The sequence below is a fragment of the Nocardia wallacei genome, assembly GCF_029869545.1.
GTDB lineage: Bacteria > Actinomycetota > Actinomycetes > Mycobacteriales > Mycobacteriaceae > Nocardia > Nocardia wallacei_A.
Genome location: NZ_JARWQD010000062.1, coordinates 1 through 56,026 on the forward strand (window position 1 = coordinate 1; position 56,026 = coordinate 56,026).

Consider the following 56,026-nt stretch of genomic DNA (forward strand, 5'->3'; position numbering starts at 1 on the left):
TTGGGCGTAACCGGGGCGGGGTGGCTTCTGTTATCAGGTGGCTACCCATCCCCGTTTGGGGGGTTCCCCGGGCGCCCGGGTGGGGCTGGCCCTAGGGGGTCGTCGACGGCGAGATCCGCTGGAGCTACACCGAACTCGTGGACCGGGTGCGCCGGGCCGCGGGCGCCTTCGCCGCGGCCGGGATCGGCAAGGGCGACCGGGTCGCGGTCTGGGCGCCGAATTCGGCGGAGTGGATCGTCGCGGCGTTCGGGCTGCTCACCGCGGGCGGGGTGCTGGTGCCGGTGAACACCCGGCTGAAAACCGAAGAGGCCCACGACATCATCCGGCGCAGCGGCGCCAAGGCGGTGGTGGTGCAGCAGGGCTTCCTCGGCACCGAGTACGCCGCCGACGTGCCCGTGATCGACCTGAAATCCGATTTCCTCTGCGGCAAAACGTCTTTCGAGGCGGCGATGGACGGCACCGATATCGCCGACATCGTCTACACCTCGGGCACCACGGGGCGCCCCAAGGGCGTGATGATGAATCATCTGCAGACCCTTCGCCTGTACGCGGAGTGGTGCGAGCTGGCCGATCTGCGCGAGGGTGACCGCTATCTGATCGTCAACCCGTTCTTCCATACCTTCGGGTACAAGGCGGGCCTGATCGCGTCGCTCATTCGCGGTGCGACGATTCTCCCGGTGCCGGTATTCGACGTGGACCGGGTGCTGGAACTTATTGCGCGCGAGCGGATCACGATGCTGCCTGGTCCGCCCACGCTCTATCACTCGCTGCTGGCGGCGCGGGGTGAGCACGATCTGTCGTCGCTGCGGGCGGCCGTCACCGGCGCCGCCGACATCCCGGTCGAGCTGATTCGCCGGGTGCGCGAGGAGCTTCCGTTCCGGACCATCATGACCGGCTACGGGCTCACCGAGGCCGGGACAGCCACCGCGTCCCGCCCCGGCGACACCTTCGAGCAGATCGCCACCACGGCCGGACATCCCTGCGACGGCGTGGAATTGCGCATCGCGGACGACGGCGAGGTGCTCGTGCGCGGCTACAGCGTGATGCAGGGCTACTGGGACGACCCGCGCGCCACCGCCGAGGCGATCGACGCCGAGGGCTGGCTGCACACCGGGGATCTGGGCAGCCTCGAGGCCGGCGGCCGACTGCGCATCACCGGGCGCAAGAAGGACATGTTCATCGTCGGCGGATTCAATGCCTACCCCGCCGAGATCGAGGGCTTCCTGCTCGAGCACCCGGCCGTGCTGCAGGCCGCGGTGATCGGGGTGCCGGACGAGCGGCTCGGGCAGGTCGGGCGCGCGTTCGTGGTCAAGCAGGGCGCGCTCACCGAAGACGAGTTGATCGCCTGGAGCCGCGACCGGATGGCCGGATTCAAGGTCCCCCGCTCGGTGCGATTCCTGGACGAACTGCCCCTCAACGCCACCGGCAAGGTCATGAAGGACCAACTGCGCTGATTACTCGAGCCGCTACTGACGCGGCCCTTCGAGAATCGTCACCGCCGACACCGCCGTCGGCCCGCCGATATTGTGCGCCAGGCCGATTCGCGCCCCGTCGACCTGGTTGGCGGCGGTGCCGCGTAGTTGTTCGAACAGTTCCACGCACTGCGCGACACCGGTCGCCCCGGGCGGATGGCCCTTGGACTTCAGCCCGCCGCTCGGGTTCACCGGGAGCCCGCCACCGACGGCGGTCACGCCCGCCTCCACCAGCTTGTGCGCCTCGAATCGGTCCGCGAAGCCCAGGTCCTCGTAGCTGATCAGCTCGATACCGGTGAAGAAGTCGTGCACCTCGGCGACATCGATGTCGGTCGGGCGCAGACCGGCCATGGTGAATGCCGCCCGGGCCGCGCGGACCGTGGCGGGGAACGTGGTCATATCCCGTTTGTGCTGGTGCATCACCGAATCCAGCCCGAGCCCGACACCGCGCACCCAGACCGGGCGATCGGTGTAGCGGTCCACCACGTCCTCGGCGGCCAGGATCAGCGCCGCGGCGCCGTCGCTCTGCGGCACGCAGTCGTAGACGCCGAGCGGGTCGGCGACGATCGGCGCCTCCAGCGCCTGTTCGAGGGTGATCTCGAAACGCAGGCGCGCCTTGGGATTTCGCGCGCCGTGCCGGTGGTTCTTGACCGCCACCATGGCCAAATGCTCGCGGGTGGCGGGGGATTCGTGCAGATAGCGGTTCACGTGCAGCGCGAATCCGGCGGGACCGAACAGGCCCAGCTGGTAGTCCCACGCCGGGTCCCGCATCAGCATGCCCCACTCCCCGAGCAGGTCCTTCTGCGCGGTCTCGCGCAGCTTGTCCGCGCCGATCACCAGTGCCACGTCGAAGGCACCGGACGCGATCCCGAACAGCGCGTTGCGCACGGCGTCATTGCCTGTGGCACAAGAGTTCTCGATATGCGTGACGGGAATGCCGGGCACACCCAGCGCGTCGGCCAGCACACCGGCCGGCGGCCCGTCGGTCGTGCCCATCGCCCCGAACCAGGCCGCCTCCAGCTCCTCCGGCCGCAGCCCCTTGTCGACCGCGGCCACACATTCCGCGAAGGCCATCGGCAACAGATCCTTGATACCGAGCGCGAAATGCTCGGCGAATGTAGTCATCCCCGCCCCGACAACGGCTACCTTACGCACGCGACCTCCTCGGTCCCTGGGGTGTCGGGGCGGTCATGCCGCCTCCTCCGGTTCGAAGGCGTAGCCGTAGTCGGGCACGCCGGAGCGGATCGCCACGCGCCGTAGCACCATGCGGCCTCGGGTGCCGATCGTGGCGGTGGCCGGGTCGGCGCCGGTCACCTTGGCCAGGGCACGCACGTCGACATCGTCGAGTTCGACGATCACCAGCGAGTACGGGCTGCGGGAACCCGGGACCGGGATCCGCACGGTCGTCTCGGCGTAGACGGTGCCGGTGCGCGGCAGCGGCACTAGCGTGTAGTCGGTGCTCAGCTTGCCGTCGGGGCCGACGCGGTAGCGCGGCGGGAAGTCGAGTTCCGCACTGCCGCCGTGACATCCGGCCTCCCAGCGCACCTTGGCCTCGAATGCCCGCTCGTAGGCGGCCAGCGAGATCGGCAGGTCGCCGCCGGGCACGAACTCACCCGCGGGAAGCTCGCGCGGTGCGGGCTCGACCCGCCGGACCTCGGTGACCCCGGGCACCACCGTGATCCCGGAGAGATTCGCCTGTTCCACGCCGACCAGCAGCCCGTCGGCACCGTGTTCGGCCATCCAGCCCAGGGCGAAGAGCCCGGAACTCGCGCCCAGCGTCGGCAGCTGCGGCGGCGTAAGGCATTGCGCCGCAGCCTGTTTGTGGTCGACCCCGGCGACGGCCACGGGTGTGTCGAGCCAGGCCGCCGACAGCGAGGCCACCAGTCCCCGCTCGTGCAACAACCGGGGGTCGCCGTAGTCGTGCACGGCACCGACCGCGTTGCGGGTGCGCGCTGGGAGGCTGCGCGCCACCCGGGACGCGATGCGCACCTGCAGACCCGACCGCTCGGACACCAGCGCCGCCGCGGCGCCCGCCGGTTCGAGATCGACGCCGATGACCAGGGTGCGAGGGCGCGCCGAACTCAGCGCGTCCAGCGTCGCCGGTGCGCCGCCCAGCCGCTCGATCACCTCCAGCTCCGGATCCAGCCCCAGCCCGGCCAGCAGCACCGCGGCGTTGCTGCTGTCCACCAGCGGCAGGTCCCGGCTGACCAGGACGACCCGCTCCACCGGCGGGCCCTCGGCCAGCGCCGCCCGCCCGGCCTCGACCGCCAGCGTCACGGCGTCCTCGTCATCGCCGGGCACCCGGCTGTTGCGACCACCCCAGCAGGGCAGATACGTACCGATGGAAGTTATCGACGGCATCGGTCACTCCTCGCTCGCCATATCGCGCCCTAGGCGACCGCGCCCGCGGTCTTGAGCGCGATGATGCGGTCCCAGTCCAGGCCGAGCTCCAGCAGGACCTCCTCGGTATGTGCCGCGAAGGCGGGCCCGGCGCGCAGTTCCGGCGCGCTGACATCGAACTGCACCGGGCTGGACACCAGCTCCAATTCACCTGCGGGGAGCAGGTATTCGTTGGCCCGGATCTGCGCGTCCGCGCCCACCTGCCGGGAGTCCTGCACCGGCGCCCAGGGCCCGGCGAGGGTGGCGAAACGCTCGGTCCACTCGGCCAGCGTGCGGCCCTTGATCGCCTCGCGCAGGATCTGCACGGCCTCGGCGGTGTGCTCCGCGATCGCGGCGGTATCGGCGAAACGCGGATCCTCGGCCAGCTCCGGCCGGTCGATGTGGCGGCACACGTCGGCCCAGAACTTGGCCGGTTGCAGCATGACGAACGACAGGTAGCGATCGTCGGCGGTGGCGTACAACCCGGACAGCGGATTGGTGGGCGCCCCGTGCGCACCCGGCACCGGGGCCACCATCGGCTGGTCCTGGTGCGAGGACAGCGCCACCGAGTGACCGATCGACCACAGCCCGCTGCCCAGCAGCGACACGTCCACGACCGAGGGTTCCCCGGTCCGCTCCCGCCGCACCAGCGCGGCGGCGATACCCCCGGCGAGATTGGTGCCGGAGATGGTGTCGCCGAACGCCGGTCCCGGCGGCGCGATCATGCCCTCGGTGCCGGGCGGGGTGACCGTCGCCGCGACCCCGCCGCGGCACCAGAAGGCGGTCATGTCGTAGCCGCCCCGGTCGGATTCGACGCCGCGCGGGCCCAGCGCGCTGCCGCGCGCGTAGACGATACCCGGGTTCACCGCGCGGATATCGTCCACGTCGATCCCGAATTTGGCGCGGGCCCGCGGCAGGAAGCTGGTCAGGAAGACGTCCGCGCGCCGGGCCAGGTCGTAGATCACCTCGCGACCCTCGGCGACCGTCATATCGACGCCGATACTGCGCTTGCCCCGATTGGCATGCTCCACATTGGGATTCGGATCGCCCTCGACCGTGAAGGCACCCACCCGGCGCAGCCCGCGCTGCGGATCGCCGGTGACCGCGTGCTCGACCTTCACCACATCGGCGCCCCAGTCCGACAGCACCGCGCCCGCCGAGGGGACGAACCCGTACATCGCCACCTCGAGGACCCGGATACCCTCCAGCGGCTTACTCACGACACCACCTCCGCGAGGGTCTTGTGCTCCAGGAACTCCTCCAGCCCGAGCCGCCCCATCTCGCGGCCGACACCCGACTGCTTGTAGCCGCCGAACGGGACGTCGGGGTGAAAGTAGCTGCCGCCGTTGATACTCAGCGTGCCGGTGCGGATGCGCCGCGCCACCGCCTTCGCCCGGTCCGCGTCGGCGCCGAACACCGCGCCCGACAGGCCGTAGATGGAGTTGTTCGCGATGCGGACGGCCTCCTCGTCGTCGGAGTAGGGAATCAGGGCCAGCACCGGGCCGAACACCTCCTCCTGCGCGATCTCGCTGTCCGGGTCGACGTTCGCCAGCAGCGTGGGCTTGTAGAAGTAGCCCGGATCCACCTTCTCCCCGCCGGTCACCAGCGTCGCGCCCGCGGCGACCGCGCGCTGCACCATGCCGTCGACCTTGTCGCGCTGGCGGGCGCTGATCAGCGGGCCCATATAGGTTTTCGGATCGCTCGGATCGCCGTAGGTCACGTGCGCGAAGTTGGCGGCGATGAGCTCGGCGACCTTGTCGTGGTCCTGGTGCGGCACCAGCACCCGGGTGGTGAGGGCACAGCCCTGGCCCGCGTGGGTGACGACGCTGAACGCCGCGAACTGGGCGGAGGCGATGTAGTCGGCGTCGTCGAGCAGGATCATCGCCGATTTGCCGCCCAGCTCCAGGAAGACCTTCTTCACGGTGGCGCTGGCGGCGGCCATGATCTGGCGGCCGACGACGGTGGATCCGGTGAAGCTGACGACATCGACGTCCGGATGCGTGGTCATCCGCTTGCCGACCTCGATATCGGAGGAGGCCAGCACGTTCACCACGCCCGCCGGGATATCGGTGTGCCGGGCGATGATCTCGCCGAGCGCCAGGGTGGCCAGCGGGGTGTCCGGCGCGCCCTTGAGCACCACGGTGCAGCCCGCGGCCAGCGCCGGCGCCAGCTTGGCCAGCGCCAGCTGGTGCGGATAGTTGTAGGCGGCGATCGCGGACACCACACCGGCCGCCTCCCGCTCCACCCAGCGCCGGTGCTGGCGGCCGCGGGCCTCGACCTCGCCGAGGTCCTCGCTCCACGGGTAGTCGGCCAGGAGCCCGGCGTAGTAGCGCACGATCTCGATCGGCGTCTCGAGCTGGTTGCCGTGGGTGAGCATGCGGGTCGCGCCGACCTCCGCGATGGTCAGCTCGCGCAACTCCTCCACGTTGTCCCGCAGCGCCTGGTAGAGCTGGTTCAGGCAGCGAATCCGGAACTGCGGGTTCGTCGCCCAGTCGGTGGTGTCGAATGCCCGCCGGGCCGCCGCGACCGCCGCGTCCACCTCGGCCACGCCCGCCTCCGGGGCGTGGCCGTAGACCGCGCCCGTCGCGGGGTCGAGCGAGGCAAGCGTCCGCCCGGTCTCGACCAGTTGCCCGTCGATCAGCAGCCGCCGGGCCACCGTGACCGCCTGTTCCTGCGTTGACATCCCGTCTCCCTAGCCGATTGCGGAAACTATATTCTCGTCAATAGAGAATGTAACATTCGCATGGCTCCGTGGTGACAACTCGCGACGATCCGTTGGCATCCAGCAGCTCCCAGGACGGATTCGCAGTCGTGGACGCCCGACCCGTTCGGCCCGCGACGGTTGCGGGCCCGGCATGAGCGAGAGTACTGTTCTCATACTTGGAAGGGATATTCTTGTGAAGACGGCAGTGGTCACGGGCGGCGCATCGGGCATCGGACTCGGCATCGCGCAGCGTCTGCGCAGCGACGGATTACACGTCGCCACGGTGGATTTGAACCCGTCCGACGACGAATTCGCCTACCGCGCCGACGTCAGCGACCCGGAGGAGGTCACCGCGGCGCTGACCGCGGCGCGCGCCGCGCTCGGCCCCGTCACCGTGCTGGTGAACGCCGCGGGAGTGGACGGGTTCAAGCGCTTCCAGAACATCTCCTTCCCCGAGTGGCAGCGCGTGATCGAGGTGAACCTGCACGGCGTCTTCCACACCGTGCAGGCGGTGCTCCCGGACATGCTGGCCGCGGGCTGGGGCCGGATCGTGAACATCTCGTCCTCCAGCACGCATTCGGGCCAGCCGTTCATGTCGCACTACGTGGCGGCCAAGTCCGCGGTCAACGGGCTCACCAAATCCCTTGCCCTGGAACTCGGTCCGTCCGGCATCACCGTGAACGCGGTGCCGCCCGGCTTCATCGATACCCCGATGCTGCGCCGCTCCGAGGAGGCCCGCCGGCTCGGCGGCACCGTCGAGGACCACATCCAGCGCACCCCGGTCCGCAGGGTCGGCAGGCCCGAGGACATCGCCGCCGCCTGCGCATTTCTCATCTCCGAGGAGGCCGGGTACATCACCGGCCAGATCCTCGGCGTCAACGGCGGGCGCAACACCTGAGTCCGGCACGACTCCCGTCCGAGAGGAAGAACACCCGTGAAGGTCCGAGTCGATCAGGAACGCTGCCAGGGGCACACACTGTGCGCCATGATCGCTCCGAAGGCATTCGAACTCAGCGAGATCGACGGCCATTCGTCCCCGGTGGACGAAACGGTTCCCACCGATCAGCAGGAGCAGGTCCGCGAGGCCGTCCACTCCTGCCCCGAACGCGCCATCTCGATCACCGAATAGAGCGCCGCGTGGCAGAGCAGACATCCGCAGAGCCGTCGGGTCGGCCGCTGCCGCTGCTGACTCCGGACGTCGAATTCTTCTGGACCGCAGGGGCCGACGGCACGCTGCGCATCCGGGAGTGCCGCTCGTGCGCGGCGCTGATCCATCCACCGCAGCCGATCTGCCGCTACTGCCGCGGGCACGAGCTGGGGATCCGGGAGGTCTCCGGCGCGGCCACCCTGGCGAGCTTCACGGTGAACCACCGCTTCGCGCTGCCCGGACTGCCGCCGCCGTACGTGGTGGCCCAGGTGGCGCTGGTCGAGGATCCGCGAGTTCGGTTGACCACCAACATCATCGACGCCGACCCGGACGAGCTGGCGCTCGGCATGCGGGTGGAGGTGGTGTTCCGGCAGGACGGCGACGTGTGGCTGCCGCTGTTCCGGCCCGCGGCGACCCAGCCCCCGCCCGCGCCGCCGCCGGTGGACGAGATCGACCCCGCGCGCTTCGCCGACCACGTGCGCCCGATGATCCGGCAGGACAAATTCGAGGACAAGGTGGCGCTCACCGGGATCGGCATGTCGCGGCTGGGCCGTCGCCTGATGGTGCCGCCGCTGGAGCTGACGATCGAGGCGTGCGAGCGGGCCGTCGCCGACGCGGGTCTCACGCTGGACGATATCGACGGCCTGTCCTCCTACCCCGGCGGCGGGAATCTGGGCGGGTTCGGCGAGGGCGGGGTGACCGCGCTCGAGGCCGCCCTCGGCCTGCGGCCCGCCTGGCACAACGGCGGTATCGAGACCTTCGGGCCCGGCGGCTCGGTGATCGCCGCGATGACGGCGGTCGCGGCCGGGCTGGCCCGGCACGTGCTGTGCTTCCGGACGGTGTGGGAGGCGACCTTCAACGAACTGGTGAAGGCGGGGCGGATCACGCCCTCGGGCGGGCGCACCACCAGCTGGATGACCCCGTTCGGCGCCACCTCGGCCGCGCACCACCTGGCGCAGAACGCGCAGCGGCACTTCCATCGATACGGCACCACGCGCGAGACGCTCGGCTGGATCGCGCTCAATCAGCGCGCCAATGCCGAGCTGGAACCGACCGCCGTCTATCGCGATCCGATGACCATGGACGACTATCTCGCGGCCCGGCCCATCACCACCCCGTTCGGGCTCTACGACTGCGACGTGCCGTGCGACGGCGCGGTCGCGGTGATCGTCTCGGCGATCGACGCCGCCCGCGACCTGCCCGCGGCGCCGGTGCTGGTGGAGGCGGTCGGCACCCAGATCGTCGAGCGCATCGAATGGGATCAGAGCACGCTCACCCACGAGCCGCAGGTGCTCGGCCCGGCCGCGCACCTGTGGACCCGCACCACGCTGCGCCCCGGCGACGTCGACGTGGCCGAACTCTACGACGGATTCACCTTCAACTGCCTGTCCTGGATCGAGGCGCTCGGCTTCTGCGGCATCGGTGAGGCCCGCGACTTCCTCGACGGCGGCAAGGCCATCGCCCGCGACGGCACGATCCCGGTCAACACGCACGGCGGCCAGCTCTCGCACGGCCGCACGCACGGGATGGGGCTGTTGCACGAGGCGGTGGTCCAGCTGCGCGGGGCGGCGGGCGCGCGGCAGGTCGCCGACGCGCGGGTCGCGGTCGTGTCGAGCGGCGGCCTGACCCCCGGCGGCGCGATGCTGCTGCGTGCCGACTCGTGACCGCCGCGACTTCGATTGGTGCCCAATGACACTCACGCAATCCGACCTCTCCGCCGTGGACGATCCCGGGCCGGTGCCCGTGGTGGCCGATGTCGGCGGTATTCCGGTGTCGGGGCTGCTGGCGGAGGTGCCGTCGCCGCGCGCGGTACTGGTCGCGCTGCACGGCGGGGGCACCACCGCCGCCTACTTCGACTGCCCGGGGCATCCCGAGCTGTCGCTGCTGCGCGCCGCTCAGCGCCTGGGGTACACCGTACTGGCGCTGGACCGGCCGGGATACGGCAGTTCGGGTCCGTTCGCCGACGAGTTGGAGCCGCCGCGGCGCCGCGTCGATCTGATGTACGGGGGCATCGACGTCCACCTCCGGGACCGTCCGCGCGGGGCCGGGGTCTTCCTGCTGGCGCATTCGGCCGGGTGTGAACTCGCGCTGCGCATGGCGGGCGAGGATCGCGGGCGCGACCTGCTCGGACTGGAGCTGGCGGGCACGGGCCGCACCCCGCATCCGGCGGCCGAGGGGCTGCTCGGCCCGCACGCGGACGGCACCCGGCCCACCGGTGTCGGTCCGCTGCTGTGGCGGCCCCGCCGCCTGTATCCGCCCGAACTCGTCGGCGGGGCGATCATCGGCGCGCCCGGGCCCCGGCTCGAGGCGATGGCGTTCACCGACTGGGTGGACCACGAGTTGCCGCGCATCGCCGCGCGGATACGGATTCCGGTGCGCTGGAGCGTGGGCGAGTACGAGACGGTGTGGCGCAACGATCCGGCCGAACTCGCCGAAACGGCCACGCTGTTCGGCGCGGCGCCGCGGGTGGTACTCAATCTGCAGCCGAACGCCGGGCACAACACCAGCCTGGGCTACACCGCGGCGGCGTACCACCTGAAGGTGCTCTCGTTCGTGGAGGAGTGCGTGGTGGCCGCCTCGACCGGTGAGTTCACCGGTCCGGCAATACAATTCGACGGCGGCGCGCAGGCGCCGACAGGGAGGTGAGGGCTATGGACGCGGCCGATACCGCACTGGCGCTGCTGCGCCTGGTGGTGGGCGGCACCATGATCGCGCACGGTGTCAATCATTGGATCGGCGGCGGCCGGATCGCGGGGACGGGGCGCTGGTTCGCCTCGCTCGGGCTGCGCAACGGTGTCCTGCAGGCATGGCTGAGCGTGCTCACCGAGGTCGGCGCGGGCGCCCTGCTCGTGCTCGGCCTGCTCACCCCGTTCGCCGCGGCGGCCGTCGTGTCGGTCATGCTCGTCGCCGGTCTGCTGGCGCACCGCGCCAACGGCTTCTTCGTCTTCAAGGACGGCTACGAGTACGTCCTCGTACTCGCCACGGCCGCGCTGGCACTGGGCCTGCTCGGCCCCGGATGGCTGTCGCTCGACCACGCCGCGGATATCGAGATCACCGGCTGGGCGGGCGGCGGCATCGCCCTCATCCTCGGTGCGCTCGCGACCGCCGCCCTGCTGGCCGTGTTCTACCGCCCGGCACCGGCGAAGAACGAGACCGGCACCGCGGCAACGGAGGTGGGCTGATGCGGGTCGGATTCATCGGGCTCGGGAGCCAGGGCGGGCCGATGGCGCGGCGGATCGCGGAGGGCGGGTACTCGACGACGCTGTGGGCGCGGCGAGCCGCCTCGCTGGAGCCGTTCGCCGATACGCCCGCCGCGACGGCGGATTCGCCCGCGGCGCTGGCGCAGCGCAGCGATCTGGTATGCCTGTGCGTGGTCGGCGACGACGACGTGCGCGAGGTGGTGACCGGGGACAACGGCATCCTGGCCGGGCTGGCGCCGGGGTCGATCATTGCCGTGCACTCCACCGTGCACCCGGACACCTGCCGCGAACTGACGGAACTCACTGCGCCGCAGCAGTTCTCGGTGATCGACGCACCGGTCAGCGGGGGCGGCGCGGCCGCGGCGGCCGGGCGCCTGCTGGTCATGGTCGGTGGCCCCACCGAGGCCGTCGAACGGGCCCGCCCGGTGTTCGCCACCTACGCCGACCCGATCGTGCATCTCGGCGACGTCGGCACCGGGCAGGCCGCCAAACTGCTCAACAATCTGCTGTTCACCGCGAACCTCGCCACCGCCATGAATACCCTGACGCTCGGCAAGGCCCTGGGCATCACCCCCGACCGGCTCGGCGAGGTCATCACCCACGGCACCGCGAACAGCTTCGCCCTCGGCCGAATCACCTCCGCCGGAGGCACTGTGGAGCGCCTGGCCCACCACGCCGGAGACCTCCTACGCAAGGACGTCGGCCTGGTGGCCCGATTGGCCGAGTCGGCGGGTGTCGACCCGGGCGTCGTGCTGCATGCGGCCGATACCACCCTCGCCATGATGGACCGATCGCGTTGAACCACGCCTACCGAACCCGTTCCGCGCGAGGGCAGTTCGCCACAACCGCCGCCAACCGTTCTCCACCGGCGGTTTCGGAACCGGGACCGGCGAGCACCGCCCGGCACACAGAAGGACGGCCATGCTGATCGGATTCATAGGGGCGGGACGCATGGGACGTCCGATGGTCCAGCGGCTGGTAGGCGACGGGCATACGGTTCGCGCGCTGGGAAGATCGTCCGAAACTCGTTCCGCCCTGGCCGAATTCGGCGCGGAACCGGTGGAGACTGCCGCCGATGCCGTCCGCGGTGCCGACGCCGTCGTAGTCTGTGTCTTCTCCGACGACCAAGTTCGCGCGGTGTGCTCGGACGAACCTCTGCTGGGCTCGCTGTCTAGCGGGGCGACACTCATTGTGCACACCACCGGCAGTCCGCAGACGGTGGCAGACATCGCCGTCGCGGCATCCCCATACGGCATCGAGGTCATCGACGCACCGGTCAGCGGCGGCCCGCACGATATCGCCGCGGGCGAACTCACCGTATTCCTCGGCGGCAGCGACACAGCGGTATCCGCCGCGCGAAAAGTCTTGTCCGCCTACGCCGATCCGATCCTCCACGTCGGCCCGCTCGGCACCGGCCAGCGCGTCAAGCTCATCAACAACACGTTGTTCGCCGCCCAGGTGGGCCTGGTCGCCGACGCCGTCCGCCTCGGCAACCAGCTGGGCGTGGCCGAACAGACCCTCCTCGCGGCCCTCCCCCACGCCAGCAGCACGAGCCGCGCCCTCACCACCATCGCCCACAGGGGCACGGTCGAAGCCTTCCGAACCACAGCAGGCGAATTCCTGAGCAAGGACGTCACGGTGGCCCGGACCCTGGCCGCAGGACTCGGCGCAGACCTCGGAATCCTCGACACCGCCATCACCGCAGTCATCGGCGCAACCGTCAGCCGTCCGCATCCTCCTGCTCGATTCGTTGCCGAATCACCCGAACTGTCCTGTCCCTCGGAACGCGATCGGGCCAGAACACGGCAACCAGGCAAACGATCAGAGGTAGAGCGATAACGACGAACAGGCCGAGCTGCCAGTTCATGACGCCTCCGGCGTGGTCAGATCGTCCCGTTCCGTGTGCGCCCCGGTGTCCGGGAGGTAGAACTCCATGTACACCCCCGGACCGTCCTCCGGATCGTCCCCGTAGTCCTCGACTTCCAGGAAGCCGCCAGGAAACTCGAAGATTCTCGTGCGCCGTTCCATGCCAACCCCTGTAGTCCGTCGTTTGGTCAGGCTCTGACGCTATGAACCGACTATGATCCTCGTCCATGCCTATGCTCGATCATGCTCAGATTCGGTCCTACCTTCACGGAACGGCCAATACCGAGGGACAATTGGAGCCGTCCAAGCATGAACGCGCATGATCCGATCGGAGGCCAACATGCGGCTATATTTCCTCGGCAAAGGCGGCAGCGAAGGCGGAGGCTGCCCGAGTCTCTACTACACAGACCGAGACACCTACGTTGTGCAGGGGTGGCAGACGGGTACACCGGAGACCATCGAGATTCCACAGCGGCTTCTCGGCTTCCTACAGCAGGAAACGTACATCGGGGCCGCCATGACCGACACCGGCCGGGGAACTTTCGCCCTGTCTGGTGTACCTGTCACCGACACCGACGCCCTGGCCCAGATGAACATCTATCCCAACGAAACAGCTGTCGAGGTACCGAAGCTGGAAAGGACGTTCTACGGCAATGCTGCTAGTGCAGGGCGAGTCCTTCAATGACCTGTTCCGAGATGCGAAGCATGAAGCATTTCACCTAGAGGTCAGGGACAACTATTACCCGGCCGACCACCCGCCCTTGGTTCGTTACTTGGCCGACGAACCCGACAATTACGAGTGGTTTCAGCCGTGGCTGAGCCATGTTCGAGAGACAACAGCACGAGGCGTAGCAATAAACCGGGCCAGGGTGGTGACCACCCCACACAATGATTACACCCGGTATGCGAGGCATGTGGCTCACCTCAATGTGGAGGCGGGCGAAGATGTGCGGTACTTACCGCGCCATCTCATCGACCCCGATGAACTGACCGCTGATGACTGGTGGCTGTTCGACGATTCGGTGGTGTCGTTCACGGTGTTTGCACCCGGAGAAAACGGGGAGTGGTTAGGCGGCGGAGTAACCACCGACCCTCGAATTGTGGACTACATCCGCAGAGTGAAGGAACGGGTCTGGTCAATGGCGACCCCGTTATCGGAATACAGCGAGCCGTGACAGATTCACTGCATCAGGCCAAGGAAGCTCTTGGGGCGCGACTCCGAGAGCTTCGCCTGGATGCAGGCATCAGCGGCACCGAACTTGCCCGCCGTGCCGGATGGCATCAGACCAAGGTGTCGAAAATCGAGTACGGCAAGACCAAGCCCACCGACGACGATATACGCGTCTGGTGCTCCCATACAGGGACAGAAGAACAAGTACCCGACCTGATAGCCACTCTTCGCAATATCGAGGCTATGTGGGTCGAGTGGCGGCGACTGCTCGATACGGGTACCAAGCGCCGACAACAAGCCTCCATCAAACTCGAGGCCGAGACCGAGGTGATGCGCGTCTATCACCCGTTTCTGATTCCCGGATTACTCCAGACGGCAGAATACGCCGAAGGCGTACTACGGAGCGTTGTCGAATTCCAGCAAGTACCCGACGACGTGGACAAAGGTGTCTCGAAGCGGATGGAACGGCAACAGATCTTGTATCGCCGAGACCACCGATTCCATTTCGTACTTGCAGAGCAAGCACTCTATACCACCGTGGGGAACGACCAGACCATGATCGGGCAGTTGGATCGGTTGTGGGCTGTTGTAGGAATGCCCCGCGTAACTCTCGGCATCGTTCCCACCGCCGCTCCATACCGAGTCTCGATGATGAACTTCATTCTTTTCGACAAGACCAGAGCCATGGTGGAGACCGTTACGGCCGAGCTGACTATTACTCAACCACGAGAGATTGCCCAATACGGCCGAGCGTTCGATGTGCTCGCCGGTCAGTCCGTCACCGGTGACGCAGCACGAACCCTGATCCGCCGGGCACTCGAAGCCCGGCTCGGCAACTGCGACTGAGGCCGAGCCCGCGGGAGCTATGACTACTCGACCACGATGGCCCGTTCCGGGCAGGACTGTTCTGCCTCCCGGACGGCATTCTGGTACTCCTCGGGGACGTCGGTCAGGGTGACCTCGGCGTAGCCGTCGTCGGTCAGCGTGAAGACCTCGGGGCACATGCCGAGGCAGACGCCGTGGCCGCGGCAGCGGTCCTCGTCCACGGTGATCTTCATCGGGTGGTCTCCTCGACGTCGAACTCCAGGTGCAGCGCGGTCAGGCCGCGCAGGATGAATGTCGGCAGGTAGTCGTAGCGGCGGGCGTCGGCCGGGCCGTGCACGCTCTCGTCGATGCGCAGGTCGCTGGTGCGCTCGAGCAGCCGCTCGAGGGCCACCCGGGCCTCCGCGCGGGCCAGCGGCGCCCCGGGGCAGGTGTGCACGCCGCGGCCGAATGCCAAGTGCGAGCGGGCATTCGAACGATCCGCCGCAAAGACGGTGGGCTCCTCGAAGCGGCGCGGATCGCGATTGGCGGCGCCGTTCACCACCATCAGCACCGTGCCCACCGGCACCCGCGTCCCGCCGACCGTGGTGTCCACCTTGGCCAGCCGGAAGTCGCCCTTCACCGGGCTCTCCATCCGCAGCGACTCCTCGATGAAGTTCTGGATCCGGCTGCGGTCCTCGCGCAGGTACCGCTGGATGTCCGGGCGTTCGGCCAGCAGTTTCAGCGCCGAACTCAGCAGCCGGACGGTGGTCTCCTGACCGGCGGAGAACAGGTTCGCCGCCACCCGCACCACATCCAGCACCTCGGGCTGCCTGCCGTCCGGGAACGTCGCCGTGGCCATGCTGGTAAGCACGTCCCCGGTCGGGTTCGCCCGCCGATCCTCGACATAGGTCGAGAACCGGCTGTACAGGAACTCGATCGGGTTGTGCGACATGCCTTCCCCGTCGGTGCTGCCGACGCTGGCGCCCTCCCGGTGCGGGTCGCGCTGCAGCGCCTGCAGGAACTCCTCCTGATCGGCCTCCGGCACGCCCAGCAGGTCGGCGATCACGTACAGCGTGAACGGCCCGGCGAACTCCCGGATGCAGTCGCCGCCGGTGGCCAGATAGTCGTCCAGCAGCCGATCGGCGATGGTCCACATCGCCGCCTCGTTCTCCTTCAGCCGCTTCGGCGTGATCAGCCGCATCAGCAGGGCGCGATGGTCGGTATGGACCGGCGGGTCCAGCGTCGGCAGCTGATCGCTCATCGGCAGGGTGTCCCGGTGCTCGGCGATGAGCGCGTCGACATCGGACGAATCATCCAGCGGCACAGGGAAACCCGGGAAGGGCCCGGTCACCGAGATACAGGAGGAGAACCGCTCGACGTCGTTGTAGACCTCGAGCGCCTCCTCGTACCCGGTCACCATCATCACGTCGTGGTGTTTCTCGCGATGCACCGGGCACTGCGCCCGCAACGCGTCGAAATACGGATACGGATCGTCGACCAGCTCCCGGCCGAGAAAGAAGTCCAGCTCTTCGAAGTTTTTCACGACCCGACGGTTCCCTTCGACAACCGCGACCAGCACGCCCTCCGGACCGTTCGCCAGTCGGCTTCCGCAATTGAGAATCTTGCTCTCACATGTGAGTATGAGATTTCCACAGTTGTAGCCCCGCGTCAACCAGAGGACCGGCACATGCCCCACGATCCCACCGCCGACCAGCGGTTCTTCCAGGCAACCACCCGCGATTTCCTCGCCGACACCGTGCCCATCGGCACCGTGCGGGAACTCGGTGCGGCGGGCACCGGCTTCGACCGCGACTGGTGGCGGCGCGGCGCCGAGCTGGGCTGGACGGCCATGCTCGTCCCCGAAAGCCTCGGCGGCGGAACGATTTCCGGCCGCCCCATGACCGAGCTCGCCCTGATCGCGGCGGAACTGGGCCGCGCCTGCGCACCGGGCCCGTTCGTCACGACCAACGCCGTCCTCGCCGGGCTGGCCCCGCACGCCGATCGGCTGCCGGAGGTCGTGACCGCCGTCGCGACCGGCGAGCGCATCGCGACCTGGGCGGTGTACGAGCCGGGTCGCGGTTTCGACGTCCTCGCCACGCGCGGCGACGGCGCTGCCACCCAAGCCCGGCCCGAGGGCACCGGTTATCGGCTGACGGGAGTCAAAGACCGCGTGGAGGCCGGTGACCAGGCCGAGGTCTTCCTCGTCACCGCGGCGGGCCCGGCGGGACCGGTGCAGGTGCTCGTCCCCGCCGATGCGCCCGGTGTCACCGTGGAACCGGCGTGGACCCTGGACCTGGTCCGGCGCACCGCGCGGGTGTCGTTCGACGATGTCGCCGTCCCCGCCGACGCCGTCACGCACACCGGCGCCGACGCCGAATCAGCCGTCCGCGCACAGACTCTCACCGCCGCGACCCTGGCCGCCGCGGAGACGGTGGGCGCCACCGGGACCGCGCTCGACGCGACCCTCGCGTGGCTGTCCGACCGCTACACCTTCGGCCGCCCGCTGGCCTCCTATCAGGCGCTCAAACATCGCATGGCCGACAACAAGACCTGGCTGGAGGCGTGCCGGGCGACCACGACCGCCGCCGCCGCGGCCTGGGACGACGACGATCCGGCCACCGCGGCCGAGGCGGTCAGCATCGCGAAATCGTATGTGGGCGCGAAGGCTCCGGTGATCGCCCAGGACTGCGTGCAGCTGCACGGAGGTATCGGCGTCACGTGGGAACACGACCTACATCTGTATCTGCGGCGAATCACCCTGGGCCGCACCCTCTACGGCACCCCCGAGGAACACCGCCGCCACATCACCGACCTGCTCACCGCCGCCTGAGACCACCGTCGTTCCGGAGCCACACAAGGAAGGTGCCGTCGTTATGACCACCGATATGGATCCCGCAACCGCCCTCGAGCCCGTCGCCGAGTTCCGTGAGCGCGCCCGGGGCTGGTTGCGGGAGAATCTGCCGCCCGCGCCCCCGCCGGACGGCGACGCCTACGGCGAGCGGGCGTGGGATCGCGCCCGGCAGGTGCAGCGGATCCTGTACGACGGGGGGTTCGCGGGGATCTGCTTCCCCGCGGAGTACGGCGGCCAGGGCCTGACCCCGGCCCATCAGCTGGCCTTCACCGAGGAATCGCTCCCCTACGAGATGCCGCTGCTGTTGAACGTCCCCACGCTGGCCATCTGCGCGGCGACGCTGCTCGAGCTCGGCACCGAGGAGCAGAAGCGGGCCCACCTGCCCGCGGTGCTGCGCGGCGAGGAGATCCTGGTCCAGTTCCTGTCCGAACCGCAGGGCGGCTCGGATCTGGCCGGGCTCACCACCCGCGCCGAGCGCGACGGCGAGCGCTGGATCCTCAACGGCTCCAAGATCTGGAGTTCCGGCGCGTACGCCGCCGACTACGGGCTGTGCCTGGCCCGCACGAACTGGGACGCGCCCAAACATCGCGGGCTCACCCTGTTCCTGGTGCCGGTGCGCGCCGCGGGCGTGACGGTGCAGCGGATCAAACAGGTCACCGGTTCGACCGAGTTCTGCCAGGAGTTCTTCGACGATGTCGCACTGCCCGAGGAGGCGGTGCTGGGCCGGGTCGACGAGGGCTGGGAGGCCGCGACACAACTGCTGACCCATGAGCGCGCCGCCCTCGGCGGCACCTCGCCCTACACCAGCGGCGCCCGCCCGCACCTGGGCGGCGAGGTGGACCGTCTACTCGAATTGGCCCGCGCCACAGGACAATTGGACGACCCACGCACCCGGGAGGACATCGGCGAGGCACGGGCCATGAACGTGGTCCGCGACCAGCTCATCGACCATGTCACCGCGGCGATCACCAGCGGCGCCCTACCGCCCTCGGCGGGCGCCGTCACCCGGCTGTTCAGCGCCGAAAACGCCTGGCTGCAAACGGATATGGCCGTCCGCATAGCCGGTTCGACCGCCACCACACAGCATCCCGGAGATCCGGCCGACACCGAAAAGGTCGGCCTCGACTACCTGTTCCGCGCGGCCTGGAGCCTGGCAGGCGGCAGCACCGAGATGGCCCGCAACGTCATCAGCGAACGCGTACTGGGCATGCCCCGCGAATACGCCGCCGACCGCAACGTCCCGTTCAACCAGATCGAGCGCGGGCGCCGGTGAGGCCGTTGCGGCGGTATGGGATCGGTGCGGCGGGGCGCGGACACAGTGTCAGCGCCCCCGCCACCGCGGCGTCCGTTTCTCGGCGAATGCCCTCGGCCCCTCTTGCGCGTCCTCGCTCGTATAGCACTCGACCGCGGCATGCCGAGCCGCCTGTAATGCTGCGGCTCGGCCCATCTCGGTCGCCAGCATGACTGTGTCGCGGGCCGCTTTGACCGACAGTGGGGCGCCCGCGAGGATCTCGGAGGCCAATCCCACTGCGGCGTCGAGTAATTCGGCGGGCTCGGCGAGGCGGTTCACCAGGCCGATCTCGTAGGCGCGGCGGGCATCGATGGGCCGCCCGGTGAGCAGTAGTTCCATCATGATCCGCTGCGGGATCATGTGGATCAGCGGCGCCGCCCACGGTGAGCTGCGGCCGACCTTCACCTCGGTGACCGCGAAGGTGGCGCTCGTGCTCGCCACGCACAGATCGCACGCCTGGGCGATCATCCAGCCGCCCGCGAAGGCCGCGCCGTTGACCGCGGCGATGGTGGGCTTGGACAGCTCGACGGTGTCGTAGGGCACCGGGAACATCTCGCGCGGCGGCACACCCATCCCGCGCTCGACCATCTCCTCGAGATCGCCGCCCGCGCAGAACGCCTTGGTTCCCGCACCGGTGAGGATGGCGACACGCAGCCCGGCGTCGTTCTCGAACCGGTCCCACGCCTCGAACAGTCCCGCCCGCACGTCGGCCGACAGGCAATTGCGCCGCTCGGGCCGGTTCAGGGTGATCACCGCGATACCGTCCGGCCGGGCATCGAACAGCACGGCATCCGACATCAGAACCCTCTCCGCTGGATCGCGTGCGCCGCCCGCTCCAGCTCCTCGCGAAAATCGGGGTGCGCCACCGCGATCAGCCGTCGCGCGCGCTCGGGCAGGGTCCGGCCCGCGAGTTCGGCCGCGCCGAATTCGGTGACGATGACGTCGACGTCGCTGCGCGCCGTGGTGACCGGCCCGCCGAGCGTCGCGGTGATCCGGCTGACCGTGCCACGCTTGGCGGTGGCGGGCAGGGCGATGATCGCGTGGCCGCCCGGCGAGCGCATCCCCGCCCGGACGAAATCCACCTGTCCTCCGGTACCGCCCAGGTAGGCCGCGCCGCTCTGTTCGGCGTTCACCTGCCCGGTGAGGTCGACCTCCACCGCGGAGTTGACCGTGACCAGCCGCTCGAGCTGTGCGAGCACGCCCGCGTCGTGGGTATATCCGGTGGCGCACAGCCGAATCGACGGATTGCGATCGGCGAACCGGTACAGCCGCTCGGTGCCGATGAGCGCCCCGGTCACCGAGACGCCACGGTCGATCTCCTTGCGCGCGTTCGTGACCACCCCCGCCTCCACCAGATCCACCAGGCCGTCACCGATCATGCCCGAGTGCACCCCGAGATCGGTTCTGTCGCACAGCAATCGCAGGATGGCGTCGGGAACCGCCCCGATCCCCGTCTGCAGGACGGCACCGTCCCCGATGTACGCGGCCGCGTGCTCGGCGACGGCCGCATCCACCGGGCCGACCCGAGCGGGCGGCACCTGCACCGGCGGCCTGGAAACCGTTACTGCGTAGTCGATCTCGCTCGCGGACAACCGCTCACCGCAGGTCCTCGGCACTTGATCGTTCACCTCCGCGACCACCACCCGGGCGGCGGTCACGGCCGCCCGCACGTGGTCGCCGATCAGCCCGAAGCTGTGCTCCCCGTGCTCGTCGGCGGGACTCACCTGAACGAAAGCCACGTCGCAGCCGATGATTCCGGCCTCGATCAGCGGCCCGACGCGGCTGACATGACACGGGACGATCGCGAGCCGATGCTCCGCCGCCACCGCCCGCAGCGCACCGATGGCCCCCATGCTCGACAGCGCGAACGCATCGGTCGCGGCCGGGGTGAACAGCCCCGAGAAGCTGGTCGCGACGAACACCGACAGCCCGCCGATCCCCGCGCCCTGCGCGATGAGCGACTCGATCAGCGTCGTCGGCTCACCACACGCCTGCCCCACCACGATGCGATCCCCGGGCCGCAATATCTCCCGCAGATCGAGGTCGGCGGCGTCGAGTATCGCGGTCATCCGCGCACCCGACCATCGGTGTCGGCGGCCTGCTTTCGGCTCACCGTGTCGCAGTCGCCACCAGCCCGCACTCGCCCCACCACCTCCTCGGTATCCGCGCCCAGCCTCGGCGCGGGACCCGCGACGCGCCCCGGGGTGCGGGAGAACCAGGTCGGTGGTCCCGGGAAGCGCACGGGGCCGTTCGGGGTGTCGACGGTCTCGAAGAAGCCGGTGTCGAGCAGGTGCGGGTTGTCGAACAGGTCGTCCAGCGAGCGCACCGGCGCCACCGGGATGTCCAGTGCCCGTAGCAGTTCCAGCCACTCGCCGGTGGTGCGTCCGGCGAATGTCTCGGCGAGCCGGGCGTAGACGGTGTCGATCCGCGCGGCCCGCTGCTCCAAGGTGGCGAATTCCGTTCCGGCCCAGGCCGGTTGCACGGCCTCGACGAACGCCGTCCACTGCTTGTCGTTGTAGACCAGCGCGGAGATGTACCCGTCCGCGGTGCGGTAGGGCCGCCGATTCGGCGTCACCGCACGGGGATACGCCGCACCGCCCAGCGGCGGCTGGAACAGCGCCCCGTTCGCGTGTTCGACGAGCATGAACGCCGCCATGGTCTCGAACATGGCGACCTCGACCTCCTGCCCCTCCCCGGTGCGTTCGCGGTGGAACAGCGCCATCGTGGTGGCATACAGGGCGGTCAGCCCGCCGATCTTGTCGGCCATGATGGTGCCGACATAGCCTGCGTCGCCGGTCAACCGCTGCTGGACGTACGGCAGCCCGCATTCGGCCTGGATGGTGTCGTCGTAGGCGGTGCGGTCCGCGTCGCGCCCGCGCCGGCCGTAGCCGTAGCAGTTGGTGTAGACGATGGCGGGATTCAGGGCCGTCACCTCCGCGTAGCCGAACCCCAGTCGCTCGATCGCCGCCCCGCGCATCGAGTGGATGAAAACGTCTCCCGCCGTGACGAGTTCGCGCAGTGCCGCCTTGTCACGGTCCGTGCGCAGATCCAGGACCACACTGCGTTTCCCGCGGTTGACGTTGACGAAGACACCGGACATCCCCCGCTCCGGGCCGACCGAGATGTAGCGGGTGTTGTCCCCCGCGGGCGGCTCGATCTTGATGACCTCGGCACCCATATCGGCCATGATCTGCGTGCAGTACGGGCCCATGACCATCGCCGTCAGGTCGATGACACGGATTCCGGACAGCGGACCTGCATGTTCCATCGCCACGTCCTTGTTCACGACCGCACCGGCGCCGGTGCACGGACCCGCATTTCTCGGCGCATTCCGGTCTATCTGATGAATCTTTATAAGGATAGTGATATCAAGAACGGTGTGGACAGTGTCAATGGCGCGGGCCCGCTCCGGCCGATCGCGCGGATCCTCGACGCGGCGCGTCCCGACGCCCCGGCCGTCGAAGCCGCCTCGGGCACTTGGACTTACGCCGAACTCGACGCGCGGGCCGATCGCGCGGCGGCCGCACTCTGGGCACTGGGCGTGCGGCCGGGCGACCGTGTCGCCGCCTGCCTGCCCAACGATCTCGGTATCGTCGCCGCCTTCCACGGCGCCCAGCGCATCGGCGCGGTGTGGGCGGGCATCGCCGAGGCCCTGTCGGCGAGCGAGCAGCAGCGACTGGCCGACCTGTGCGCGCCCGCCGCGGTCCTGGCCGGGCCCCGCTGCCTCGTGGCATCTCCCGCCGTCGTCGACGACGACCGGTGGTCGGCCCTGCTGCGCTGCGCACCGGCGGCGCCCCGCATCGACCACGACCTCGACGCCCCGGCCGGAATCGCCTTCACCAGTGGCACTTCCGGCGCACCGAAGGCAGTGGTACACAGCCAGCGCAACCTGCTGCTGCCCGGCGCCATGCTGGTCGCCACCCGGGGCTGGGGCCCCGAGCTGCGCAAGGGCGACAGCTTCCCGTTCACCGTGCTCAATATGCTGGTGCTGTCGACACTGCTCACCGCCCAGGCAGGCGGCTGCGCGGTGGTCATGGATCGCCGCGACGTCGACGGTGTGGCCGAGTGGATCGCCGCGCACCGGGTCACCGTCTGGAACGGCGCACCGGCCCAGCTCTATGATCTCGCCCGCCGCCCGAACCTGGACCTCGGGTCGCTGCGCGAGGTGTGGAGCGGCGCCAGCGACACCCCCGATTCGGTGCGCACCGATTTCGCCGCGGCCCACGGACCGGTCCCCCGCGCCACCTACGGCCTGACCGAGGCGCCGACCGTCGTCTCGATCGATCCGCCCGGAAGCCAATGGATCTCGGGCAGCAGCGGTTCGGTGCTTCCGCAGTACGACGTCGCCGCCTACGACGACGAGGGCCGCCGCCTGCCGCCCGGCGAGCCCGGCGAACTGCGGCTCGCCGCCGCGACCACGGGCCCGTGGGCCGGGCTCTGGACTCCGGCGCTCGGCTACTGGTCCGACGGCAGGGTGCGACCCGCACCGCCCGGCCCGTTCCCGACCGGCGATATCGGGACGGTCGATGCCGCCGGACGCCTCTCCGTGCTGGACCGCAAGAAGATGGTGATCATCCGCGGCGGCGCGAACGTCTATCCACTCGAGGTGGAGCGGGTCCTCGGCGCGCACCCCGGCGTCGCGAAGGCCGCCGTCTGCGGGATACCCGACGAACGCCTCGGCCAGAAGGTGGCCGCGGTGATCGAAAGCGTCGGCCCGGCAGTGGATTTCGATGAGCTCGCCGCGCTGTGCCGACGGGAACTGGCGGGCTACAAGGTTCCCGAGATCTGGTCGCGTGTCGACGCCCTCCCGCTCAACGTCATGGGCAAGATCGAGCGAACCCGGATTCCCGAACTCGTCACCGCACCGGAGAGGCGACCGTGAGCGCGCCGCGGGACCGCGTCGCCGACCTGTTCGGCCTGCACGGCCGGGTCGCGATCGTGACCGGTGCGTCGTCGGGACTCGGCGCGACGGTCGCGGAGAATCTGGCCGCGCTCGGCGCGCGAGTGGCGGTGGTGGCGCGGCGCGCCGATCGGCTGGCAGAACTGGCCGCGCGGATCGGCGGCCATCCCGTGGCCTGCGATCTGGCCCTGGAGGTCGAGACCGTGGTGCCCTCGGTGGTGGCCGCCCTGGGACCGCCGGAGATCCTGATCAACGCGGCCGGGAACCGGTTCTCCGAGGATCCCGCGGAATCGGAGACCCACGAAGCGATCCAGCGCACCCTCGCGCTCAACCTGGTCGCTCCCTTCCGGCTGGCGCAGGAAGTGTTCCCGCACATGCGTTCCCATGGGCGGGGTTCGATCGTCAACATCTCCTCGATCAGCGGCCGCGTCGGCGTGCCCGGCATCCCGCAGGCGTCCTACGCCGCCGCCAAATCCGGGCTCTCGGGCCTCACGGCCGAGCTCGCCGTGCAGTGGGCGCGGCACTCGATCCGAGTGAATACGGTGGCGCCCGGCTTCTTTCGCAGCGAGATCACCGACAGCCTCTACGACGACGAACGCGGCGCGCGATACCTGCGCCGCAACACCCCGCTGCCCACCGAGGCGAATCCCGGGGACATCGTCGGCGCCGTCGTCTGGCTCGCCGGAGATGCGGCCCGGTACGTGACCGGCCAGACCGTCGTCGTGGACGGAGGGTGGACCGCCCGCTGACCGGACCCGGCAGCCGATTGACATCCCGAAATAACGATGGAAGTATTATTCGCACTAGTGGAGAATTATATTCTCGCAGGTCATATGCGACGCGAGAGCCCACTGGCGGAGAGAGGAACTCGCTGGCGAATGTTCACGGCACTGCTCATCGACAAGGCCGACGCGGGCCCGCAGGTCACCCTCACGAGCGTGGCCGACGCGGACCTACCGGAGGGGAATGTCCGCGTCGACGTCTCGCATTCCACCCTCAATTACAAAGATGCCCTTGCCATTACGGGCAAGTCACCGATCGTCCGCAGCTATCCGATGGTGCCCGGCATCGACCTCGCCGGTGTCGTCACCGAGAGCACACACCCGGAGTGGTCGGCCGGTGACGGCGTCGTCCTCAACGGGTGGGGCGTCGGCGAGAGCCACTGGGGCGGCCTGGCCCAGCGCGCCAGCGTCGACGGCGACTGGCTGGTCCCGCTGCCCGCCGAATTCACCGCACGCCAGGCCATGGCGATCGGCACCGCGGGCTATACGGCCGCGCTCTGCGTCGAGGCGCTGCTGCGCCACGGCATCGGGCCGGACCGGGGCGAGATCCTGGTGACCGGCGCGACCGGCGGTGTCGGCAGTATCGCCATCGCACTGCTGGCCGAGGCCGGATTCACGGTCGCCGCCGCCACCGGAAAGGCCACCGAGGCCGGGTATCTCCAGGATCTGGGCGCGAGCACCGTGGTCGACCGCGCCGAACTGAGCGACCGCGGCAAGCCGCTGCAGAAGGAGCGCTGGGCGGGCGCGATCGACACCGTCGGCAGCTACACGCTCGCCAACGTCTGCGCCCAGACCCGATACGGCGGCGCGGTCGCCGCCTGCGGGCTGGCCCAGGGCATGGACTTCCCCGCCACGGTCGCGCCGTTCATCCTGCGCGGTGTGACGCTGCTCGGCATCGACAGCGTCCAGGCCGCGATCACGCGGCGACTGGAGGCCTGGGCCCGGCTCGCGCGCGATCTCGATCCCGCCGCACTGGATTCCATCGCCACCGAGATCTCCCTCGCGGAGGCGATCGCCGCGGCGGACCGGCTCGTCGCCGGGACCGTGCGCGGCCGGGTCGTCGTCGACGTGAATCGCTGATCGGAGCAGGCCGTGACCGAGAGTATCGAACTGGACCTCAGCGACGTCGACCACCGCGTCGGCAAGCCGGTCGGCGGCGGGCAGCTGTGGGATCCGTGCAGTACCTCCGACATTCGCCGCTGGGTGATGGCGATGGACTATCCCAACCCGCTGCACTGGGACGAGGAATTTGCCCGGGAATCGCGCTACGGCGGACTGATCGCGCCCCAATCCATCGCCGTCGCACTGGATTACGGGCACGGCGCCCAGCCCGCCTGCGTGGGTCACATCCCCGGCAGTCACCTCATCTTCGGCGGCGAGGAGTGGTGGTTCTACGGCTGCCCGGTGCGCCCGGGCGACAAGCTGGTGCAGGAGCGGCGCTTTCACGACTACAAGGTCACGGAGACGAAATTCGCCGGGCCGACCATGTTCTCGCGCGGCGACACCACGCACCGCAATCAGCGCGGCGCGCTCGTCGCCCGCGAACGCTCCACCGCCATCCGCTATCTCGCCGCCGAGGCGAAGAAGCGCGGAATGTACGACGACCAGCTCGGGCCCGTAAAGACCTGGACCGCCGCGGAATTGGCGGCGGTGGACGAGCTGCGGCACGAGTGGCTGCTGTCCAACAGGGCGGGCATCTCACCGCACTTCGACGAGGTGAAGGCCGGTGACCGCCTGCCGCGCCGGGTGATCGGCCCGCACACCATCGCGAGCTTCACCACCGAATACCGCGCCTTCCTGTTCAACATCTGGGGCACCTTCGGATGGACCGCCCCCGTAGGCATCGACGATCCGTGGATCAACCAGGATCCGGGCTGGACCGAGGGTTTCGCGTTCGACGAGGAGGGCGCCCGCATCGACCCGCGCAAACGCGACGGTTTGTACGTCGGTCCGTCGCGCGGGCATATCGACGCCGACAAGGCCGACGAGGTCGGGATGGCCCGCGCCTACGGTTACGGCGCCACCATGGGCGCCTGGTGCACCGACTATCTCGCCTACTGGGCGGGCAACGACGGCATGGTCCGCCATACCAAGGCCGACTTCCGCGGGCCCGCCTTCGAGGGCGACGTGACCTATTTCGACGCCGAGATCGTCGGCAAGGACGCGGATTCGGCGTGGGGGGTGCCGCTGGTTCAGGTGAGGTTGCGGCTCACCAATCAAGACGGCGGCGTGCTGGTCACCTGCACCGCCGAAGTCGAGCTGCCGTACTGAGCGGGGAGAACGAGATGACCGCCGACCGCAGGGCCATCGCCGCCGGACCGCCCCTCGACGCCGAGCCCGGCCTCGGGCCGCTCACCCTCCCCGGCTTCCTGCGCGCGGTGACGCGGGACTACGCCGACCGCGAAGCACTTGTGGCACAGGATGGTTCCGGGACCGTCCGCTGGACCTACCACGAGCTGTGGGAGCGGTCGGTCGCCGTGGCACGGGCGCTGCGGGCGTGCGGCCTGGGTAAGGACGGCCGGGTCGGGGTGCTGATGACGAACCGCCCCGAATGGCTCGCGGCGGTCTTCGGCACCTCGCTCGCGGGTGGTGTCGCGGTCACGCTCAGCACCTTCTCCACCGCGGCCGAGCTGGATCATCTGCTCGATGTGTCCGGGGTGTCGGTGCTGCTGTTCGAACGCGCCGTGGCCGGAAAGGATTTCGCGGATATTCTCACCGAACTCGAACCGGCCGTGGGCAGTTCGGCTCCCGGTACCGTGCGGTCGGCGAAGTATCCCTTCCTGCACCATCTCTCGGCGATCGGGGAGCCGCCCGGCGGCGCGATCGAGTCGTGGGCGGAGTTCCTGGCCCGCGGTGACGCCGAGCCGCGCGAATCGGTCGAGGCGGCGGCCCGGTCGGTGCGGCCGAGCGATACGGCGGTCATCTTCTTCTCCTCCGGATCCACCAGCAAGCCCAAGGGGATCCGCAGCGCGCACCGCGGGGTCGCCATCCAGATGTGGCGATTCCGCCGGATGTACGGCTTCGGCCCGCACGACCACGTCCGCTGCTGGACAGCCAACGGGTTCTTCTGGTCCGGCAATTTCGGCATGGCCCTCGGCGCGACGCTCGCCGCGGGCGGCTCGCTCGTGCTGCAGTCGACCTTCGACGCGTCCGCGGCGCTGCACCTGATGGAGACCGAGCGCGTGAACTTCCCGGTCGCCTGGCCGCATCAGTGGGCCCAGCTGGAAGGCGCATTGAACTGGGCGGCAACCGATCTCGGCAGCCTGCGGTTCGTGGACGTTTCGACTCCCGCCGCCCGCCACCCCCGCGTGTCGACCGGCTGGACCGAGCCCGGACACGCCTACGGCAATACCGAAACCTTCACCATCACCACCTGTTTCCCGGCCTGTACCCCCGCCGACGTGATCGGGGGCAGCATGGGCGCACCCCTGCCGGGCAACACGATCAAGATCGTCGACCCGCTCACCGGAGAGCTCCTGTCGCGCGGCGAACGAGGCGAGATCTGTGTCAAGGGACCGACATTGATGCTCGGCTACCTCGGGACGCCCCTCGACGAGACGCTGGACGCCGACGGCTATTTCCACACCGGCGACGGCGGTTACCTCGACGACGCGGACCGGCTGTTCTGGGAGGGCCGCCTCACCGACATCATCAAGACCGGCGGCGCGAACGTGTCGCCCCGGGAGGTGGACGAGGTCCTCGCCCGTTTCCCGGGCGTGAAGGTCGCGCACACGGTCGGAGTCCCGCACGAAACCCTCGGCGAGGCCGTCGTGGCCTGCGTGGTCCCGCACGCGGACACCACACCCGACGCCGCCCGCATCCGCACCTACCTCCGCGAACACCTGGCCAGCTACAAGGTGCCCCGCCACATCCTGTTCTTCACCGAACAGGACCTAGCCCTCACCGGCAGCGCCAAGATCAAATCCGCCGACCTCCGCACCCTCGCCACCGAACGCCTCCCCGACCTATGACACTGACCTCAGTCTGCCGGGTGCGTAGCGGCGATGTGGGAGTGGCGACGTGCCGGGATGCCGCCCCGAGCGGCGTCGGATTCCCGTAGCCGAGTCATCAGTGCGGCCAAATGCTCGAAATCGTTCACATGCGCAAGGGCAGTGAGGGCGAGATCGAGGAAGGCATCGGTGCTCTCCATCGAATAGCGCCTGAGGTAGGTCCTCGGCATGTGCTGCGCGTACCACAGACGCCGGCACGCCTCGCGGGTGCTGCGGGCGAGGATCGTGCACCACAGCGCCTCGGCGCTATCGACCGGGCGCCACCACTTCTCACAGGCCGCCACGGCGTCGCCCGTCGGCGACAACGGACCCAGCCCACTCATCTCGAAGAACAGCACATGCGCGACGTCGTCCCAGGCAGTGACGTCCTTGCCCGCGGCCTCGAAATCGATATCGACGACGCACCGCATGATCTCCGAGCGCAATTCGCCGGTGTCCAGACCCAGCAGGCGGTGGCACAGCTCGACGGCCGATTCGCCGGTCACCCAGACCCGGTTCTTGAGGTGCGCATCCCGGAACGACACCGTGGCGTCCGATTCGAGCCGTGCGCCCAGCTCTCGGACATCGTCGATGGCTCCCGAGAGATCCGCGTCCGCGATCGGGCCGCCCTCCAGGCAGCGCATTGCGACAGCGCCCTGCTCTGCGTACGGGTACCGAACCCTCGGCAGGTGCGCGACCAGGGAGTCGGCGATGCTCCGGAACTCGGCCAGGCTCGCGAGCGAGTCGCACACGATCTCGCCGAGTACCCGGGAGGCTTCCTCGACCACATCGTCCTGCTGCCCCACGCGGTTCAGGGTGTAGGCAAGCTCGAACAGCGAGACTCCGGCGACCACCTCCATCGTCACCGGCGCGGCGTGCGAAACCAGGTCGGCCAGGACCGACGATGCCGAGTCCCGCTGGAAGACCGGCCGAAAGTACCTGGTACGCATCCGAATACTGCGCGCGGCGCCGACCCAGGCGCGCTCCGCCGCGTTCTCGTTCTGGCCTGCGCACCACTTCCTGACGACCGGCCGGGGCTGCGCTCCGTCGTGATCCGTCAGGACGGCGTTGCCCTTGAACAGGCTGGGCCAGCGCGGCAGGCAGTCGGTCTCGACCGGGGCCGAAAACCACCGCGTCCGGTGATGTTCCGCGATCGCCCGCCACGAATGTGCCAGCACCACGGGGACTTTCCCGTCGGCACACGGTGACAACCATGCCGATGCTTCCGGCGTCGCGGCCCTCGAGGCAGCCGCCGCTTCCGGAACATAGGCGATATCGCCGCCCAGCAGGACGAATTCCGCGGGTACCTCGAGGCCGTGCATCCCGACAGTCACCCGGCCACCGAACCGCGGGACCCATCGGCCGATCACAGCCACCGCGCGCAGAATCTGCCGGCGCGCGATCCATGCGTGCAACGGCTCGTCGGCGACCGCATCGACCCATCGCAGGAACTGCTGCCCGTCCGGGTCCGGGCACAGGATGCTCACGGCGGGAATCCTCCGGTCGGTGGCGCACACGCGGACCAGTTCCACCGCGACAGGTACGAGCCCCGCCGCGCACACGACGCGCACCGAACACCCGTATTCCGAAGCTTTGCAGCGGATTTCGTCGACACACCGCCGCAATCCCGGAGCCAGGGCCACCGGTTCGAGCCCGGTGCCGATTCCCCTGTCGATCGACCGGTCGAGAGCATGCAACGGAAGTTCCCCCACTTCCGCGAGAACCCTTGTCTCACTTGCCACTTCCGGTGGCAGCAGGCGAATAATCGTCTACTCCAGCCATAGGTGACCGAGACTCATTCTAGCCCAGCCGATTCGACCGGTGGCGCTTTCGCGCCCGGGTGGGGATACGAAACCGGGCGGCCCGCAGGAGTACCGCGTCACCGCAGGCGCAGGTCCACCAGTGCCGCGAGGAATCCTTCGGCGTCCGCGAGGTTTTCGACTGCGCGGTCGGCGCCCGCATCCGACAACGCGTCGACGCTACTGGCACCGGTCGCCACACCGATGACCTTCGCGCCGCCGACCCGCGCCGCCTCGACATCGCGGGGCGTGTCTCCCACCAGAATCGTCGATTCCGCATCGAAGGTGATCCCGTACTTGCGCCGCGCCCGCTCGCGGGCCAGGCCCACCAGCTCCCACCGGGCCCGGCCGTCGGAACCGTAGGCCCCCACCGACAGGTCCAACCACGGATCGAGCCCGAACGTCGCCAGCTTGGTTGCCGCATTTGCCCGGACATTCCCGGTCAGCACCGACTGGACAACGGCGGGGACCTCCGCCAACTCCTTCAGCAGCCGCCGCGCGCCCGGCAGTGCCGCACCACGACGCGCCAGCTCGGCAGTTTTGCGATTCAGCGACTCCGCGAGCACGCCGTCCAGGTCCGGTGCGCTGTCCAGCACGTCGACGCCGATGGCATTGCGGAGAAAGAGATCCTTCATGATCTGGTATTCGGTACGCCCGGCCGTCACGGCGGTGACTCTGGAAATCCGGCCGGTCAACGCCTCGAATGCCAGTGCGTAGACCTCCCTGCTCACTCCCGCGGTGGTGAGCAGCGTCTTGTCGATGTCCCACAGCAGGAGCGTCTCGGGAAGCATCGCAACCCGCCGAGCGCTGGATTCCTGAAGTCGGTTCACAGCCTTCACCCCTTTGCGTCCACCGTACCGATGTCAGAAAGATGAAGCAGGCCGAACAACGAAAGCGGCCGAACGGGAATCGTAGCGGTGCGGTTGCTACTTCGACGGATCGGGCAGAGACTGGACGTCCTTCCATAAACGCTCGGCGCGCGCGAAGAAGAAATCCAGCCATTCCTTCCCGTTCTCCTCCCCCAGCGCGATGGAGGGGCGGTCACCCGGATCGGTCTTGTACGGGTAGAAGTAGACCAGGGCGGATCGCTCGTGACCGTGCTTGACGAATATGCCCGCCATCGTGGGCACGCTGTGGTATGCCCGCGTCTCGATGCGCTGATTCTCCTTGTCCGACAGCAGCGCCCGTACCGAGCGCATCGTGGATTCGAACACCCGGAAATCGGCGACCAGACGTTCGGTGGTGTGCGAGGTGGACGACGCGGTATACCGGGCCAGATCGTCGTCGCGCAGATCGAGAACCGCGATGCGAACCCGGCAGCCGCTCCGGACCAGATTGGCCAGCCGCTCAGGCCCCTCGGTCAGCGAGCCCGCCTTCGTCAGGCCCACAATGAGCACCTCGGAGGCGTTTCGAGCGAAGTCGTCGAACGACCCGACCTCCGCCCACCGGCGCAGCACCGGCGGATTCTCGAGCCTCCCCCGGACCTGATGTACCTCGCGCCGGATCTCCTGCAGCACCAGTAATCGGTCCGAAACGTAGGTGAGCACCAGCACCGCGAGCAGGCCGAGCACGGCGCTGAGTTGATCCTTCACGCTCAGCTCGCCCATGACGGAGAGCACCGTCATCGCGACGCCGGCGACAACCGTGGCCAGGGCTAGGATCAGGACGACAACCGACGATATTCTGCGCGACACTCTCTACCTTGTTCACTCGACGACGAAATGCGCCACCGCGTAGCGGCCCGAGAACCGCCAGTCCCGTTCGGTGGCATCCAGCTCCGACACCGATTCCCGCGGCAGACCGGCACAGATATCCGATTTCATGGTCCGCAGGATCAGCAGGTCGGTTTTCAGGTCCGGGAGCAACTGTTCCAGTGGATACGTGGCCGGGGTGACCCGATCGGCGAGCAGGCGACGGTAATTCAGGTCGCCCTTGACGATCGTCACATCGTTGCTGCCGATTCCCTCCGCCAGATCCGGGGGCATCTGGCAATAATGCAGCGGCGACTGGAAGAACCAGTGCGTCACAATGCGCAGCCGCCCTTCCTCGACACACCGACGCAGCATCGACAGCTCGTGATCGGCATTGATCAGCGCCGACACCGTGGTCTCGAAATCGTTGGCCGTGGCGTCGGAGATGAAGAACGGCCGCTGCTTCAGATATACCGTCACCGTGGTGTTTTCCCGGCTCCGCAGCAGATGCGCGGCGAGAATCACGTCGGCCAGCAGCTCCGCACCGGCATTGTCCGCGACAATACCCACCGAGTCGGATTGTTCCAGCCGCACCCGCGCCGGGTCCAAATCGTCCACCAGCAGCACGCCGGACCCCGGCGCGGACCCGTCGCCGCGGAATTGGGCGTGCGCCGCATCCGACAGATTCCCCCACAGCGAGGCCATCAGGCTCTCGCGCAACGAGAGAGTGCTCGCCCGGCCCCTGGTCACGACGCCGACGGCCGCGAGCAGGGCGTTCGTCTTGCGCGCCAGGAACGGGTCGCGCTCGTAATTGCTGGACAGATAGTCGAAATAGCCGAAGGCGTCGAGAAGGAGGTGATAGAACAGCGCCTCACCGATGTAACTGGGTGAATCGAACCAGGAGCCGCCGATCAACTCCATCGCGCCGCGCCAGGCATACAGGGGAACCATGGTGTGGGTGGACGACGGCTTCGGTATGGGATCGTCGTGAAGAAAGCTGTCACGCAGCCCCGCCAGGCTCTCACCTGCCCGGTCGTCCCGATTCACCAGCGCGCGGACCTGGTCGACCACCCGCGGAAAGACCCGCTTCATCATGCCGTTGGCGAATACGTTCTCCGGGGCGGTCGACAGTGTCTCGAATTCGGCCGCGGCGCCGGCGGGAGGTCGGGATCCCCTGCAACCGGTCATGTGCCGCCCCCTCCACTGGTATGTCGCCCGTCCGATGTGCACCTCGCCAGCGACCTCATGGTACAGCTGGGAAGCCCGGGCGGATACGGTCAAATGTCCACTTGAGATACCGCAAAAGCGCAGGCCGGCTGGATCATTGAACGCGGAAGCTCCGAGCCCCCGGTCAGGAGTAGTTGTGGGCGAGGGTGCGGCGGTGGGTGGCCGGTGTGCCGTAGAGCGAGCGGTTCAGGGTGGCTCGTTTGAGGTAGGCGTGGATGCCGGATTCCCAGGTGTAGCCGATGCCGCCGTGTAGTTGCATGGCCTTGCCGACGACCTGGACGGCGGCGGTGGTGGCGTAGGACTTGGCCATCGCGGCGGTCGTGGCCGCGGTGGGGGTGCCGTGGGCGCGGACCGCCGCGGTGACCAGCTGGCGGGCGACCCGCGCCTGGACCAGCATGTCGGCGCAGGCGTGCTGGACGGCCTGGAAGGAACCGATGGCGCGGCCGAATTGCTCTCGCGCGCGGGCGTATTCGACGGTGGCGGCGAGCATGGCCTCGATCAGGCCGAGGCTGTCGCAGGCGGTCGCGACGGCGGCCCGGTCGTGCAGGTGACGCAGGGCCGCGGTGCCGCCGCCCGGCAACCGCCACAGCGAATCCGGCCGGATCGGGACATGCTGGGCGGCAACGTGACCGATGATCCGGGTGGCGTCGAGCAGCGGCTGGTTCGTGACGGTCACGCCCGGGGTTGCCGGGTCGACGGCAACGATCAGGATCTCGCCGTCCGGTGTACGAGCGGGGATCAGCAGTCGGTCGGCGGCGGGCGCGTCCGGGACGAAATCCGCGCTCCCGTCGAGATGTATCGCGGCCGGGTCGCCGCTGAGCCGGAAGCGCGGATTCTCCGGAGAGTCCTCCCACTCCCCCGGCATTACAACGATCGGCAGGACCTTTCCGGATACAGTGTCGCGGAACAGACTGTCTCGCAACGGGTTCGGTTCGACCAAGGTGAAGGCGGCGATGCCGAGTACCGCCACCGAGGGATAGGCCGTGTAGGCCGCGGCGCGGCCGATCTCTTCCAGCAGCACGGCCAGCTCCGCGAAAGTCGCTCCCGCGCCGTCCATTTCGCCAGACGCCTCCAGGCCCAGCCACCCGGCCCGGGTGATCCGGGACCAATCGACCGGTGTTTCGTGATCGGTGGCGGCGAGCAGGGCGCGTGCCGCCGTGCGCAGATCGTCGTGGAGGTCGTCGAATTCGCCGGTCATCGCGGTGCCGCCGGTTCCCTGGGCAGGCCGAGGCCGCGCTCGGCGATGAGGCTGCGCTGGATCTCGCTGGTGCCGCCCGGGATGGTCCATTCCCAGGAGGCGAGGAAATCCAGCGGCCAAGCGCCGGACTCCCAGCCACTGGACATCGGTTTCCGCAGCATGGTCTGGGCGTCCAGGCCGCCGATCTCGGCGCCGAAATCCGTTAGGCGCTGCAGTAATTCGCTGTAGTACAGCTTGACGACCGAGGCGTCGGCCGGACCCGCGGTCCCCTCGGCATGGCGTTCCACCAGGTCGCGGCACAGCCCCCGCAATCCGGTGAGTTCGATCTCCAGCTGAGCCAGGCGATCGGCGATCGCGGGGTCGTCGATCGGGCGCAGGCCGCCCGGTCCGGACCGGCGGGCCGTCTCGAGCAGCCACCGGAATCCCGCATTGCCCAGCCGTTCGGCCAATTCCAGCATGGTCAGCCCGCGTTCGGCACCGAGTGTCCGCTGGGCCACTCGCCAGCCGGTGTTCTCCGCACCGACCAGGTGCGACGCCGGGATGCGAACCTCGTCCAGGAAGATCTCGCAGAAGTGCGAGTCGCCGGTCGCCTGGCGGATCGGCCGCACGTCGATGCCGGGGCTGCGCATGTCGAGCAGGAAGTACGAGATCCCTTGCCGCTTGGGCGCATTCGGGTCGGTGCGGGCCAGGAGCAGGCACCAGTCCGCGTACTGTGCGCCGCTGGCCCAGACCTTCTGCCCGGTGACCAGGTAGTCGCCACCGTCGCGGCGGGCGGTGGTGCGCAGGGCGGCCAGGTCCGAACCGGCTTCGGGCTCGGAAAAGCCCTGCGCCCAGATCTCGCCGTCCAGGATGGCGGGCAGGTGACGGCGCCGCTGTTGCTGCGTGCCCGCCGCCAGCAGGGTCGCCGCCGCGTGATGGATCGCGACGAAGGCCAGGACCAGCCGCGGCGCGTCGTGCGCGGCCAACTCCTGGTACAGCACGACCTGTTCCGGAACGGTCATGCCGCCGCCGTATTCGCGCGGCCAGTGCGGTACCGCGTAGCCCGCGCCGCGCAACTCCTGGAACCACTCCTGTTGGAAGCGAACGAATTCCGCATCGGACGCGCCCGTCTGCGCCCGCCGCCACCCGGCCGGGATATGCGCGCGGCACCAGTGCCGGATCTCGGCGCGGAACTCGGTGAGGTCCGCCGCGGTCACGGTGCCCGCATCCGCGTCCGCAGCGCGAGCAACCGTTCCCGGTGCTCGGGCGTCTGCATGGAGACCACCTCGGCGGCGAATCCGGCCTGCATCGGCCCGGCGAGCGCCTGGGACAGGTACATGTTCACCACCCGCTTGGTGCTGCGCAACGCCTCGGGGGGCTGGGCGCTGAGCCGGTCGGCGAGTGCGCTTGCCTCGCTGAGCAAGTCGTCCGGTGCGACGGTCCGGCTCGCCAGGCCCACCTGCACGGCGGTGGCGGCATCGATCCGGTCGCCGGTGTACAGGTACTCCCGCGTGCGCAGGATCGGGGTCAGCAGCGGCCAGAACGCCGCGCCCCCGTCGCCTGCGACCAGCCCGACGGCCACGTGCGGGTCGGCGAGGTACGCCCGCTCCGACATCAGCACGACATCGCACAGCACGGCGATGCTGGCGCCCAGCCCGACCGCCGCCCCGTTCACCGCCGCGATCACGGGCAGCGGGAAACGCAGCATCTCCTCGATGATCTGCGCGCCTTCGCGAATGCTCTCGTCTCGTGCCACGGGATCGTCGAGGAAGCTGGTGATCCACTCCAGATCCCCGCCCGCGCTGAATGCCCGGCCCGCCCCGGTCAGGATCACCACCCGCGCCTGGCGATCCGCGGCCAGCTGCCGCCAGACCTCGGCCAGCGCCCGATGCAGGTCGGCGTTCACGGCATTCGATTCACCGGGGCGATCGATCACCACGGTCCGCACCGGCCCGTCCGACCGCACGATCAGCCCCGGCGGCAGGTCGTAGACCGCCATCACTCCATCTCCCGATCGAACAGCCCGGACAGGCCATGTCGGCCCGACAGCCGGAGCAGCGGGTCGTGGGTCGCCATCACTCCACCCCCGGATCGAACAGCCCGGACACGCCACGCCGCCCCGACAGCCGGGTCAGCAGGTCGTCAGTGGCCACCGCGCCCAGCGGCAGGCGGCGTAGCGGCAGGCTGTAGCGGGACAGCCAGGACAGCGGGGACTCGTCGCAGAAGCCGAGGGCGCCGTGTAGTTGGTGGGCCGTGCGGAAGACCGTTTCGGCCGCGTCCAGGATCGCCGAGCGCAGCGCCACGGCGTCGAGGAGCGCGTCGGGACTGTCCGACTGAATACTCCACAGTGCGTAGCGCGCAAGCATATCCGCGCCGCGCCGCTCGACCTCGGCGTCGGTCAGCTGGAACTGGACCGACTGGAACTCCGCCAGCGGCCTGCCGAACTGCTCGCGCACGAGCACGTGGTCGCGGGTCAGGTCCACCGCGCGATCCAGCATGCCCAGCAGCGTCCAGCACGGAAGGACCAGCGCGAGTGCGAGATCCGCCGTACCGTCCGCGTCGACCGGGCGCACATCCACCCGTGCGACGAAGGCCGATTCCCGGGCGGGGGCGTCCGGCGCCCGCACGACGACCTCACTGCGGACACCGTCGAAAGTCACTGCCGCCCAGCGGAGGTCGAGATCCGAGACGGCCGCGGCGGGTTCGTCACCGGCTATCGCGACCAGCCCGTCGACATTCAGGTCCACCGGCCGGGCCAGCCGCTCGGCGACCGGATACGGTGTGGCCCAATATCCCGCGCTGCGGCACAGCGCGGCCGCCGCCTCCAGTTCGTCGTGATCGCGGCGCGGTTCCAGGTCCCACGCCCCGAGCGCACTCAGTACCGGCGCCACCAGCGACTCGCGTCGCCCGGGTGCCCGTTCGGCGGCCACGACCAGATCGTCACCGCCCGCGGCCTGTAGGGCCCGCTTCACCTGCGTGCCGAATTCCCTTGCCGCGCCGGAGAGTTCGATCCGCAGGGAATGCTCGTGCGGCCGGAACTGCGCGGCGGTCACCGATCCACCGCCCATCGTCCGGGAAGTCGGCCACCGATCCGCGAACCCACTACGCCGCCTCCCCCGTGCGCGGCGGGCCACTCAACAACGAGCGGGCCAGCAGAATCCGCTGTATCTCGATACTTCCGGAGGCGACGGTCGCGGCATTGGCGTAGCGCCAGTGATCGTCCACCGCCCGGCGGAATCGCCGCACGGCCTCCTCGTCTCCCGCCGCGAAGGCGGCCAGCTCGGTCAACACGGCGGCGCTCTCCTGATCGAGCCGGGTCACGGCGATGCGGTAGGCCGCGGCGTCGCCCGGCGTGACCTGTCCCGCGCTCTGCAACGACACCACCTGGTAGGCGAGCAACCGGGCGCGCCGGGCCCGGGTGAGCGCCCGGGACCAGCGGCCGCGCAGCTCGGCGGGCAGGCGATCCCATCGCGGCCCCAGCATCTGCGGCGCCATCCGCAGCAGTCGCTCGCAGCGCGCATAGCGGGCGATGCCGACCCGTTCGAACGCCAGCACCTCGCCCACCACCGACCAGCCCCCGTCCACGGAGCCGAGCACGTCGGCCGCGGTCGCCCGCACACCGTCGAAGAAGACCTCGTTGAGGTGATGCGGCCCGAGCATGGAACGGATCGGCCGGACCTGGATCCCCGGATCGGACATCGGCACCAGAAATACGGTGAGCCCCTGCTGTTTTCGCCCCCGCGTGCAGGTGCGGGCCAGCAGGAAGCACCACTGCGCCATGGTGGCATAGGAGGTCCAGACCTTCTGGCCCGAGATCCGCCAGCCGTCGCCGTCGCGGCGGGCGGCGGTGCGCAGCGACGCCAGATCCGAACCGGCGTCCGGTTCGCTGAAGCCCTGGCACCAGATCACCTCGCCCCGCGCGATCGGCGGCAGATGCTTGCGCTGCTGTTCCGGCGTCCCGTGCCGCATGATCGCCGGGCCGACCCAGTTGACGCCCATGTACTGCGCGCCGCGCGGCTCGTGCTGCGCCCACATCTCCTCCCGGACGGCGGTCTGCTCCCACACCGAGGCGCCGCGGCCACCGAACTCCTCCGGCCATGCCGCGCACAGCAGCCCGCGGTCGGCGAGCACTCGGCAGAACCGTTGGGCGACAGCAAGATCCGAAGGATCATCGGTGAATGCGCCGAGATATCCGGCCGGGACCTCCTCGGCAACCAGCCGTCGCAGCTCGGCCCGGAGCTCGGCGACGGACTCACCCATCGTGAAGTCCATTGCCGCACAGTACTTCAATCCTCATAAGGATAGCAATATTTGTATGGTCAACCGCCGGTTGGCTACACTGCCGCCATGACCGGAAGGCAGCGCGCGTGAGGAACGTCCCCGGGTGGATGCGGTGACGGCGCCCAAGCGCGGCCGCGTCCCGCAACAGCGGATCGCCGAAACCGTTGCCGCCGAACTGCGTTCGCGCATCCTGGCCGGTGACGAGAACTACCGGCTGCCCACCCAGGACCAGCTGGTGCAGGATTTCGGCGTCAGCTATCCCTCGATCCGCGAGGCGCTGCGCATCCTGGAGACCGAGGGCCTGGTGACCGTCCGGCGCGGAAACGTCGGCGGCGCGGAGGTACATCGCCCCGACGAGACCTCCGCCGCCTACCATCTCGGACTCGCACTGCAGGGCGCCCGCGTCACCCTCGGCGACCTGGCGGCGGGGCTGCGCATGCTGGAACCGCTCTGCGCGGCCGAATGCGCCACCCGGCCCGACCGCGCCGAGACGGTCGTTCCCGCGCTGACCGACAACGTCGACAAGTCGGCCGAACTCGTCGGCGACGGTGCGGCTTTCACGCACACCGCGCGCGAATTCCACGATCTCATCGTCTCGTTCACCCCGAACCTCACCGTCCGCTATGTGGTCAACTCGCTGGTCGCGCTCTGGTCGGCGCAGGAGCAGGCGTGGGCGGAGTCGCTGGCCCGGCGCGGCGAGTACCCGTCGCCCGAGGAGGCGACCGAGGCCGTGCGGACCCATCGGCGACTGGTCGAGGAGATCGCGGCCGGGCGCGCCGAACGGACCGAGCGGTTGTATCGCGACCATCTCGCCGCCACCCAGGCCCGGGTTCTCGAACGATTCGAGGGCGGCGTGGTCACCGCCGCCTCGCCCCGCACCCGTTCCACGGTGCAAGGCGGGGCGCACACGCGCATCTAGCGCGGGGCGGGCGCCGCGCGGTGGATGCGCCGCTCCGTCTGCGCACACGGAGTATGATAATTCCATTCTCGCGATGCGACGGCCTGACTTCACCACAGGAGGGACGGCGCTGCGGTCCCGCGTCACGCGGCACCTCGCACCCTTGGGCCACCGAAACGCGACCCCGGCCCCCGGAGACCGGCGGGCACGCAGCAGGCGCTCGGAGCACCGAAATACATTGCGGCCATTGGGCTTCCCAACAGACCCGCTATGTCGATCCACTTCCCGAAGCCCTGCGCTTACGGGATGAGGACAGCGCAAGTATTGCTATCCTTATGAGGATTGAAGTAGCGTGATCCGCGTTACAGCAGTCGCCCGGATCGGGCGGTACCGACCACCGCGCAACCTCGGCGACGACACGTAGCGAAAACGACGTTCTCAAACATTCGGGAGGCCGCCTTGACCACAGGGGCGCGCTACCGCAGCACCGCACCGATCACCCTCGCCGCGGGATGGAGCCTGGAACGGCTCACGCCCCCGAGCCGGCTGTTCGGTGCGAACGGCCTGCGCACCGGTCCGGACGGCCGCGTCTATGTGGCGCAGGTGGCCGGGAGTCAGATCAGCGCGCTCGATCTCGCCACCGGAGACCTGGAGACGATCAGCGCCCGGGGCGGCGATATCGTCGCCCCCGACGACCTGGCCTTCGATGCCGAGGGCAACCTCATCGTCACCGAGTACATGGACGCGCGGGTCAGCGTGCGCGGCACCGACGGCCGCGCCCGGGTGCTGCGCGCCGATCTGCCCGGCGCCAACGGCATCACCGTGCACCGGGGCCGGCTGTTCGTCGACGAATGCCGCCTCGGCGGGCGTCTCATGGAGCTGCCGCTCGACGGCGGCGCCCCGCGCGTGCTGCAGGACAACCTGCCGATGCCCAATGCCATGGCGGCCGGTCCCGACGGCCTCCTCTACTACCCGGTCATGGGCACCAACGACATCTGGCGTATCGATCCCGACGGCGGCACGCCCGAACGGGTCGTCGGCGATCTGGGCGCACCCGACTCGGTCAAGTTCGACTCCGCGGGCCATATCGTCTCCACGCAGGCGGGTACCGGCGAGGTGCTGCGCATCGATCCACGCACCGGGGACCGCCGGGTGCTGGCACGACTGGAGCCCGGCCTGGACAACTGCACCTTCGTCGACGAGCGCCTGTTCGTGTCGCATTTCTCCGGTGCGATCACCGAGATCCTCGGCGGCGGGGAGACGCGCAACGTGCTGGACGGGGGCCTGCTGTGGCCGCTGGATCTCACCGTCGGCCCCGACGGCGGCCTGTACGTGGCCGACGGGACGTTCTTCTACACCTTGCGCGACGGTGAATTGCACACGGTCGCCTCGCTTTTCAGCCCCGGAAACCCCGGCTATGTCCGCGGCGTCGCCGCCGTCGGCGCGAGCGAGTTCGTGTGCGCGACCTCCACCGGCCAGGTCTCGTACTACCGCCCCGGCACGACCGAGGAACCCGAGGTCGTGGCCGACGGTTTCGATCAGCTCTACGGCATCGCGGCGGGCCGGGACGGGACGATCGTCACCGCGGAACTGGGCGCGGGCCGTGTGCTGGCGCTCCGCGCCGGGCAGGTGGAGGTGCTGGCGGCGGGGCTGGACGCGCCGCGAGGGGTCGCGTTCGGGCCCGACGGTACCGTCCTGGTATCCGAATCGGGCGCGGGGCGCGTGGTTTCCGTCGGCCCCGCGGGTGTCCACGTGGTGGCGGACGGCCTGACGAATCCGCACGGAATTCTGGTGCGCGACAACCGATTGCATATCATCGATGCCGACATCAAGGCCCTGGTCCGGATCGACCTCGACACGAAGGCACGCACCATCCTCGCGGCCGGACTCCCGGTGGGCGCGCAGCCCGGCGTGACCCCCAAGCCGCTGCTCGGAACACCCCCGTTCTCCGGCCCCATGGGCCCGTTCACCGGCATAGCCGCCGGTCCGGACGGCACACTCTACATTTCCGGCGACGCCGAGGGCAGTGTCTTGGCGCTGCGAGAGCAGGGCGGGCAGCGATGACCACGGGGGAACACTTGGCGCACAACGGCTTCGGCGAACTGGGCCTCGCGGGGCGCGTCGTCATCGTCGCGGGGGCGGGTGGTGGCGGCATCGGTACGGCCGTGTGCCGCCTGGTCGCTCGCGCGGGCGCCACCGTGATCGCGGTCAGCCGATCCCCGGAGAATTTGGGCGAACATATCGAACCGCTTGCCGCCGCGGGGCTTTCGGTTGTTCCGGTGGCGGCCGACGTCGGCACCGACGCGGGCATCGACACCGCGCTCGAGCATGCCCGCGGCGCACCGGGCTCCCTGCACGGCCTGGTCAATGTCGCCGGCGGCGCCGCTCCCGCGACCTGGATGCCCGCCACCCGCGTGACCCGCGACGACTGGCGCGCGCTGTTCGAGCAGAACCTCGAGACCATGTTCTTCACCAGTCAGGCGGTGGCCGCGGAACTGCGGTCGCAGGGCCGTCCGGGGTCGATCGTGTCGATCTCGTCGATCAGCGGAATGAACACGGCCCCTTTCCATATCGCCTACGGCACGGCCAAGGCCGCCGTGGTGGCGGCGACCCGGACGATGGCCGCGGAACTGGCGCTCGACGGCATCCGCGTCAACGCCGTCGCCCCCGGGGTGACGGCGACGCCCGCCTCGGGCACCTATGTCGACGAGGACTCCGACCGCGACCGCCGCGCCATCGCCATGGGCCGGCGCGGGCGTCCCGAGGAACAGGCCGGGCCCATCCTGTTCCTGCTGTCCGACCTGGCGAGCTATATCACCGGCCAGACGCTGCTCGTCGACGGCGGATTGAACCTCAAGTGGACCCATCTCGGCGCCGACAACACCTCACTGTTTCTGAAGGACGAGTCGTTCCGCGCCGCGATCACCCGCTGACGGCGCGAGGGTCATCAGGAGGACATCATGACCGAGACACCGGAACCGCTGTCGACACCGCTGACCATCGGTGTCGAGGCGTACATTTCGCCGGAGTACGCCCGCGCCGAAGGGGACCGGCTCTGGGCCAAGGTGTGGCAGCAGGTCGAGCGGGTGGAGGAGATCCCCCGGGTCGGCGACTTCCTCACCTACGAGATCCAGGACGACTCGATCATCGTGGTGCGCACCGCTCCCGACACGATCCGCGCCTACCACAACGTCTGCGCGCACCGGGGCCGCCGCCTGATCGACACCCCGCCCGGCGCGCACGACGCCCGCGGCAGCCGCAAGCAGTTCGTGTGCGGATTCCACGGCTGGCGCTACGACCTGCGAGGCCGCAACACATTCGTGGCCGAACGCGAGGACTGGCCGTGCGGTCTCAGCGAGCGCAACGACGGCCTGAACCCGGTGCGGGTCGACACCTGGGGCGGCTGGATCTGGATCACCATGGACCCCGACGCCGTGCCCCTGCGCGAATATCTGGAACCCGCCGCGAGCCTGCTCGAGCACTTCGAGCTGGAGAAGATGCGCTACCGGTGGCGGCGGTGGCTGACCTTCGACTGCAACTGGAAGGTCGCCTTCGAGGCATTCATGGAGACCTACCACGTGCCCTACACGCATCCGGAGTTCATGAACTTCGGGCAGTTCCTGGGCTGGGCGCGGGCGCAGGGCAGGCACAGCAATATCGGCTACGACGCGCCGAAGGGGATGGAGGAGAACCAGGCCAAGGTGCGCCTGGGCCACGGTCCCGACGCCCGGGTCTCGACGGCGGCGCTGCAGAATTTCACCTGGGAGAACGCCAATACCAACACCACCCGGACGCTGGTCGACGTGGCCAACCGCCTGGTCGACGAGCTGCCCGAGGGCACCCCGGCGGGCGAGGTCCTGCGGTACTGGCTCGACACCGCGCGCTCGGAGGACGAGGCGCGCGGCGTGGTCTGGCCCAAGGTCGATCCCGACATCGTCGCGCGGGCCGGTACCGCGTGGCAGATCTTCCCGAACTTCCAGATCGGCCACGCGCTGAACAACATGCTGTGCTACCGGTTCCGGCCCTACGGCCACGACCCCGACAGATGCATCTTCGAGGCCGCCGTCTTCGAGCTGTTCCCGCCCGGCGAGGAGCCGGAGACCGAGTGGGAGTACACGCCCGAGGGCGATCCGAACTGGAGAACCGTGCTGCCACAGGACTTCTCCAACATGGCCGCGGTACAGAAGGGCCTGAAGTCGCGGGGCTTCTCCGGCGCGAAACCGAATCCGTATCGCGAGCGCAGCATCGTCAATCTGCATCACAACCTCGCCTCCTACATGGGCACCGGCGAGCCCCGCCCGATGCCCTAGCGGGAACGCCCGTCCCCCGATCACATTCGAGTCAGAGATCCAGGAAATCCGATGCAACAGTGCGAGCCGACGGAAACGCCCGAGGTCGACCGGGAGGCCCTCCGCGCGAAATATCTGGCCGAGCGCGACAAGCGGCTGCGTCCCGAGGGACAGCGCCAGTACCTCGAGGCCGAGAACGAATTCGCCGAGTTCTACGAACACGATCCACATATGCCGGTCGTACCGCGCGAACCGATCTCCGCCGATATCGACGTGGTGGTGCTCGGCGGCGGTTTCGCCGGGCTCATCACCGCGCATCGGTTGCAGCGGGCGGGCGTCACGGATTTCCGGATCGTCGAGCTGGGCGGCGATTTCGGCGGTGTGTGGTACTGGAACCGCTATCCCGGCATCCAGGTGGACTCGGATTCCTACACCTACCTGCCGCTGATCGAAGAGACCGGCTACATGCCGACGGAGAAGTTCACCCACGGCGACGAGAACTACGAGCATGCTCAGCGCATCGGCAAACACTTCGGCCTCTACGAGAAGGCGATCTTCCACACCCTGACCCGTTCGCTGGAATGGGACGAGGAACTCGAACGCTGGCGAATCGGCACCAATCGAGGTGACGACATTCGGGCCCGCTTCGTGGTGATGTGCCAGGGCCCCTACAACCGCCCGAAGCTGCCCGGCATCCCGGGTATCACCGACTTCACCGGACACACCTTCCACACCGCCCGCTGGGACTACGACTACACCGGCGGCGACCTGCACGGCGGACTGGACCGGCTCGCCGACAAGCGCGTCGCCATCATCGGCACGGGATCGACTGCGGTCCAAGCGATTCCGCACCTGGCGCGCGGCGCGAAGCACCTCACCGTGTTCCAGCGGACACCGTCGTACATCTTCGAGCGCGACAACTACCCCACCGATCCGGAATGGGTGAAGACGCTGCAACCGGGCTGGCGCGCGGAACGGCAGCGCAACTTCCACAACGCGGCCTTCGCGTTCTACAGCCCGGGTGAGCCGGATCTGATCTGCGACGGCTGGACCGAGGTCGCTCGCAACCTGGCCGCGCGGCTGAACGAGACCGGCGGCTGGGCGGCACTGGCGGATCCGGCGAAGTTCCTGGAACTCAAGGAGATCGAGGACTACCGGGCGATGGAGCGGCTGCGCCGCCGCGTCGAGGAGATCGTCGAGGATCCGGAGACGGCGGAGAAGCTCAAGCCGTACTACCGCAACATGTGCAAGCGACCGGTCTTCAACGACGACTACCTGCCGACGTTCAATCGACCGAACGTCACCCTCGTCGACGTCTCGGATACCAAAGGCGTGGAACGCATCACCGCGAAGGGCGTCCTGGCCCACGGCGTCGAGCACGAGGTGGACTGTCTCATCTTCGCCAGCGGTTTCGAGATCACCACCTCGCTCGATCGCCAGTACGCCGTCGAGCCGTTCACCGGGCGCGGCGGGCGGTCGCTGTACGAGCACTGGGGCGCGGGATTCCGCACGATGCACGGCATCACGACCCACGGCTTCCCGAACATCTACTTCACCGGGTTCATTCAGGGCGGTGTCACCGCGGCCACCACCCTCATGTTCGAGCAGCAGGCCGACCACATCGCCTACATCATCGCGCAGGCGCGGCGGCGCGGCGCCACGGTCGTGGAACCCAGCGCGGAGGCCGAGGAGCGGTGGGTCCGCACGATCCGCGAGAACACGGTCGACAACAGCACCTTCGTGAGCGAATGCACGCCCGGCTACTACAACAGCGAGGGCGAGCCGAACGGCCGCTCGTTCCTCGGCGATCCGTTCTGGGGCGGGTTCTACGTGCTCGAGGACATGCTGCGGGCGTGGCGGGACGCGGGCGAGCTGGAGGGGTTGGTGCTGAGCGAATGACCGCCGGGCCGGAGCTGAGATTCGACGATCGCGTCGCCGTGATCACCGGCGCGGGGCGGGGTTTGGGGCGCGCGTACGCCCTGCTGCTCGCCTCGAGGGGCGCCCGGGTCGTGGTCAACGACACCGGCGCCGCCATCAGCGGCGACGGCGCGGACATCGACGTCGCGAACCAAGTGGCGCAGGAGATTTCGGCGGCGGGTGGCGAGGCCGTCGCGTGTACCGAATCCGTCGCGAGCCCCGAGGGCGGACGCGCGATCGTCGAATCGGCCCTGGATGCCTACGGCCGCATCGACATCCTCATCCACAATGCGGGGAACAACCGCTACGCCGCGCTGGCGGAGATGACCTACGAGGACTTCGAGGCGGTCCTCGATGTGCACCTGCGCGGCGCCTTTCACGTTGTGCGGGCAGCGTTTCCGCGGATGTGCGACGCCGGATACGGCCGCGTCGTGCTCACCTCGTCGATCGGCGGCCTCTACGGCAACGAGCGGGTCGCCAACTACGCCGCGGCCAAGGCGGGCATCATCGGGCTGTCCACCGTGGTCGCCCTGGAGGGCGCCGCGCACGGCGTGAAATCCAATGTGATCGTCCCGGCCGCCCTGACCCGGCTGGCCGACGGGCTCGACACCTCGGCCTACCCGCCGATGGGACCGGAGCTGACGGCACCGGCGGTCGCCTGGCTGGCACACGAAACCTGTTCCGTCACAGCGGAACTGCTGGTCGCCATCGCGGGGCGGATCGCGCGCGCGTTCATCGCCGAGACACCGGGCATATACCGGCCGTCGTGGACGGTCGAAGACGTAGCCGAACACATCGACGCCATTCGCGACACCAAGGATTTCTGGCTGCTACCGGCGGTCCCCTCGGGCCACGCCGAGCACATCGGCAGGAGTTTCGCGATGGCCACGGAAGGACATGACGCATGACGGTGAAGGTATACGAGCGCATTCTGGACCTGTTCGAGGCCGAGGGCATCGACACGATCTTCGGCATTCCGGATCCGAACTTCGTGCACCTGTTCCACCTCGCCGAACAGCGTGGCTGGAATGTCGTTGCGCCCCACCACGAGGAGTCGGCGGGCTTCATGGCCGAGGCGGTGTCGCGGATGACCGGCAAGCCCGCGCTGGCCATCGCCACGCTGGGACCGGGTATCGCGAATCTGGCCGGATCGATCATGTGCGCCAAGGTGGAGAACTCCCCCATCGTCTTCCTCGGCGGGCAGCGCGCCCGGATCACCGAGCAGCGGGTGCGCCGCGGCCGGATCCAATTCGTGCAGCAGTCCTCGCTGATCGAGAACTCGGTGAAGTACAGCGCCAGTATCGAATACGCGGACCAGACCGACGAGATCATTCGCGAGGGGCTGCGCAAGGCGCTGTCGGGTACCCCGGGTCCGGTGTACATCGAGTACCCCTCGCACGTGATCCTCGAGGAACTCGAGGCGCCACCGGTGTTGCCGCCCAGGGCCTATCGGCTCGTCGGCCAGACCGCGGGCCCGGATCGGATCACCGACGCCGTGCGGTACATCCGCGCCGCGCAACAGCCGATCCTGCTGGTCGGGCACGGCGTGCACACCGCCCGGGCGGGGGCTCCGGTGCGGGAGCTGGCCGAGCTCATGGCGGCACCGGTCCTGCAGACCTCGGGCGGCACCTCCTACATCGCGGGGCTGGAGGATCGCACCTTTCCGTACGGCTTCTCCAAGGCCGGGCTCGAGGCGGTGGTGCGGTCGGATCTGGTGCTGGCCATCGGCACCGAACTCGGCGAGCCGGTGCACTTCGGCCGCGGACGGCACTGGGTGGCCAACGAGGCCAACCGGAAATGGCTGCTGGTGGAACAGGATCCGGCGGCCATCGGCGTGAACCGGCCCATCGACGTGCCGCTGGTCGGTGACCTGCGGGCGATCGTGCCACAGCTGGTCGAGGCGCTGCGCGACACCCCGCGCACGCCCACACCGGACCTGGCGCGCTGGATCGAGCAGGACGCGGCGGAGCGGGCGGAACTGGCGGACACGGCGCCCACCGGCGGCGAACTGGTGCACCCCGCCCGGATGATCGTGGAGGCCACCAAGGCCTTTCCCGCCGACGGCATCATGGTGCGCGACGGCGGCGCCACCACGATCTTCGGCTGGACCTACTCTCAGGCCAAGCCCCACGACGTGATCTGGAACCAGAACTTCGGCCATCTGGGCACCGGCCTGCCCTACGCGGTGGGCGCGTCGGTGGCCGACGGCGGTCGGCGGCCGGTCATGCTGATCACCGGCGACTCGTCGTTCCAGTTCCAGATCGCGGAGCTGGAAACCGCTGCGCGGCTGAACCTTCCGCTGGTCTGCGTGGTCGGTGTCGACTATGCCTGGGGCCTCGAGGTCGGCGTCTACAAACGCACCTTCGGGACGGAGGATCCGCGGCAGCCCGGGGTGCACTGGAGCAAGGACGTGCGACTGAACCGGGTCGCCGAGGGCTTCGGGTGTTACGGCGAATACGTCGAACGCGACGAGGATATCGCCCCCGCCATCAAGCGCGCCTACGCCTCCGGCCGGCCGGGCGTCATTCACGTCGCGGTCGATCCGAAGGCCAATTCCGAGGAGATGCCCAGCTACGACGAGTTCCGGACCTGGTATGCGGAAGGACAGCAGTGATGCGCGAGTACTCGACGTTCTACATCGGCGGGACGTGGGCCGATCCGGCCGACACCCGGACCTTCGAGGTGGTGAATCCGGCGACCGAGGAGGTCTGCGGGAAGGTCGCGAGCGGCTCGGCCGCCGACGTCGATCGGGCCGTGGACGCGGCGCGCCGCGCCTTCCCGGAGTGGGCGGCGACAACCACGCAAACTCGGATCGAGTTGTTGCGCAGGATAAGTGACGAGTACCGCAAGCGCCGGAACGACCTCGCCGCGGCCCTGACCGAGGAGATGGGTGCCCCCGCCGCGCTGGCTGGTGGGTTCCAAGTCGACCTGGGCGCCGGGCATCTGGCGACGGCCATCGAGATCCTCGAGGGCTTCGCGTTCGAGCAGCGCCGCGGCGACACCCTGATCGTCAAGGAACCGATCGGCGTCTGCGGTCTCGTCACGCCGTGGAACTGGCCGCTGAATCAGATTGCCGTCAAGGTCTTTCCGGCCCTGGCGGCCGGTTGCACGATGGTGCTCAAGCCGTCGGAGCAGGCGCCGTTCTCCGGGCAGATCTTCGCCGAAATCCTCGATGGCGCAGGGGTTCCCGCGGGTGTGTTCAATCTGGTGCAGGGCGACGGCCTGGGCGTCGGGGCGCCGCTGTCGGCGCATCCCGGGGTGGACATGGTGTCGTTCACGGGCTCCACGCGCGCGGGTATCGAGATCGCCAGGAACGCGGCGCCTTCCGTCAAGCGGGTCACGCAGGAGCTGGGCGGCAAGAGCCCGAACATCGTCCTCGACGACGCCGATCTGGTGGCCAATGTGGGCGGGGCCGTCGCGACTCTGATGAACAATTCGGGCCAGACCTGTAGCGCGCTGTCGCGCATGCTGGTTCCGCGCGCTCGCATGGACGACGCCGCGGCGGCGGCCAGGGACGCGGCCGCCCAACTGTCCGTGGGCGATCCGACCGGCGACGTCGCGCTGGGCCCGGTGGTTTCCGGCGCGCAGTTCGACAAGATCCAGGCGCTGATCCGCAAGGGTATCGATGAGGGCGCCACGCTGGTCGTCGGCGGCACCGGCCGCCCCGACGGGCTGACCAAGGGCTACTACGTCAAGCCCACGGTCTTCGCCGACGTGACCAACGACATGACCATCGCCCGCGAGGAGATCTTCGGCCCGGTCCTGACCATCCTCGGCTACGACGACATCGATCAGGCCGTCGACATCGCCAACGACACCGACTACGGCCTCGCCGCGAATGTCGCCGGCGCCGACCTCGACCGGGCCCGCGCCGTGGCCCGCCGGATCCGCGCCGGATGGGTCACGATCAACGACGCCTTCGACTTCCACGCCCCCTTCGGCGGCTACCGCAAGAGCGGAAACGGCAGGGAGTGGGGCGAATTCGGCTTCGAGGAGTACCTGGAGACCAAGGCGATCCTGGGCTACGCGCCGGAGTAACTCTCACAGCGGAGTCGTGGGAGGAAAAGTGACCGGAAGCGCCGCCAATGCCCGGTGGAAAGGGCCGGGCCGCCAGCGGAGTTCGGTAGTCGGCACCGCCAGCCGCATATCGGGCAGCACATCGAGAAGCTGATCGATGGCGTTCTGGGCGACCAGATAGGCGATCGATTGCGCGGGGCAGGCATGCCCGCCGACCCCCCATGCCAGATGCGCGCGATTGCCCGTGTGATCCCCGGATCGGATCTCCGGATCGTTGTTGCACGCGGCCATGCTGATCACCACCGGCCGATGGGCAGGCAGCCAGACATCGTCCAGCAGAATCGACCGGCGAGGGTAGGTGAAGAGAAAGTTCGCCAGCGGCGGGTCGTTGAACAAGACCTCGTCGAGGGCGTCGCGGGTCGACAGGCTTCCACCGACGACACTGCCGCCGAACCGATCGTCGGTGATGATCGACAGTAGGGTGTTGGTGATGAGGTTCTGCTGAAATTCGATCCCGGCACCGTAGTGCCCCGCCACCTGGTGGACCATCTCCTCGTCGTCGAGTGCCGCGGGATGCCGCAGTAGTAGCGATGTGAGGTCGTTACCGGATTCCGCCCGTTTGAGCCGCACCAGTTCCAGCATCGCCGCGCTGATCATCCTGTTGCCTTCCTCGGCATCGACGCCCTCGACGAGCGCGGCCATGCCGGTGGCGACTCGCTGCCCGATCGCCGCCGGGCAGCCCAGCAGCGCATTGACGGCCTCGAATGTCAAGGGGAAGACGTATTGCTGGATCAGGTCGGCCGTACCGTCGCCGCAGAAGGTGTTGATCAGTGGGACGGCGATCTGCTCCACAGCGGTGTGCAGGGCGTACGAATCCACCTCGCCGATACTGCCCGTGATGGCCCGCCGATAACGCAGGAAATCCGCGCCGGAATTTCTGCTCGCGGTGGGCCGCCACTCCATGATCGGACGGACGGGGCAGTCTTCCGGTATGTCCTTTTGCCACGTGCGCGGATCGGCCGGAAAGCGCTCGGGATCATTGAGGATCCGCACCGCCGTGCGGTAGCCCACCACCAATGTCGCCGGAACGCCCGGCGACAGCTCGACCGGAACCAATGAGCCGTACTGCCCCCGCATCTCACGGTATGCGCGGTGCGGATCCGCGGCGAATTCGGGCGCGTGCAGCGGCACCCGGACGTCGGGCGCGTCGACCGGGGCGCCACGGACGGTCGAGGCGGGCGGGGATAGGGGCGGCAGGTGTGGTGGTTTCGGAGTCGCCAATCACTGTCCTCTGTACTTCCGGCAAAGGTCCCGCCCGCCATCGATGGTGACACCGCATCGGGCCGAACCAGTAGGGCCGATCGTGCCGAGCGGCAGCCCGACCGCGCCAATCTCACCCACCGGATACGCGGCACGGCGATCGGCTAGCCTCACCGAACAGTCCGAACGTGGGCGGGCCGGTACCGCCAGACGTTCCGATCAGGTGCGCACAGGTAGGCAGAGGTACTCGCGGGTGAATACGGCAGACAGCGTTGCGTTTCCGAATTTCATACTGGCCAACGCCGGCGTGACCGAGGCATCCCGGCGGCGGCTGGCCGGGGCGGCGCACCTGCCGCAGTGGTTGCTCGACAGCGGTGACACCTTGGTACCCAGCAACAGTCAGCTCCAGTTGTGGGAACTGGTCGAGCACGAGCTCGGCGACCGCGACGTGGCGCTGCGCATCGGACAGGTGAACACGCTGGGCCACTTCGGGTTACACGACTACCTGTTCAGCACCGCGCCGACCCTCGCCGACGGGCTGGCGCTGTCCGAGCAGTACGCCGACCTCATCACCACCAACGTCGGATTCGCGGTGTCCGGCGAGTCCGAGGACGAGGCGAACGCGGATGTCCGGCTGCTCGACGGGCACGGGCGCGGACATCAGCTGGCCACGCAGTTCTCCCTCGCCGCCGTGGTGACCCGGGCCCGGCACGCCACCGGCCGGGATGTCCATCCGGTCCGGATCCGCTTCCGGCAACCGGCACCGCGGCGACACGACGCATTCGTCGAGGCATTCGGCACCCGCCGGATCGATTTCGGTGCGCCGACCGACCAGATCACGTTCCGCACCAGGGATTTGGCGACGCCGCTGCGCACGGCGGATCCGGCGCTCGCCGCCGTGCTGCACCGGTGCGCGCGGACGCTGCCGCCGCCGCGCCGCCTCGATGCCAGCTGGTCCAGTCAGGTACACCATGCGCTGACCGCCCTCCTCGGCGACGGCCGCGTGACCATCGACCGCGCCGCGCGCTATCTGGCGACGAGCAGACGCACCCTGCAGCGCCGGCTCGCCGACGAGGGAACCACGTGGACGCGCGAACTCGACCGGGCGCGGAGCGCGGTGGTGGAACACCGTTCCCACCACAGCCCGCACGACACCAAATCCTCGCTCGCCCGGCGCGTCGGCTACGCGGATCCCGGAGCACTCCGCCGCGCCCAGCACAGGTGGGCCACTCGGGCCTGAGCATCCTCCGGGGCGTTCCGTGCCTATCCCGGTGCCTACCGCGCCATCCTCCGTTCCGGCACCCGCGGCACCGAATCCGCTGCCGGATACTGCGATTCAGCCGCGGCAGCGCGGCGCGACGGTGCGAGAAAGGCATGGCATGGGCGAAACCTCGGAGCCACAGGGTGTGCTTCCCGGGATACTGCGACTCGGCGGCTCCGTCCTGTCGGAGAAGGTTCTCCGACGCAGGGACACCGAGATTCCGATGCGGAGGAGCGAGGTCACCGCGCAGTGGCTCACCAGCGTGCTGGCGGCCGAACATCCTGGGGCACAAGTGGAATCGTTCGAAATCGTCGATGTGGACGGCGGCACGACGAGCCGATGGAAGGCCACGGTCGAATACAACGAGGCCGGGCGGGCGGCGAAGCTGCCCGAGCACCTGTTCGGCAAGACGACCCTGACCTTCACGCAGCGTCTGACGCAGTATCTGGCGCATGCGCTGCCCGGCGAACCGGGGTTCTTCCAGCAGCTGCGGCCGGAGCTGAATATCGAGGCGCCGCGCGGGTATTTCGGCGCCGCGAATACCCGCACCGGCCGATCGCTCACACTGCTCGAAGACATCGGTATCACCAAGCGGGCGCGGTTCTGCACCCCGCTGGAGACCGTCACCCGGGAGCAGATCGAGGACCTGCTCGCGAATATGGCCGTCTGGCACGGCCACTACTGGGAGTCTCCCGAGCTGCGAACACGCGAGTGGTTGAAGACGCCGAGCGCCCATTTCCGCAATTTCGACCGGCTGCTGGGAATGCGGAAACGGGCGCGCGTCGGACTCGACCGCGCCCCCGATATCGTTCCCGACACACTGCCTCCCGTGCAGGACCGCCTCTACGACGCGTGCGGCAAGGCCCTGCTGATCGCCGAACAGGGTGCCCAGACACTGCTGCACGGGGATCCCCATATCGGCAACGCGTACATCTGCGCCGACGGCCGCATGGGATTCACCGACTGGCAACTGGTGCTGCGCGGCAGCTGGGCCTTCGACGTGACCTACACGATCACCTCCGGCCTCGAGGTGGCCGACCGCAGGGCTTGGGAGCGGGAACTCATCGAGTTCTATATCGACCGCTTGCATGCGGCCGGTGGACCCGCCCTGCCCTTCGAGGACGCCTGGCTCGCCTACCGCAGACAATGCCTCTATCCATACTTCGCATGGATGATCACCATCGGGCGCAGCGCCCTCATGCCCGAATTCCAGCCCGCCGAGATATGCCGCGCCATCGTGCACCGCACATCCCACGCGATCATGGACCTGGACGCGCTACGAGCGGTCGAAGGTAGCTGATCACGTCAACCCCAGATCGCGAGCCACGATCATCTTCATGACCTCGCTGGTGCCCGCGTAGATGCGCGCGACCCGGGCGTCGGTGTAGAGGCGGGCGATCGGGTACTCCATCATGTAGCCGTAGCCGCCGAACAGTTGCAGGCAGCGGTCGACGACGCGGGCCTGTACCTCGGTGCAGAACAGTTTGACGCGCGCCGCGTCCGCACCCGACAGCGCGCCGTCGAGCAGGTCGAGCACCGCCCGGTCGATCATCGTCCGGGCGGCCTCGACCTCCGCGGACATCGCGGCCAGTTCGAACTTGGTGTTCTGGAACGAGGCCACCGGCGTGCCGAATGCCTTGCGCTGCCTGGTGTAGTCGATGGTCGCGGTGATGGCGGCGCGGGCCTGGGCGACCGATCCGACGGCCACCGTCAGCCGCTCCTGGGGCAGGTTGTGGCCGAGATAGCCGAAGGCCGCGCCCTCCTCGCCGAGCCGATTGGCCACCGGCACCCGGACATCGCTGAACGACAGTTCCATCGTGTCCTGCACCTTGCAGCCCATCTTCTCCAGCATGCGGCCGCGGGTGAACCCGGGCATCCCGTCCTCGACGACGAGCAGGGTGAGACCGGCGCGGCGATTCTCCGGGTCGGTGGAGGTGCGGGCGACCACGATGACCAGATCCGCCAGCAGGCCGCCGGTGATGAAAGTCTTTGCGCCGTTGAGGATGTAGTGCTCGCCGTCGCGGACCGCGGTGCTGCGCATGCCCGCAAGATCCGACCCGGTCCCCGGCTCGGTCATGGCGACGGCGGTGAGCAACTGCCCCGACGCCAGGCCGGGAAACCAGCGCTCCCGCTGTGCCGCGTCGGCGTACTCGAGGAAGTACGGCAGGATGACATCGAGCTGCGTGCGCACCGTGCCGAGGGTGACCAGCGCGCGGGCCGCCTCTTCCTGCAGAACGACGTTGTACCGGTAGTCGCGCTGCCCCGCTCCCCCGTATTCCTCGGGCACCGCGAAACCCAGCAGCCCGAGTTGCCCCATCTCGGTGAAGATTTCGCGCGGCATCACCCCGGCCTTCTCCCACGCGGGATAGTCGGGCACGATCCGCTTCTCGACGAAATCCCGGACCAGCCCGCGGAACGCCTCGTGATCGGCGGTGAACAGTTCTCGGCGCATGTGCGGCTCCGTTCAGGACATCAGTTCGACCACGGTGGCATTGGCGGTGCCGCCGCCCTCGCACATGGTCTGCAGGCCGTAGCGAATTCCGTTGTCGCGCATGTGATAAATCATCCGGGTCATGAGCACGGCGCCGGAACCGCCGAGGGGGTGCCCGAGGGCGATCGCCCCGCCGAGCGGGTTCGTCCGCGCGGGATCGGCGCCGGTTTCGGCCAGCCAGGCCAGCGGGACCGGGGCGAAGGCCTCGTTCACCTCGAACACGCCGATCTCGTCGAGCGCCACACCCGCCTTGCCCAGGACCTTCTCGGTCGCCGGAATCGGGCCGGTGAGCATCAGTACCGGATCCGAACCCGCCACCGCGCCCGCCCGGTAGCGCACCAGCGGGGTCACTCCGAGCGCCCGCGCCCGCTCCGCGGTGGTCACCAGCAGCGCCGCGGCCCCGTCCGAGATCTGCGACGAGTTGCCCGCATGAATGACACCGTCGTCCCGGAATGCTGGTTTCAGTCCGGCCAGCTTCTCCGCGGTGGTACCGCGCCTGATGCCTTCGTCCGCGGCCACCGCACCGGAATCGGTCGGTACGGCGACGATCTGGTCGGCGAAGGCACCCGAATCCTGAGCCGCGGCAGCGCGCTCGTGCGACCGCGCCGAGTACTCGTCGAGCCGGGTGCGGGTGAAACCCCATTTCTGCGCGATCAATTCGGCCGAGATGCCCTGGTTGAAGGAGAAGTCGTCGTAGCGCGCCAACGCTTTCGGGCCGTACGGCTGCCCGGAGGCGCGGGCCGCCCCCAGCGGCACCCGGCTCATCACCTCGACGCCACCGGCCACCACCACGTCCTGCTGCCCCGACAGCACGGCCTGCGCGGCGAAATCCAGTGCCTGCTGGCTGGATCCGCACGCGCGATTCACGGTGGTGCCGGGGATGGTCTCCGGCCAGCCCGCCGCCAGCACCGCGTAGCGGCCGATATTGCTGGACTGGTCGCCGACCTGGGAGACGCAGCCCCAGATCACGTCGTCGATCACCGCCGGATCCACGCCGGTGCGCTCGGACAGTGCGGTGAGCACGAGCGCGGACAGGTCGGCCGGGTGCACGCCGGACAGCGCGCCGTTGCGTTTGCCGACGGCGGTGCGGACCGCCCCGGCGATGACTACCTCACGCATCTCTCATCTCCCGTTCTCGGACTCGGTGCGGATCGGCGGCCGC

At 69.0% G+C, this 56,026-nt stretch carries 49 protein-coding genes and 1 pseudogene; 28 read left to right on the forward strand and 22 right to left on the reverse strand.

The annotated features are described in order from the left end of the window. Positions 1–98: 98 nt before the first annotated feature. A pseudogene (locus QH290_RS03390) lies at positions 99–1,454 on the forward strand (FadD3 family acyl-CoA ligase); the annotation flags it as partial. A gap of 12 nt (positions 1,455–1,466) precedes the next feature. On the opposite strand, the gene QH290_RS03395 reads toward QH290_RS03390, so the two are convergent. From QH290_RS03395 to QH290_RS03410, 4 genes are read right to left on the reverse strand one after another with little or no spacing between them, the layout of a single operon-like run. After that, positions 1,467–2,627 carry a thiolase C-terminal domain-containing protein gene (locus tag QH290_RS03395; RefSeq protein WP_280266934.1) on the reverse strand — a complete coding sequence of 387 codons (1,161 nt, stop codon included), beginning with the start codon at positions 2,625–2,627 and terminating at the stop codon, positions 1,467–1,469. 33 nt (positions 2,628–2,660) lie between these two features. Next, the gene (locus QH290_RS03400) at positions 2,661–3,833 is read right to left on the reverse strand and encodes an OB-fold domain-containing protein (RefSeq protein ID WP_280381917.1); all 1,173 of its coding nucleotides are present in this window, start codon (positions 3,831–3,833) and stop codon (positions 2,661–2,663) included. 29 nt (positions 3,834–3,862) lie between these two features. Next, positions 3,863–5,071 carry a CaiB/BaiF CoA transferase family protein gene (locus tag QH290_RS03405; protein WP_280266937.1) on the reverse strand — a complete coding sequence of 403 codons (1,209 nt, stop codon included), beginning with the start codon at positions 5,069–5,071 and terminating at the stop codon, positions 3,863–3,865. After that, the gene (locus QH290_RS03410; protein WP_280381918.1) at positions 5,068–6,534 is read right to left on the reverse strand and encodes an aldehyde dehydrogenase family protein; all 1,467 of its coding nucleotides are present in this window, start codon (positions 6,532–6,534) and stop codon (positions 5,068–5,070) included. The genes QH290_RS03405 and QH290_RS03410 overlap by 4 nt, the downstream gene beginning before the upstream one ends. 214 nt (positions 6,535–6,748) lie before the next feature. On the opposite strand from QH290_RS03410, the gene QH290_RS03415 reads away from it, so the two are divergent. From QH290_RS03415 to QH290_RS03445, 7 genes are all read left to right on the forward strand, one after another. Then, positions 6,749–7,453: an SDR family NAD(P)-dependent oxidoreductase gene (locus QH290_RS03415; protein WP_280381919.1), complete on the forward strand. Its 705-nt coding sequence runs from the start codon at positions 6,749–6,751 to the stop codon at positions 7,451–7,453. A gap of 36 nt (positions 7,454–7,489) precedes the next feature. Next, positions 7,490–7,684, forward strand: a complete 195-nt coding sequence (locus QH290_RS03420; protein WP_280266941.1) for a ferredoxin — start codon at positions 7,490–7,492, stop codon at positions 7,682–7,684. 8 nt (positions 7,685–7,692) lie between these two features. After that, the gene (locus tag QH290_RS03425) at positions 7,693–9,366 is read left to right on the forward strand and encodes a thiolase C-terminal domain-containing protein (RefSeq protein WP_280381920.1); all 1,674 of its coding nucleotides are present in this window, start codon (positions 7,693–7,695) and stop codon (positions 9,364–9,366) included. Positions 9,367–9,391: 25 nt separating this feature from the next. Further along, on the forward strand, positions 9,392–10,348 hold the full coding sequence (locus tag QH290_RS03430) for an alpha/beta hydrolase (RefSeq protein WP_280381921.1): 957 nt from the start codon (positions 9,392–9,394) through the stop codon (positions 10,346–10,348). A 5-nt stretch (positions 10,349–10,353) separates the two neighbouring features. Beyond that, positions 10,354–10,884 carry a DoxX family protein gene (locus QH290_RS03435; RefSeq protein ID WP_280381922.1) on the forward strand — a complete coding sequence of 177 codons (531 nt, stop codon included), beginning with the start codon at positions 10,354–10,356 and terminating at the stop codon, positions 10,882–10,884. Then, entirely contained in the window at positions 10,884–11,702 is an 819-nt protein-coding gene (locus tag QH290_RS03440) for an NAD(P)-dependent oxidoreductase (protein ID WP_280381923.1), read from the forward strand. Before QH290_RS03435 ends, QH290_RS03440 begins: the two co-directional genes overlap by 1 nt. Positions 11,703–11,823: 121 nt before the next feature. Continuing rightward, positions 11,824–12,741, forward strand: a complete 918-nt coding sequence (locus QH290_RS03445) for an NAD(P)-dependent oxidoreductase (RefSeq protein ID WP_280381924.1) — start codon at positions 11,824–11,826, stop codon at positions 12,739–12,741. 24 nt (positions 12,742–12,765) lie between these two features. On the opposite strand, the gene QH290_RS03450 is transcribed toward QH290_RS03445, so the two are convergent. Then, on the reverse strand, positions 12,766–12,930 hold the full coding sequence (locus QH290_RS03450; RefSeq protein ID WP_280381925.1) for a hypothetical protein: 165 nt from the start codon (positions 12,928–12,930) through the stop codon (positions 12,766–12,768). A gap of 157 nt (positions 12,931–13,087) precedes the next feature. On the opposite strand from QH290_RS03450, the gene QH290_RS03455 reads away from it, so the two are divergent. Genes QH290_RS03455 through QH290_RS03465 form a run of 3 tightly spaced genes read left to right on the forward strand, consistent with a single transcriptional unit; the run spans position 13,088 to position 14,785 of the window. Further along, on the forward strand, positions 13,088–13,453 hold the full coding sequence (locus tag QH290_RS03455) for a hypothetical protein (RefSeq protein WP_280381926.1): 366 nt from the start codon (positions 13,088–13,090) through the stop codon (positions 13,451–13,453). Further along, the gene (locus QH290_RS03460; RefSeq protein WP_280381927.1) at positions 13,422–13,943 is read left to right on the forward strand and encodes a DUF6879 family protein; all 522 of its coding nucleotides are present in this window, start codon (positions 13,422–13,424) and stop codon (positions 13,941–13,943) included. Before QH290_RS03455 ends, QH290_RS03460 begins: the two co-directional genes overlap by 32 nt. Beyond that, positions 13,940–14,785: a helix-turn-helix domain-containing protein gene (locus tag QH290_RS03465; protein WP_280381928.1), complete on the forward strand. Its 846-nt coding sequence runs from the start codon at positions 13,940–13,942 to the stop codon at positions 14,783–14,785. Before QH290_RS03460 ends, QH290_RS03465 begins: the two co-directional genes overlap by 4 nt. A 23-nt stretch (positions 14,786–14,808) precedes the next feature. Here the strand turns inward: QH290_RS03465 and QH290_RS03470 are convergent, their stop codons facing one another. After that, complete coding sequence (locus QH290_RS03470) at positions 14,809–14,997, reverse strand: ferredoxin (RefSeq protein WP_280266947.1); 189 nt, start codon at positions 14,995–14,997, stop codon at positions 14,809–14,811. Further along, positions 14,994–16,286, reverse strand: coding sequence for a cytochrome P450 (locus QH290_RS03475; RefSeq protein ID WP_280266948.1), 1,293 nt, complete (start codon positions 16,284–16,286; stop codon positions 14,994–14,996). Before QH290_RS03475 ends, QH290_RS03470 begins: the two co-directional genes overlap by 4 nt. A 144-nt stretch (positions 16,287–16,430) precedes the next feature. On the opposite strand from QH290_RS03475, the gene QH290_RS03480 reads away from it, so the two are divergent. Both QH290_RS03480 and QH290_RS03485 read left to right on the forward strand, forming a co-directional pair. After that, a complete protein-coding gene (locus QH290_RS03480) occupies positions 16,431–17,573 on the forward strand; it encodes an acyl-CoA dehydrogenase family protein (RefSeq protein WP_280381929.1) in 1,143 nt (380 codons plus the stop codon). Between the two features lie 43 nt (positions 17,574–17,616). Continuing rightward, positions 17,617–18,867, forward strand: coding sequence for an acyl-CoA dehydrogenase family protein (locus QH290_RS03485; protein ID WP_280381930.1), 1,251 nt, complete (start codon positions 17,617–17,619; stop codon positions 18,865–18,867). A gap of 48 nt (positions 18,868–18,915) precedes the next feature. Here QH290_RS03485 and QH290_RS03490 read toward each other — a convergent pair whose 3' ends face one another. From QH290_RS03490 to QH290_RS03500, 3 genes are read right to left on the reverse strand one after another with little or no spacing between them, the layout of a single operon-like run. After that, complete coding sequence (locus tag QH290_RS03490) at positions 18,916–19,683, reverse strand: enoyl-CoA hydratase/isomerase family protein (RefSeq protein WP_280266952.1); 768 nt, start codon at positions 19,681–19,683, stop codon at positions 18,916–18,918. Beyond that, positions 19,683–20,954, reverse strand: coding sequence for an acetyl-CoA hydrolase/transferase family protein (locus tag QH290_RS03495; RefSeq protein ID WP_280381931.1), 1,272 nt, complete (start codon positions 20,952–20,954; stop codon positions 19,683–19,685). Before QH290_RS03495 ends, QH290_RS03490 begins: the two co-directional genes overlap by 1 nt. Next, a complete protein-coding gene (locus tag QH290_RS03500; protein WP_280381932.1) occupies positions 20,951–22,153 on the reverse strand; it encodes a CaiB/BaiF CoA transferase family protein in 1,203 nt (400 codons plus the stop codon). The genes QH290_RS03495 and QH290_RS03500 overlap by 4 nt, the downstream gene beginning before the upstream one ends. Before the next feature lie 111 nt (positions 22,154–22,264). Here QH290_RS03500 and QH290_RS03505 point away from each other — a divergent pair, with 111 nt between their 5' ends. The 5 genes from QH290_RS03505 to QH290_RS03525 all read left to right on the forward strand — a co-directional run bounded on the left by QH290_RS03505 (position 22,265) and on the right by QH290_RS03525 (position 28,538). Further along, positions 22,265–23,767, forward strand: coding sequence for a class I adenylate-forming enzyme family protein (locus tag QH290_RS03505; protein ID WP_280381933.1), 1,503 nt, complete (start codon positions 22,265–22,267; stop codon positions 23,765–23,767). Next, positions 23,764–24,534, forward strand: a complete 771-nt coding sequence (locus QH290_RS03510) for an SDR family NAD(P)-dependent oxidoreductase (protein ID WP_280381934.1) — start codon at positions 23,764–23,766, stop codon at positions 24,532–24,534. The genes QH290_RS03505 and QH290_RS03510 overlap by 4 nt, the downstream gene beginning before the upstream one ends. A 129-nt stretch (positions 24,535–24,663) precedes the next feature. Then, positions 24,664–25,647: an acrylyl-CoA reductase (NADPH) gene (gene acuI, locus QH290_RS03515; RefSeq protein WP_280381935.1), complete on the forward strand. Its 984-nt coding sequence runs from the start codon at positions 24,664–24,666 to the stop codon at positions 25,645–25,647. A 12-nt stretch (positions 25,648–25,659) separates the two neighbouring features. Continuing rightward, positions 25,660–26,838: a MaoC family dehydratase gene (locus tag QH290_RS03520; RefSeq protein WP_280381936.1), complete on the forward strand. Its 1,179-nt coding sequence runs from the start codon at positions 25,660–25,662 to the stop codon at positions 26,836–26,838. A 14-nt stretch (positions 26,839–26,852) separates the two neighbouring features. After that, on the forward strand, positions 26,853–28,538 hold the full coding sequence (locus QH290_RS03525; protein ID WP_280381937.1) for a class I adenylate-forming enzyme family protein: 1,686 nt from the start codon (positions 26,853–26,855) through the stop codon (positions 28,536–28,538). Positions 28,539–28,546: 8 nt separating this feature from the next. Here QH290_RS03525 and QH290_RS03530 read toward each other — a convergent pair whose 3' ends face one another. The 9 genes from QH290_RS03530 to QH290_RS03570 form a co-directional block, all read right to left on the reverse strand. Continuing rightward, positions 28,547–30,043: a hypothetical protein gene (locus QH290_RS03530; protein WP_280381938.1), complete on the reverse strand. Its 1,497-nt coding sequence runs from the start codon at positions 30,041–30,043 to the stop codon at positions 28,547–28,549. Positions 30,044–30,435: 392 nt separating this feature from the next. Beyond that, positions 30,436–31,185: an HAD family hydrolase gene (locus QH290_RS03535; RefSeq protein WP_280266961.1), complete on the reverse strand. Its 750-nt coding sequence runs from the start codon at positions 31,183–31,185 to the stop codon at positions 30,436–30,438. Positions 31,186–31,281: 96 nt separating this feature from the next. Next, the gene (locus QH290_RS03540) at positions 31,282–32,049 is read right to left on the reverse strand and encodes a hypothetical protein (protein WP_280381939.1); all 768 of its coding nucleotides are present in this window, start codon (positions 32,047–32,049) and stop codon (positions 31,282–31,284) included. A 12-nt stretch (positions 32,050–32,061) separates the two neighbouring features. Beyond that, positions 32,062–33,234, reverse strand: a complete 1,173-nt coding sequence (locus tag QH290_RS03545) for an ARMT1-like domain-containing protein (protein WP_280266964.1) — start codon at positions 33,232–33,234, stop codon at positions 32,062–32,064. A 163-nt stretch (positions 33,235–33,397) separates the two neighbouring features. After that, the gene (locus QH290_RS03550) at positions 33,398–34,471 is read right to left on the reverse strand and encodes an acyl-CoA dehydrogenase family protein (protein ID WP_280381940.1); all 1,074 of its coding nucleotides are present in this window, start codon (positions 34,469–34,471) and stop codon (positions 33,398–33,400) included. Beyond that, on the reverse strand, positions 34,468–35,667 hold the full coding sequence (locus tag QH290_RS03555; RefSeq protein WP_280381941.1) for an acyl-CoA dehydrogenase family protein: 1,200 nt from the start codon (positions 35,665–35,667) through the stop codon (positions 34,468–34,470). The genes QH290_RS03550 and QH290_RS03555 overlap by 4 nt, the downstream gene beginning before the upstream one ends. Continuing rightward, a complete protein-coding gene (locus QH290_RS03560; RefSeq protein ID WP_280266967.1) occupies positions 35,664–36,449 on the reverse strand; it encodes an enoyl-CoA hydratase/isomerase family protein in 786 nt (261 codons plus the stop codon). The genes QH290_RS03555 and QH290_RS03560 overlap by 4 nt, the downstream gene beginning before the upstream one ends. Before the next feature lie 76 nt (positions 36,450–36,525). Continuing rightward, the gene (locus tag QH290_RS03565; protein ID WP_280381954.1) at positions 36,526–37,467 is read right to left on the reverse strand and encodes an acyl-CoA dehydrogenase family protein; all 942 of its coding nucleotides are present in this window, start codon (positions 37,465–37,467) and stop codon (positions 36,526–36,528) included. Between the two features lie 85 nt (positions 37,468–37,552). Beyond that, complete coding sequence (locus QH290_RS03570; protein WP_280381942.1) at positions 37,553–38,722, reverse strand: acyl-CoA dehydrogenase family protein; 1,170 nt, start codon at positions 38,720–38,722, stop codon at positions 37,553–37,555. A 121-nt stretch (positions 38,723–38,843) separates the two neighbouring features. On the opposite strand from QH290_RS03570, the gene QH290_RS03575 reads away from it, so the two are divergent. The 8 genes from QH290_RS03575 (at position 38,844) to QH290_RS03610 (ending at position 49,873) form a co-directional block, all read left to right on the forward strand. Continuing rightward, positions 38,844–39,650 carry a FadR/GntR family transcriptional regulator gene (locus QH290_RS03575; RefSeq protein ID WP_280266969.1) on the forward strand — a complete coding sequence of 269 codons (807 nt, stop codon included), beginning with the start codon at positions 38,844–38,846 and terminating at the stop codon, positions 39,648–39,650. 438 nt (positions 39,651–40,088) lie between these two features. Continuing rightward, positions 40,089–41,693 (forward strand): SMP-30/gluconolactonase/LRE family protein, encoded by a 1,605-nt coding sequence (locus QH290_RS03580; RefSeq protein WP_280381944.1) that lies wholly within the window; start codon positions 40,089–40,091, stop codon positions 41,691–41,693. After that, positions 41,690–42,562 carry an SDR family NAD(P)-dependent oxidoreductase gene (locus tag QH290_RS03585; RefSeq protein WP_280381945.1) on the forward strand — a complete coding sequence of 291 codons (873 nt, stop codon included), beginning with the start codon at positions 41,690–41,692 and terminating at the stop codon, positions 42,560–42,562. Before QH290_RS03580 ends, QH290_RS03585 begins: the two co-directional genes overlap by 4 nt. Before the next feature lie 27 nt (positions 42,563–42,589). After that, entirely contained in the window at positions 42,590–43,939 is a 1,350-nt protein-coding gene (locus tag QH290_RS03590; RefSeq protein WP_280381946.1) for an aromatic ring-hydroxylating oxygenase subunit alpha, read from the forward strand. Between the two features lie 51 nt (positions 43,940–43,990). Beyond that, on the forward strand, positions 43,991–45,817 hold the full coding sequence (locus QH290_RS03595) for a flavin-containing monooxygenase (RefSeq protein WP_280381947.1): 1,827 nt from the start codon (positions 43,991–43,993) through the stop codon (positions 45,815–45,817). Further along, positions 45,814–46,743 carry an SDR family NAD(P)-dependent oxidoreductase gene (locus QH290_RS03600; protein ID WP_280266974.1) on the forward strand — a complete coding sequence of 310 codons (930 nt, stop codon included), beginning with the start codon at positions 45,814–45,816 and terminating at the stop codon, positions 46,741–46,743. Before QH290_RS03595 ends, QH290_RS03600 begins: the two co-directional genes overlap by 4 nt. Continuing rightward, positions 46,740–48,449: a thiamine pyrophosphate-binding protein gene (locus QH290_RS03605; RefSeq protein ID WP_280381948.1), complete on the forward strand. Its 1,710-nt coding sequence runs from the start codon at positions 46,740–46,742 to the stop codon at positions 48,447–48,449. The genes QH290_RS03600 and QH290_RS03605 overlap by 4 nt, the downstream gene beginning before the upstream one ends. Beyond that, positions 48,449–49,873, forward strand: coding sequence for an aldehyde dehydrogenase family protein (locus QH290_RS03610; RefSeq protein WP_280381949.1), 1,425 nt, complete (start codon positions 48,449–48,451; stop codon positions 49,871–49,873). Before QH290_RS03605 ends, QH290_RS03610 begins: the two co-directional genes overlap by 1 nt. A 3-nt stretch (positions 49,874–49,876) precedes the next feature. On the opposite strand, the gene QH290_RS03615 is transcribed toward QH290_RS03610, so the two are convergent. Next, entirely contained in the window at positions 49,877–51,133 is a 1,257-nt protein-coding gene (locus tag QH290_RS03615) for a cytochrome P450 family protein (protein ID WP_280381950.1), read from the reverse strand. Positions 51,134–51,365: 232 nt separating this feature from the next. On the opposite strand from QH290_RS03615, the gene QH290_RS03620 reads away from it, so the two are divergent. Next, the gene (locus QH290_RS03620) at positions 51,366–52,352 is read left to right on the forward strand and encodes an AraC family transcriptional regulator ligand-binding domain-containing protein (protein ID WP_280381951.1); all 987 of its coding nucleotides are present in this window, start codon (positions 51,366–51,368) and stop codon (positions 52,350–52,352) included. Between the two features lie 244 nt (positions 52,353–52,596). Beyond that, entirely contained in the window at positions 52,597–53,673 is a 1,077-nt protein-coding gene (locus tag QH290_RS03625; RefSeq protein WP_280266979.1) for a phosphotransferase, read from the forward strand. Here the strand turns inward: QH290_RS03625 and QH290_RS03630 are convergent, their stop codons facing one another. After that, positions 53,674–54,825: an acyl-CoA dehydrogenase family protein gene (locus tag QH290_RS03630; RefSeq protein ID WP_280381952.1), complete on the reverse strand. Its 1,152-nt coding sequence runs from the start codon at positions 54,823–54,825 to the stop codon at positions 53,674–53,676. It abuts the gene before it with no gap. 12 nt (positions 54,826–54,837) lie between these two features. Next, positions 54,838–55,983, reverse strand: a complete 1,146-nt coding sequence (locus QH290_RS03635; protein ID WP_280381953.1) for a thiolase family protein — start codon at positions 55,981–55,983, stop codon at positions 54,838–54,840. Between the last annotated feature and the right edge of the window lie 43 nt (positions 55,984–56,026).

Bases quoted from the DNA above. Each gene is read 5' to 3' on its own strand.
- QH290_RS03400 (WP_280381917.1), bottom strand. From the start codon at position 3,833: ATGCCGTCGATAACTTCCATCGGTACGTATCTGCCCTGCTGGGGTGGT.
- QH290_RS03410 (WP_280381918.1), bottom strand. From the start codon at position 6,534: ATGTCAACGCAGGAACAGGCGGTCACGGTGGCCCGGCGGCTGCTGATC.
- QH290_RS03430 (WP_280381921.1), top strand. From the start codon at position 9,392: ATGACACTCACGCAATCCGACCTCTCCGCCGTGGACGATCCCGGGCCG.
- QH290_RS03435 (WP_280381922.1), top strand. From the start codon at position 10,354: ATGGACGCGGCCGATACCGCACTGGCGCTGCTGCGCCTGGTGGTGGGC.
- QH290_RS03440 (WP_280381923.1), top strand. From the start codon at position 10,884: ATGCGGGTCGGATTCATCGGGCTCGGGAGCCAGGGCGGGCCGATGGCG.
- QH290_RS03445 (WP_280381924.1), top strand. From the start codon at position 11,824: ATGCTGATCGGATTCATAGGGGCGGGACGCATGGGACGTCCGATGGTC.
- QH290_RS03450 (WP_280381925.1), bottom strand. From the start codon at position 12,930: ATGGAACGGCGCACGAGAATCTTCGAGTTTCCTGGCGGCTTCCTGGAA.
- QH290_RS03455 (WP_280381926.1), top strand. From the start codon at position 13,088: ATGATCCGATCGGAGGCCAACATGCGGCTATATTTCCTCGGCAAAGGC.
- QH290_RS03460 (WP_280381927.1), top strand. From the start codon at position 13,422: ATGCTGCTAGTGCAGGGCGAGTCCTTCAATGACCTGTTCCGAGATGCG.
- QH290_RS03470 (WP_280266947.1), bottom strand. From the start codon at position 14,997: ATGAAGATCACCGTGGACGAGGACCGCTGCCGCGGCCACGGCGTCTGC.
- QH290_RS03480 (WP_280381929.1), top strand. From the start codon at position 16,431: ATGCCCCACGATCCCACCGCCGACCAGCGGTTCTTCCAGGCAACCACC.
- QH290_RS03485 (WP_280381930.1), top strand. From the start codon at position 17,617: ATGACCACCGATATGGATCCCGCAACCGCCCTCGAGCCCGTCGCCGAG.
- QH290_RS03490 (WP_280266952.1), bottom strand. From the start codon at position 19,683: ATGTCGGATGCCGTGCTGTTCGATGCCCGGCCGGACGGTATCGCGGTG.
- QH290_RS03495 (WP_280381931.1), bottom strand. From the start codon at position 20,954: ATGACCGCGATACTCGACGCCGCCGACCTCGATCTGCGGGAGATATTG.
- QH290_RS03500 (WP_280381932.1), bottom strand. From the start codon at position 22,153: ATGGAACATGCAGGTCCGCTGTCCGGAATCCGTGTCATCGACCTGACG.
- acuI (WP_280381935.1), top strand. From the start codon at position 24,664: ATGTTCACGGCACTGCTCATCGACAAGGCCGACGCGGGCCCGCAGGTC.
- QH290_RS03525 (WP_280381937.1), top strand. From the start codon at position 26,853: ATGACCGCCGACCGCAGGGCCATCGCCGCCGGACCGCCCCTCGACGCC.
- QH290_RS03545 (WP_280266964.1), bottom strand. From the start codon at position 33,234: ATGACCGGTTGCAGGGGATCCCGACCTCCCGCCGGCGCCGCGGCCGAA.
- QH290_RS03550 (WP_280381940.1), bottom strand. From the start codon at position 34,471: ATGACCGGCGAATTCGACGACCTCCACGACGATCTGCGCACGGCGGCA.
- QH290_RS03560 (WP_280266967.1), bottom strand. From the start codon at position 36,449: ATGGCGGTCTACGACCTGCCGCCGGGGCTGATCGTGCGGTCGGACGGG.
- QH290_RS03570 (WP_280381942.1), bottom strand. From the start codon at position 38,722: ATGGACTTCACGATGGGTGAGTCCGTCGCCGAGCTCCGGGCCGAGCTG.
- QH290_RS03585 (WP_280381945.1), top strand. From the start codon at position 41,690: ATGACCACGGGGGAACACTTGGCGCACAACGGCTTCGGCGAACTGGGC.
- QH290_RS03590 (WP_280381946.1), top strand. From the start codon at position 42,590: ATGACCGAGACACCGGAACCGCTGTCGACACCGCTGACCATCGGTGTC.
- QH290_RS03595 (WP_280381947.1), top strand. From the start codon at position 43,991: ATGCAACAGTGCGAGCCGACGGAAACGCCCGAGGTCGACCGGGAGGCC.
- QH290_RS03600 (WP_280266974.1), top strand. From the start codon at position 45,814: ATGACCGCCGGGCCGGAGCTGAGATTCGACGATCGCGTCGCCGTGATC.
- QH290_RS03605 (WP_280381948.1), top strand. From the start codon at position 46,740: ATGACGGTGAAGGTATACGAGCGCATTCTGGACCTGTTCGAGGCCGAG.
- QH290_RS03610 (WP_280381949.1), top strand. From the start codon at position 48,449: ATGCGCGAGTACTCGACGTTCTACATCGGCGGGACGTGGGCCGATCCG.
- QH290_RS03625 (WP_280266979.1), top strand. From the start codon at position 52,597: ATGCGGAGGAGCGAGGTCACCGCGCAGTGGCTCACCAGCGTGCTGGCG.
- QH290_RS03630 (WP_280381952.1), bottom strand. From the start codon at position 54,825: ATGCGCCGAGAACTGTTCACCGCCGATCACGAGGCGTTCCGCGGGCTG.
- QH290_RS03635 (WP_280381953.1), bottom strand. From the start codon at position 55,983: ATGCGTGAGGTAGTCATCGCCGGGGCGGTCCGCACCGCCGTCGGCAAA.